The 55451-nt window shown below is 61.5% G+C and carries 58 protein-coding genes and 2 tRNA genes (1 of these 60 running past the window's edge); 34 read left to right on the forward strand and 26 right to left on the reverse strand.

Features of this window, described 5'->3' with window-relative positions:
• Window positions 1–7: 7 nt before the first annotated feature.
• The gene (locus ACIQ2A_RS00005) at window positions 8–259 is read right to left on the reverse strand and encodes a ribbon-helix-helix domain-containing protein (RefSeq protein WP_398474401.1); all 252 of its coding nucleotides are present in this window, start codon (window positions 257–259) and stop codon (window positions 8–10) included.
• Window positions 259–516 (reverse strand): hypothetical protein, encoded by a 258-nt coding sequence (locus tag ACIQ2A_RS00010; RefSeq protein ID WP_398474403.1) that lies wholly within the window; start codon window positions 514–516, stop codon window positions 259–261. Before ACIQ2A_RS00010 ends, ACIQ2A_RS00005 begins: the two co-directional genes overlap by 1 nt.
• Before the next feature lie 154 nt (window positions 517–670).
• Here ACIQ2A_RS00010 and ACIQ2A_RS00015 point away from each other — a divergent pair, with 154 nt between their 5' ends.
• The 4 genes from ACIQ2A_RS00015 to ACIQ2A_RS00030 are packed head-to-tail and all read left to right on the forward strand — an operon-like array spanning window position 671 to window position 2342.
• Window positions 671–997: a hypothetical protein gene (locus tag ACIQ2A_RS00015; RefSeq protein WP_398474405.1), complete on the forward strand. Its 327-nt coding sequence runs from the start codon at window positions 671–673 to the stop codon at window positions 995–997.
• Window positions 994–1215: a hypothetical protein gene (locus tag ACIQ2A_RS00020; RefSeq protein ID WP_398474407.1), complete on the forward strand. Its 222-nt coding sequence runs from the start codon at window positions 994–996 to the stop codon at window positions 1213–1215. The genes ACIQ2A_RS00015 and ACIQ2A_RS00020 overlap by 4 nt, the downstream gene beginning before the upstream one ends.
• A gap of 6 nt (window positions 1216–1221) precedes the next feature.
• Window positions 1222–2151, forward strand: a complete 930-nt coding sequence (gene ligD / locus ACIQ2A_RS00025) for a non-homologous end-joining DNA ligase (protein ID WP_398474409.1) — start codon at window positions 1222–1224, stop codon at window positions 2149–2151.
• The gene (locus tag ACIQ2A_RS00030; RefSeq protein ID WP_398474412.1) at window positions 2151–2342 is read left to right on the forward strand and encodes a hypothetical protein; all 192 of its coding nucleotides are present in this window, start codon (window positions 2151–2153) and stop codon (window positions 2340–2342) included. The genes ligD and ACIQ2A_RS00030 overlap by 1 nt, the downstream gene beginning before the upstream one ends.
• A gap of 55 nt (window positions 2343–2397) precedes the next feature.
• Here the strand turns inward: ACIQ2A_RS00030 and ACIQ2A_RS00035 are convergent, their stop codons facing one another.
• The 6 genes from ACIQ2A_RS00035 to ACIQ2A_RS00060 form a co-directional block, all read right to left on the reverse strand.
• Complete coding sequence (locus ACIQ2A_RS00035) at window positions 2398–2607, reverse strand: hypothetical protein (RefSeq protein ID WP_398474414.1); 210 nt, start codon at window positions 2605–2607, stop codon at window positions 2398–2400.
• A 582-nt stretch (window positions 2608–3189) separates the two neighbouring features.
• Window positions 3190–3591 carry a hypothetical protein gene (locus tag ACIQ2A_RS00040; RefSeq protein WP_398474416.1) on the reverse strand — a complete coding sequence of 134 codons (402 nt, stop codon included), beginning with the start codon at window positions 3589–3591 and terminating at the stop codon, window positions 3190–3192.
• Window positions 3592–3826: 235 nt separating this feature from the next.
• Window positions 3827–4021 (reverse strand): hypothetical protein, encoded by a 195-nt coding sequence (locus tag ACIQ2A_RS00045; protein WP_398474418.1) that lies wholly within the window; start codon window positions 4019–4021, stop codon window positions 3827–3829.
• A 313-nt stretch (window positions 4022–4334) separates the two neighbouring features.
• Entirely contained in the window at window positions 4335–5177 is an 843-nt protein-coding gene (locus ACIQ2A_RS00050) for a hypothetical protein (RefSeq protein ID WP_398474420.1), read from the reverse strand.
• A gap of 174 nt (window positions 5178–5351) precedes the next feature.
• Window positions 5352–8750 carry a P-loop NTPase fold protein gene (locus ACIQ2A_RS00055; RefSeq protein ID WP_398474422.1) on the reverse strand — a complete coding sequence of 1133 codons (3399 nt, stop codon included), beginning with the start codon at window positions 8748–8750 and terminating at the stop codon, window positions 5352–5354.
• A gap of 510 nt (window positions 8751–9260) precedes the next feature.
• Window positions 9261–9346, reverse strand: a tRNA-Tyr gene (locus ACIQ2A_RS00060).
• Between the two features lie 215 nt (window positions 9347–9561).
• On the opposite strand from ACIQ2A_RS00060, the gene rlmB reads away from it, so the two are divergent.
• From rlmB to ACIQ2A_RS00095, 7 genes are all read left to right on the forward strand, one after another.
• Window positions 9562–10443: a 23S rRNA (guanosine(2251)-2'-O)-methyltransferase RlmB gene (gene rlmB, locus ACIQ2A_RS00065; RefSeq protein WP_398474424.1), complete on the forward strand. Its 882-nt coding sequence runs from the start codon at window positions 9562–9564 to the stop codon at window positions 10441–10443.
• A 131-nt stretch (window positions 10444–10574) separates the two neighbouring features.
• The gene (locus ACIQ2A_RS00070; protein WP_398474426.1) at window positions 10575–11699 is read left to right on the forward strand and encodes a helix-turn-helix transcriptional regulator; all 1125 of its coding nucleotides are present in this window, start codon (window positions 10575–10577) and stop codon (window positions 11697–11699) included.
• Between the two features lie 113 nt (window positions 11700–11812).
• Window positions 11813–13039, forward strand: a complete 1227-nt coding sequence (locus ACIQ2A_RS00075) for a hypothetical protein (protein ID WP_398474428.1) — start codon at window positions 11813–11815, stop codon at window positions 13037–13039.
• A gap of 11 nt (window positions 13040–13050) precedes the next feature.
• A complete protein-coding gene (locus tag ACIQ2A_RS00080; protein WP_398474430.1) occupies window positions 13051–13347 on the forward strand; it encodes a hypothetical protein in 297 nt (98 codons plus the stop codon).
• 12 nt (window positions 13348–13359) lie between these two features.
• Entirely contained in the window at window positions 13360–15894 is a 2535-nt protein-coding gene (locus tag ACIQ2A_RS00085; RefSeq protein ID WP_398474432.1) for a hypothetical protein, read from the forward strand.
• An 8-nt stretch (window positions 15895–15902) separates the two neighbouring features.
• Window positions 15903–16199: a hypothetical protein gene (locus ACIQ2A_RS00090; protein WP_398474434.1), complete on the forward strand. Its 297-nt coding sequence runs from the start codon at window positions 15903–15905 to the stop codon at window positions 16197–16199.
• Window positions 16199–17035 carry a DsbA family protein gene (locus ACIQ2A_RS00095; RefSeq protein WP_398474436.1) on the forward strand — a complete coding sequence of 279 codons (837 nt, stop codon included), beginning with the start codon at window positions 16199–16201 and terminating at the stop codon, window positions 17033–17035. The genes ACIQ2A_RS00090 and ACIQ2A_RS00095 overlap by 1 nt, the downstream gene beginning before the upstream one ends.
• Before the next feature lie 52 nt (window positions 17036–17087).
• Here the strand turns inward: ACIQ2A_RS00095 and ACIQ2A_RS00100 are convergent, their stop codons facing one another.
• Both ACIQ2A_RS00100 and ACIQ2A_RS00105 read right to left on the reverse strand, forming a co-directional pair.
• On the reverse strand, window positions 17088–17666 hold the full coding sequence (locus ACIQ2A_RS00100) for a hypothetical protein (RefSeq protein ID WP_398474438.1): 579 nt from the start codon (window positions 17664–17666) through the stop codon (window positions 17088–17090).
• 50 nt (window positions 17667–17716) lie between these two features.
• Window positions 17717–18139 carry a hypothetical protein gene (locus ACIQ2A_RS00105; protein WP_398474440.1) on the reverse strand — a complete coding sequence of 141 codons (423 nt, stop codon included), beginning with the start codon at window positions 18137–18139 and terminating at the stop codon, window positions 17717–17719.
• 292 nt (window positions 18140–18431) lie between these two features.
• Here ACIQ2A_RS00105 and ACIQ2A_RS00110 point away from each other — a divergent pair, with 292 nt between their 5' ends.
• On the forward strand, window positions 18432–18701 hold the full coding sequence (locus tag ACIQ2A_RS00110; RefSeq protein WP_398474442.1) for a hypothetical protein: 270 nt from the start codon (window positions 18432–18434) through the stop codon (window positions 18699–18701).
• A gap of 247 nt (window positions 18702–18948) precedes the next feature.
• Here ACIQ2A_RS00110 and ACIQ2A_RS00115 read toward each other — a convergent pair.
• The 5 genes from ACIQ2A_RS00115 to ACIQ2A_RS00135 all read right to left on the reverse strand — a co-directional run bounded on the left by ACIQ2A_RS00115 (window position 18949) and on the right by ACIQ2A_RS00135 (window position 21845).
• Window positions 18949–19023, reverse strand: a tRNA-Thr gene (locus ACIQ2A_RS00115).
• A 430-nt stretch (window positions 19024–19453) separates the two neighbouring features.
• Window positions 19454–20176 (reverse strand): outer membrane protein, encoded by a 723-nt coding sequence (locus ACIQ2A_RS00120; protein WP_398474444.1) that lies wholly within the window; start codon window positions 20174–20176, stop codon window positions 19454–19456.
• Window positions 20177–20444: 268 nt separating this feature from the next.
• Window positions 20445–20921, reverse strand: coding sequence for a TspO/MBR family protein (locus ACIQ2A_RS00125; protein ID WP_398474446.1), 477 nt, complete (start codon window positions 20919–20921; stop codon window positions 20445–20447).
• 43 nt (window positions 20922–20964) lie between these two features.
• A complete protein-coding gene (locus ACIQ2A_RS00130) occupies window positions 20965–21390 on the reverse strand; it encodes a hypothetical protein (protein ID WP_398474448.1) in 426 nt (141 codons plus the stop codon).
• A gap of 188 nt (window positions 21391–21578) precedes the next feature.
• Window positions 21579–21845 (reverse strand): hypothetical protein, encoded by a 267-nt coding sequence (locus tag ACIQ2A_RS00135; protein ID WP_398474451.1) that lies wholly within the window; start codon window positions 21843–21845, stop codon window positions 21579–21581.
• A gap of 273 nt (window positions 21846–22118) precedes the next feature.
• Between ACIQ2A_RS00135 and ACIQ2A_RS00140 the strand changes: the two genes are divergently transcribed.
• The 4 genes from ACIQ2A_RS00140 to ACIQ2A_RS00155 all read left to right on the forward strand — a co-directional run bounded on the left by ACIQ2A_RS00140 (window position 22119) and on the right by ACIQ2A_RS00155 (window position 24881).
• Window positions 22119–22676 carry a tetratricopeptide repeat protein gene (locus ACIQ2A_RS00140; RefSeq protein ID WP_398474453.1) on the forward strand — a complete coding sequence of 186 codons (558 nt, stop codon included), beginning with the start codon at window positions 22119–22121 and terminating at the stop codon, window positions 22674–22676.
• A gap of 209 nt (window positions 22677–22885) precedes the next feature.
• Window positions 22886–23665, forward strand: coding sequence for an NAD kinase (locus ACIQ2A_RS00145; RefSeq protein ID WP_398474455.1), 780 nt, complete (start codon window positions 22886–22888; stop codon window positions 23663–23665).
• A gap of 75 nt (window positions 23666–23740) precedes the next feature.
• The gene (locus ACIQ2A_RS00150) at window positions 23741–24286 is read left to right on the forward strand and encodes a response regulator (RefSeq protein ID WP_398474457.1); all 546 of its coding nucleotides are present in this window, start codon (window positions 23741–23743) and stop codon (window positions 24284–24286) included.
• Window positions 24287–24302: 16 nt separating this feature from the next.
• Window positions 24303–24881 carry an Hpt domain-containing protein gene (locus tag ACIQ2A_RS00155; protein WP_398474459.1) on the forward strand — a complete coding sequence of 193 codons (579 nt, stop codon included), beginning with the start codon at window positions 24303–24305 and terminating at the stop codon, window positions 24879–24881.
• Between the two features lie 149 nt (window positions 24882–25030).
• On the opposite strand, the gene ACIQ2A_RS00160 is transcribed toward ACIQ2A_RS00155, so the two are convergent.
• From ACIQ2A_RS00160 to folE, 4 genes are all read right to left on the reverse strand, one after another.
• Entirely contained in the window at window positions 25031–26209 is a 1179-nt protein-coding gene (locus ACIQ2A_RS00160; protein WP_398474462.1) for a DUF2336 domain-containing protein, read from the reverse strand.
• A gap of 294 nt (window positions 26210–26503) precedes the next feature.
• A complete protein-coding gene (locus ACIQ2A_RS00165) occupies window positions 26504–27514 on the reverse strand; it encodes a transglycosylase SLT domain-containing protein (protein WP_398474464.1) in 1011 nt (336 codons plus the stop codon).
• A 116-nt stretch (window positions 27515–27630) separates the two neighbouring features.
• A complete protein-coding gene (gene hisI / locus ACIQ2A_RS00170) occupies window positions 27631–28053 on the reverse strand; it encodes a phosphoribosyl-AMP cyclohydrolase (RefSeq protein WP_398474466.1) in 423 nt (140 codons plus the stop codon).
• Between the two features lie 72 nt (window positions 28054–28125).
• Window positions 28126–28830, reverse strand: coding sequence for a GTP cyclohydrolase I FolE (gene folE / locus ACIQ2A_RS00175; protein ID WP_398474468.1), 705 nt, complete (start codon window positions 28828–28830; stop codon window positions 28126–28128).
• 260 nt (window positions 28831–29090) lie between these two features.
• On the opposite strand from folE, the gene ACIQ2A_RS00180 reads away from it, so the two are divergent.
• Window positions 29091–29549 carry an iron-sulfur cluster assembly scaffold protein gene (locus ACIQ2A_RS00180; RefSeq protein WP_398474471.1) on the forward strand — a complete coding sequence of 153 codons (459 nt, stop codon included), beginning with the start codon at window positions 29091–29093 and terminating at the stop codon, window positions 29547–29549.
• 106 nt (window positions 29550–29655) lie between these two features.
• Here ACIQ2A_RS00180 and ACIQ2A_RS00185 read toward each other — a convergent pair whose 3' ends face one another.
• A complete protein-coding gene (locus ACIQ2A_RS00185) occupies window positions 29656–30558 on the reverse strand; it encodes a hypothetical protein (RefSeq protein WP_398474473.1) in 903 nt (300 codons plus the stop codon).
• A gap of 243 nt (window positions 30559–30801) precedes the next feature.
• On the opposite strand from ACIQ2A_RS00185, the gene yidD reads away from it, so the two are divergent.
• Both yidD and ACIQ2A_RS00195 read left to right on the forward strand, forming a co-directional pair.
• Entirely contained in the window at window positions 30802–31134 is a 333-nt protein-coding gene (yidD, locus tag ACIQ2A_RS00190; RefSeq protein WP_398474475.1) for a membrane protein insertion efficiency factor YidD, read from the forward strand.
• A 155-nt stretch (window positions 31135–31289) separates the two neighbouring features.
• The gene (locus ACIQ2A_RS00195) at window positions 31290–31616 is read left to right on the forward strand and encodes a hypothetical protein (protein ID WP_398474477.1); all 327 of its coding nucleotides are present in this window, start codon (window positions 31290–31292) and stop codon (window positions 31614–31616) included.
• On the opposite strand, the gene ACIQ2A_RS00200 is transcribed toward ACIQ2A_RS00195, so the two are convergent.
• Complete coding sequence (locus ACIQ2A_RS00200; RefSeq protein ID WP_398474479.1) at window positions 31613–32794, reverse strand: MFS transporter; 1182 nt, start codon at window positions 32792–32794, stop codon at window positions 31613–31615. The two genes, ACIQ2A_RS00195 and ACIQ2A_RS00200, sit on opposite strands and share 4 nt — an antisense overlap.
• A gap of 205 nt (window positions 32795–32999) precedes the next feature.
• Here ACIQ2A_RS00200 and ACIQ2A_RS00205 point away from each other — a divergent pair, with 205 nt between their 5' ends.
• From ACIQ2A_RS00205 to ACIQ2A_RS00225, 5 genes are all read left to right on the forward strand, one after another.
• The gene (locus tag ACIQ2A_RS00205; RefSeq protein WP_398474481.1) at window positions 33000–33611 is read left to right on the forward strand and encodes a hypothetical protein; all 612 of its coding nucleotides are present in this window, start codon (window positions 33000–33002) and stop codon (window positions 33609–33611) included.
• Between the two features lie 221 nt (window positions 33612–33832).
• Window positions 33833–35776 carry a BCCT family transporter gene (locus tag ACIQ2A_RS00210; RefSeq protein WP_398474483.1) on the forward strand — a complete coding sequence of 648 codons (1944 nt, stop codon included), beginning with the start codon at window positions 33833–33835 and terminating at the stop codon, window positions 35774–35776.
• Between the two features lie 124 nt (window positions 35777–35900).
• Window positions 35901–37937: a threonine--tRNA ligase gene (gene thrS, locus ACIQ2A_RS00215; RefSeq protein ID WP_398474486.1), complete on the forward strand. Its 2037-nt coding sequence runs from the start codon at window positions 35901–35903 to the stop codon at window positions 37935–37937.
• 3 nt (window positions 37938–37940) lie between these two features.
• Complete coding sequence (locus tag ACIQ2A_RS00220; RefSeq protein ID WP_398474488.1) at window positions 37941–38153, forward strand: hypothetical protein; 213 nt, start codon at window positions 37941–37943, stop codon at window positions 38151–38153.
• Window positions 38154–38270: 117 nt separating this feature from the next.
• Window positions 38271–38837 (forward strand): nitroreductase, encoded by a 567-nt coding sequence (locus ACIQ2A_RS00225; RefSeq protein ID WP_398474490.1) that lies wholly within the window; start codon window positions 38271–38273, stop codon window positions 38835–38837.
• A gap of 57 nt (window positions 38838–38894) precedes the next feature.
• On the opposite strand, the gene ACIQ2A_RS00230 is transcribed toward ACIQ2A_RS00225, so the two are convergent.
• Together ACIQ2A_RS00230 and ACIQ2A_RS00235 are read right to left on the reverse strand one after the other, a co-directional pair.
• Entirely contained in the window at window positions 38895–41381 is a 2487-nt protein-coding gene (locus ACIQ2A_RS00230) for a putative bifunctional diguanylate cyclase/phosphodiesterase (RefSeq protein WP_398474492.1), read from the reverse strand.
• A 192-nt stretch (window positions 41382–41573) separates the two neighbouring features.
• Window positions 41574–42638, reverse strand: a complete 1065-nt coding sequence (locus ACIQ2A_RS00235) for a hypothetical protein (RefSeq protein WP_398474495.1) — start codon at window positions 42636–42638, stop codon at window positions 41574–41576.
• 239 nt (window positions 42639–42877) lie between these two features.
• On the opposite strand from ACIQ2A_RS00235, the gene ACIQ2A_RS00240 reads away from it, so the two are divergent.
• Together ACIQ2A_RS00240 and ACIQ2A_RS00245 are read left to right on the forward strand one after the other, a co-directional pair.
• Complete coding sequence (locus tag ACIQ2A_RS00240; RefSeq protein ID WP_398474497.1) at window positions 42878–43942, forward strand: patatin-like phospholipase family protein; 1065 nt, start codon at window positions 42878–42880, stop codon at window positions 43940–43942.
• A gap of 451 nt (window positions 43943–44393) precedes the next feature.
• Window positions 44394–46787 (forward strand): membrane-bound PQQ-dependent dehydrogenase, glucose/quinate/shikimate family, encoded by a 2394-nt coding sequence (locus ACIQ2A_RS00245; RefSeq protein WP_398474500.1) that lies wholly within the window; start codon window positions 44394–44396, stop codon window positions 46785–46787.
• A 66-nt stretch (window positions 46788–46853) separates the two neighbouring features.
• On the opposite strand, the gene ACIQ2A_RS00250 is transcribed toward ACIQ2A_RS00245, so the two are convergent.
• Window positions 46854–47282: a CBS domain-containing protein gene (locus tag ACIQ2A_RS00250; RefSeq protein WP_398474502.1), complete on the reverse strand. Its 429-nt coding sequence runs from the start codon at window positions 47280–47282 to the stop codon at window positions 46854–46856.
• Between the two features lie 233 nt (window positions 47283–47515).
• Entirely contained in the window at window positions 47516–48292 is a 777-nt protein-coding gene (locus ACIQ2A_RS00255) for a rhomboid family intramembrane serine protease (protein ID WP_398474765.1), read from the reverse strand.
• A 240-nt stretch (window positions 48293–48532) separates the two neighbouring features.
• Here ACIQ2A_RS00255 and ACIQ2A_RS00260 point away from each other — a divergent pair, with 240 nt between their 5' ends.
• The gene (locus ACIQ2A_RS00260) at window positions 48533–50338 is read left to right on the forward strand and encodes an FUSC family protein (protein ID WP_398474504.1); all 1806 of its coding nucleotides are present in this window, start codon (window positions 48533–48535) and stop codon (window positions 50336–50338) included.
• A gap of 30 nt (window positions 50339–50368) precedes the next feature.
• Here ACIQ2A_RS00260 and ACIQ2A_RS00265 read toward each other — a convergent pair whose 3' ends face one another.
• On the reverse strand, window positions 50369–50635 hold the full coding sequence (locus ACIQ2A_RS00265; RefSeq protein WP_398474506.1) for a PepSY domain-containing protein: 267 nt from the start codon (window positions 50633–50635) through the stop codon (window positions 50369–50371).
• 134 nt (window positions 50636–50769) lie between these two features.
• Here ACIQ2A_RS00265 and ACIQ2A_RS00270 point away from each other — a divergent pair, with 134 nt between their 5' ends.
• From ACIQ2A_RS00270 to ACIQ2A_RS00300, 7 genes are all read left to right on the forward strand, one after another.
• Window positions 50770–51024: a hypothetical protein gene (locus ACIQ2A_RS00270; protein ID WP_398474508.1), complete on the forward strand. Its 255-nt coding sequence runs from the start codon at window positions 50770–50772 to the stop codon at window positions 51022–51024.
• Between the two features lie 30 nt (window positions 51025–51054).
• Entirely contained in the window at window positions 51055–51405 is a 351-nt protein-coding gene (locus ACIQ2A_RS00275) for a PepSY domain-containing protein (protein WP_398474511.1), read from the forward strand.
• 3 nt (window positions 51406–51408) lie between these two features.
• Window positions 51409–52074 (forward strand): response regulator transcription factor, encoded by a 666-nt coding sequence (locus tag ACIQ2A_RS00280; protein WP_398474513.1) that lies wholly within the window; start codon window positions 51409–51411, stop codon window positions 52072–52074.
• On the forward strand, window positions 52071–53423 hold the full coding sequence (locus ACIQ2A_RS00285; protein ID WP_398474515.1) for an ATP-binding protein: 1353 nt from the start codon (window positions 52071–52073) through the stop codon (window positions 53421–53423). The genes ACIQ2A_RS00280 and ACIQ2A_RS00285 overlap by 4 nt, the downstream gene beginning before the upstream one ends.
• A gap of 411 nt (window positions 53424–53834) precedes the next feature.
• The gene (locus ACIQ2A_RS00290) at window positions 53835–54392 is read left to right on the forward strand and encodes a PAS domain-containing protein (RefSeq protein WP_398474517.1); all 558 of its coding nucleotides are present in this window, start codon (window positions 53835–53837) and stop codon (window positions 54390–54392) included.
• A 129-nt stretch (window positions 54393–54521) separates the two neighbouring features.
• Complete coding sequence (locus ACIQ2A_RS00295; protein ID WP_398474519.1) at window positions 54522–55136, forward strand: PilZ domain-containing protein; 615 nt, start codon at window positions 54522–54524, stop codon at window positions 55134–55136.
• A gap of 308 nt (window positions 55137–55444) precedes the next feature.
• Window positions 55445–55451 carry the beginning of a transglutaminase-like cysteine peptidase gene (locus tag ACIQ2A_RS00300; RefSeq protein ID WP_398474521.1) on the forward strand. The gene runs 611 nt beyond the window's last position, so the window shows 7 of its 618 coding nt (coding positions 1–7); it begins with the start codon at window positions 55445–55447; the stop codon falls past the right edge of the window.

Raw genomic sequence — 55451 nt, forward strand, 5'->3', positions numbered from 1 at the left:
GTTTTCACTAAGCGGGCGGCTGTTTGTCCTGCCCTCGATAGTGTTCAAGGACTGATAAACGCAGTGCTGAGGACACGTTGTGCCCTTCGTAGCCCTTTCTCACATCGGCGACGAAATCAACGACCGTCTGGCCGCGGCTCTGGGCCACGTTTTTCACCTCTTCCCAAAAGTCATTCTCAAGACTGACGCTCGTTTTACGGCCGTCGATCACCACTGACCGCTTCTTAATGCTTGATCGCTCGCCGAACGGTCGGGCCATCACTTTTTCTCGCGGCGGACGCCTTTGAATTTCTTCGCGACGGCCGTCTTCTTCGCAGTCTTTCTCTTTGCCGCCGCAGCCTTCACCGGTGCCTTTTTAGTCGTCGTCTTTCTCGCCTTCTTGACGGCCATAAACTCACCCGACGCCTTGTCGCGCTTCGTCCACGTGGACGCTCCACCCATCGTGGTTTTAGTCTGGCTACGCTTCTTCACTGCACCTTTGCGAGCATTGTCGCCTGTCGGTTTATTCGTTGCCATGTTCTTCTCCCTAAGCACCGCAATACCTACGGCAAGGCAAAAACTAGAATCTGATCAAGTGGTTCCCAGGCGTGCCGGAACGAATCAGCCGCACGCCCCTTGAATCCGCCGTCAGTTGCGGAGTTGCGTTATGCGTTCAGGATGGAGCCCATCCGTGGTGCCGGCCGGCGTCCACGATACCGTCTATCTCGTTGTCGATTGCCACGGTGACAACGGCTGTGTGTGGCGGGAAGCCGACATCAGCGGCACCAATCTAGAGACCGTCATCTCCGACCTGATGCGCGGGGAATATTCCGACCCGCAGTGCGTCGTCGCCTTCAACGCCACGGATAACTGGTCGCGGGATGTGACCGCCGACATCGCGCGTGAGATTCAAGAACGTTGTGATCTCGCCTATGAGGACGTGCCGCCTTGGCTGGAGGATCTCGTCCATCGCCACGTAAAGCCGGAGCGTCAGTTGCCGTTGAGACTGAAGCCATGAGCGATTCAAGCCCTTCGATTGCACCAGATATTGACGCCGCGAACCTTGGCCCCGATGCGCTGCTCGATCTTGTTGGGCACCTTGGTGCGGCACTGATCCAGTCGGACAAGATCACCGACCCCACAGTTGTGTGTCACCTGCAGTCGGCGCACCGGCTCGCGCTCGACCTATATACTTTGTCCGGCGGAAGCCAGCGATACCACCCCGTCGAAGTGTGAGCACCGATGCCTTACGCGAAGATCAAAGCGCCCGACGACGGCATCCGCGCAAAATATCCCGGCTTCGTGAAGCCGGCATTAGCATCCTCTATCGGTCGCGTCCCTGCGGGCGACCGCTGGGTGCATGAGATAAAGTTCGACGGTTACCGTGTGCAGGTCCATATCATCAACGAAGGCATCAAGGTCTTCACGCGGAATGGCCACGACTGGACCGATCGCTTCAAAAAGATAGCGACCGACGCTTGGCATTTGAAGACCAAGTCGGCGATCATAGACGGCGAGGTGGTCGTGCCGGCGGCCGATGGCACCACCGATTTCTCGGTGCTGCAGAAGGCGATGAAATCGACCAAGCCTTCCGACCAACTTGTCATGTACGCCTTCGACCTACTCTATCTGAACGGCTACGACATGCGGAAAGCGCCGCTGACCACGCGCAAAGCCGAATTGGCAAAGCTGCTGAAGGGTAGCGACATCCTGCTGAGCCAAAGCTTCGATATCGATGGCGCTCACATGTTCGAGACTGCCTGTGGCATGGGACTTGAGGGGATCGTGTCAAAACGGGCGGATAGTCGCTACGCGTCCGATCGCACGGATTCGTGGCTCAAGATGACGTGTCGCCAGCGGGAGACCCTATCCGTCGTCGGCTATGCGATGAAAGAGAGCCGCTTTGATGGCCTCATAGTCGGACGTCAGGACGGCGACGAGCTAGTCTACGCCGGCAAGGTAGATCACGGCTTCACACCCGGCGTAGTGACCGATGTCAGGAAGCGCCTTGCACCACTGGTGCAGCAAGCTCAGGCCTTCAGCCGCAAGATCAAGAAGCCGAACGCAGTGTGGGTGAAGCCATCACTCGCGGCCGAGATCGAGTACCGGGCGAAGTCTGCCGAAGGGAAGCTGCGACACCCTATCTTTAAAGGCTTCCGGGAGGATCTGTGATGCGCGACCCGGAGACGCTAGCCTTTGCTGTCCTCGATATCGAGGCCATACTGTCGGCCTATCTTGAACCCGGCTCGCGAGATGCCAACGGGACAATCATGGCAATTCTCGAACGTCTCGACCGGGATGATGTGCCCACGGCGGCCGAGCGCATCCGCAACGGCTTCGGGCGATACCGAGTGATCAAATAAAGCGCCGACTCGTCGCTTAGCTCGCGCCCGCCGCCCGGCGCGCCGTCCCCATCCTTCACTGCGCCCCGGGCTCGTTATCGTTTGCCAGTGGACGGTGAATTGCGATGAACTCGTCGTTTTCGGCGAGCGAAATCCACTGCAGAGCTTTCTCAATAAGCTCTGTCTGCTCTTGGATGTCCGTTTCCTCGTCGGCGCTTCGCGCTAGTTCGGCTGCGCGTTTTCGGTAGCGCCACGACTGTGCCGTCGGTTTGTGGTGCGCGTCCATTATCCCTCTCAGGAGGCCACGCACATACTCCAAATATCTTTCACCATAAATAGGCATCGGCACGAAAATTGGTTGTCGCCGCAAAAATTGCGGGCCTTTCACTACCGTGCCGAGAGAGATCCATCAGGCCGCGCGGCCTTTTAGACCTGTTCTACGCCACACCTATATTACGAATTGTAGCACTCTTAAGTTTCAAGCTGTTTTTCGCGCAATCGGCCCTTTGAGGCCAGAGCTTCCTGCGGCATTTCGCTCATGTAGCGCCGCGGCCGAACGAGCTGATTACTCACCCGAGCTAAAGATCAGCGACCAAGTTCTAGATTCCGCTTTGCACGCTGAGCAAGATTGCCGGAGGCGGAGACGCGAACTTTGGTAGCCTTCACGCGGATGGCCGCCTCGCTCCGCTTTAGCTGCCGAGCAACTTTCACGACCGAGACCCCGTCTTTCAGGAGCGCAACCATCTTCGCAAATTCGGCCTCAGTCCATTTCCGGCGCGGCCGCAGGGTGAGTTTCATCGTCATGCGGCCGGTTTAGCAAACGCTCCGGTCGCACGACAAGCCTTCGAAAACGAGGCTGCAAGAGAGCCTAACCAGCGCGACGCGGCAGGTATCGTTGATCGGCGATATTGATCACCTTTGCGGAGGTTTTTGCAGCGGGGTGTGTTTCGGTGGCCACGATGGCGATAGCAGGCTTAGCATCTAGGCACGGGGCGGCTTGCTCAGTGACCGGCTTCGATGACGCGCCGTCCATAAGCCGCAGAGCTTTGCGGCCGGCGTCAGTAATCTGCCAGCCGGTTGCGTCACGCACGACGTAACCTTCGGTGAAGATGTCGAGGCCTGGCGCGTTGGAAGCCAGCCTTTTAATGCGCTGCGTCCATGCGGGCCCGGCGCCGGCAAGCATCTTCAGATCGGCATTCATCGCCGCAAGCGTCGCTCGGCCGTTCGGGTGGCCCGACAACACCAACATAATCTGAACTTGCAACGACACGCTTACGCTCTCACGCTGCCGGATATCTGATCCTGACAGATCTGTGACGGATATCTGCGTCGCGGATGATTTGTCCACAACCTGCCGGGATATCCACAGCGACATCGCTATTGCAGCATATTTAGACCGACGCCAATTGCCAGCGCACTCTCTGCTCGATACCCAAGAAGGAAGGCTGGCGTTGACCCCCTCCATTCCTCCGCCAGTCCGGCCCGGCGCTTCGGCGTCGGGTCCTTTACGTTTCGCTTCGACGTCCGTCGTTCGTGGAGATGGTTTCGTCACCTTGGACGCGATCGGTCCGGTCGCGTTCCGCAATCAACGACCTTAATCCCGGCTTTCGACCATTCACACGGAAGAGCGCATGCACCTTGCCGTCTACCGTCGCGCAGCCGCCACGCATGTTTGGAAAGATTAACGTCGCTTCGCTCATTTCTCTGCTCCTGATTTTCACGCAAACAACAAGAGCTAAATTGGAGCGTTCCGGTCAGCCTGCCGGTAGGGTTACCACCTAGTTAATCGCGGCCCCCTGCCATCCTGGCGGTTTGGAAAGACATGAATTGTTATCGGACGGCCTCTCAACTGACCTGAAACCTTTCCAAGTCATCGCCATTGCCAAGGCAGCATACGCCGGGTGTCAAGCGGCCGTAACGGGGATGATGGACGCGGCGGTTTTGCCGATTTCTCGTCGCGACAGCAACGCATAGGTACGCGTGGCAATCTAACCCGTTCTCGACGTGCGCGTTTCACCTTACTTCGCTAGGATTGAAGCCAAACAGTTCGATGATCCGCTTGTCCGGCCCACCTATCCCGCGATAGGTATCGAGATAGACCGCTGCCTCTTTCGTCAGGCCTGCTCTGACCTCAGAGTCCTTATAGAGCCTCAATAGCTGTCCCTTGAATATCTCGATGCCCTTCTTGTCAGCTTCGTTCAGCTGCTTTGTGGGCGTTGCAAGACCTAACTCCTCTTCAAGGGAATAGGTATCGAGCTTGGAAAACAGGTTGTAGTTTGGCTTCCAACTCTGCTTCATCTCTTCGTAGCGAGTAGCCTCCGCTTTCATGTCGTCATTGTTCTCACGGTTACCTTGCATCCGAAGAGCGTTAGCTTTGAAGCCAAAATAACGGTCCAACGTCTGTACATAGTGCATGTACATGTCGAAGCCCATCAGACGGACGTACTTCTTCGCGAGTGAACGTCGCTCTGCCTCCGGCACTCCAAAATCAACAAGCTGGATATTGATTTCATCCAAGCGGGCTTGATTTTCAACAGCACTGCTTGCATCCCAACGCTGACCGATGCCGACCGCCTCGTAAGTGGACTTTGCGTTGATGACGGCTAACCGACGCAGTTTTTCGAGAATCTCCTTGGCCTCATCGAGGGTTTTGACCAACCTCGCCTCAAAGCCCCAAACCTTGAAGACCTCTAGCTTCGGCATGAAGAGCATGAAGGTGCAGGCGATACCTAGTGCTCCGAGAAAAGCAGCGGAAGTAACGCGCTGGTTGAAACCCTCGTATGCAGCCAGGATCAAAGCGCCTACGGCGATGATGCCCGCGACAAACAGGACGATGTCTCTCAATCGATCAAGCATGACGACTTCCAAACGTGGCTCCCGTAGATCAACTCACGGCGATAATTAGAATCTAATCGCGACAGAGACGCACCGGCAACGTCGCAATTTCAAGCCGTTACATACCCCAAGCTGTAGGCGGGCATGCCAACCGCCCGGAGCGCAGAAAGGATCGGGCGATGCGGCCGGCACAGCTCATTCCGGACTGCCGGGTTCGTCACTTTCTTTAATTCGCATTCTAAGCGCTTGCGCAATCCGCTTTAATTCGTCGCTGCGATCTGTGTCTTTGAGCGCATCGACAATCGATGTTCGGAGATAAGTCTTCGTCGCCGGTGCCGCGCCTTCCTTCCACTTCCTGAGCTCAACGGTGTGCTCTTCAGCAAAGATGGCAAATTCCGCTGACTTTTCCAGCATTGGGATAACGAGATGCCTAACGCTTTCGTCAGATCTCTCTTTAAATTGACCGAGAGACAAAAGCTGACCGCCCCCATGCTTTAGCACATGCCACGCGCCCGGCTGATGGACGCCGTTGAGTAGCAGGTCGCGAATGCCTCTAAATAGAAATTCGCGTCGAACATCGTCCAGCATTTGAGCTGCAAAAAACGCTCTTGCAAGGGAATCATCTGGTTCGGACTCTTGAATTTTTGTCTCTATGATTTCTTGGATGGATTTCTGTAACGCGTCGCCGAACACAAACCGTTTCGGATCAACTCTCACGCTGCTCTCAAGCGCTAGGTACGCGTAATCGTATTCTTCTATGGTCTCTTTCCAATCTTCTGCGCTCCGCGCCTCGGATAATTCATAGACCATGGCACGTGCTTTCGTGCCGGCGTCACCCTCTAATTCAACAAGGTGGCTGAGAATGATCTCTGCCTGTCGACTGTTCTTATAGTCTTCAAATTTCGACCAGAAGCCTTCGTAGCCCTGCAGCTCCCGCGCAAACGGCTGTTTCAACTCATCCGGCAGGAATGAAGCGTGTCCCGAGAACTTTGGTATGACCTCTTCGAGATGGAGAGGACCGAGATCGCGCGCTATAAGCCGCTTCTCAAAGATTTTACGGAAGATTTTGCCGATCTCGCCATTCGCTTGCGCAGCAGCAAACAGATCGCGGAAACGCCCGTAACGCCGCAATTTAGAGTCCAGAAGGGTCAGGAGCTCGGAGCCTTGTGGAAGCTCGCCGTCGATTTGATGCAGTCGCTGCCGTCCCGCCTCACCATTGCCAACCTGGGTCACAATGGAGAACTTCGGGTTGATGAGTATCGTGAGAGCGAGCATTGAAGCGAGCGCCTCATTCTGCTTCGCGTCTTGTGCTTGGTAAATCCTGTCGAGCAAATGTGATGTTGTGAGTGGCTCGATGTGCTGCTTTGAGTTCGCCAAAGCTGCTCGTGAGTTCGCAAGACCAACCCAATCAACGGCATTGGCGAAACCGTCATCAGAAACATTGTGAGATTCCACGAACGACTTGGCTGTCTGCAGCGGCTTAGACCAATCAAATGACACAGATGACACGATGAGCTTCTCTAAACGGGCTGAGAATCTCGCTTCGAATTTTGATGCTTCGGCGTTAGCCGCCACTGTAAGTCCAATGTCTGAGGACTCGCTTGCGGACGTTAGCCACTTCAGCGATGGATCAGACGTGCTGTAGTTGTCTAACAACTCCATCAGAAAGGCAGGATCATCGGGTGATGCGATACGGCTCTGCTTATGACCAAATTTCTTCGTCGAACTGACGATTGTGTCGAAGCAAGCCTTCCAACGTTTTACCGGCACTTCCGTGGCATTCCCGAGGTCATCCTCAGCTAAGCTCTCGATTATCGACGACAGCAAGGGTGGCCTGTCTTTGCCGGGGCAGTTTGCCACCAATGCTTCAATGCCCGATGAGGAAAGTTCACTGACTTCACCCCACGCGCTCGTTCGATCGGTAAAAATGTGGCGCAAGCTGGCGTGAATTTCTTCCTTGACAGGAACCTTTTCTTTCGTTGTTCGCTCAAGTAGCGACGCGATCGTTGATGCGAAGCGCAATCGGGAGGCACCGTTCGACGAGGAGGTTGACTCGATATGGCGCAACAAGACTGTTTCAAAACCTCTGACTTTGGCGAGCTGAGCGAACGCGCTTGCATCTTCGCTGGTGATCGCGGCGCTGATCCGTGGCGCAATAAGAACTTGCAGCGCGTCCTCGCGGCGTACGCCATAATGTATTGCGGCAATGCTCTCCGCGTAAGCAGGATCGGTGCGCTTTAGTGATCGCTGATCAGTTGCTAGATAGCCCGAAGGGTCTGCTGCAATGTTAGCCCTATACAAGGCATAGTGAGCGAGTGTCGCCACAGCTATCTCGCCTTTCCATTGCATGTACAGCACGGCCAAACCGTTCGTAAACGAGTTGATGTTCCTTGGCGTGACACCTTCGTTTTTTGCTTCGACGTGAAGCCGATAAACATTGATGACCGAAAAAACTTCTTCGGGCTCTATTTCTGGGATCGTGCTCTTAAGCCGCGACTCCATGTAGTCGTGCCAACCGGATTGTGTCGGCGGATTAACATGGAAGACGAGATCAAACGTTTTTTCGATAAAGGCTTCCGCTAGAGAGTGGCTTTGCGTTTCCTCTTTGCCATAAATTCTGCGGATTGCGCTCAGATCGAGCGGCAGCACAACTGTTAATGCGCTATCGGCGCCAGGATTATCAATCGCTCCGCTATCCCCCATGAAGAAACTTCGAATTGTCGCCCATATAGCGATTGCTTCCGTTTCAGGGATGCGGTCCAGGTTATCAATGATAAATACGAAAGATCGATTCGATGCCGAAACAGACGATATGATCTTTTTAAAAACTTTCTGAAATTCGAGAGCTGTTGGCTCAGGCGTACGCATTGTGCGCGTTTTCACCTGCTGCACTGCCTTGTTCACGAAGATCGAGAAGACTGTCGAACTATCCGGGCTTCTATTCGTCGTGAAGTTTGATTTTTTATAGAACGCACCTTTGAGCACGCTCCGTTCGGGCCGCTCGTATAGGTACGCGCCAAGTGCGGCGAATGCCGGCAGAGATATGAGACCAAAGCCAACATACTGCAGGGGCCAGCACGTCCCCCACACGTAGGCATTTGTTTTGTCGGCGAGCTTCCATCCCAACGCGGCAGGCAAGAGGGAAAGCGCAATGAGCTTTCCGGGCAGACTCAGGGTCGGGGTTGTCGTAACCTCACTATCATCGCGACGTTTGCTCAGACGGTCCAAATCTTCGCGCCATTGTTCTGTCGTCGTTAAGTTGATTGAAACAAGATATGCGATGAAACTTTCCAAGAAAGATCGCCTTGGACCATCGCTTTGATGGAGCCATGCGTCATAATTGAAAAAGCAAAATGACTTCGTTGCGTCAGACTTTGTCAGTTGCTGCTCAAGCAGTCGAACGATGGTCGACTTGCCGCTGCCCCACGATCCTATCAATCCAATGATGTTGGATTTTGCGGACGAGGTTATGACCTGCGAGATGGCGGACGCGACCCTCTCGTGAGACCCGAAAAAGTCTACGCTCGCTGCCTCGTCGTTGCGGAAATTTGGTACCCCGGAAACCGTAGTCGTCTCAATCGCTTCCTGCGCCATTATTATCGCCGTTGCCCGATCGTTGAAGTAATCGGCTAGGCGTCCGTCAGCCAGCGCAGCGCCCGACCAATGTCGCGCCCGACCGGCAAATTTATCGGATCACCCCAACCACAACTAATGAACCGCAACCTTAACTTGAGAACAAGGCCGCTGACGTTAGACCTTCGAAGCGCGCAGAGTCGGCGAAGATCGATGGGGGTCGGTGTCTAGTCTGCGGCGACTCCGCAGCTCGCGCTGAGATTATCGTCTATGTCTACGCGGGAGTGCAGTACGTAGGCATAGCTAAACCGGCCATTCGATTTGCGGGCCGAGATGCCACGCTTAAAACTGAAATTTTGAAGAAGTTAACGGAAGCGTCCGGCGACAAATCGCACCCGCGCCGCTTTGCAACTCGATAGGGACGTGCAAGTGCGCGGACCACACCCCTGCCCACACCCCAGCCGGGCGAATGCAGTGAACCGCACCTTCTTCAAATCGGAAGTCGCAGCGATTTATGCAAGGAAATCAAAATGGTGGGGGAGGCAGGACTCGAACCTGCGAAGCCATAAGGCGGCTGATTTACAGTCAGCTCCCTTTGCCACTCGGGACACTCCCCCGCTCGACGCCATCGCACCATCGTCCACCCCATGGGGTGTTCGGACGGCCTTGGATGACGTGGAAACGCGCACCCGCTCAGCGGGCTCCCGGCGGCCGCTTTATCGGGAAGCGCGGCCGCAAAGTCAACCGATCATGACGGATTTATCCGCTCCTCCCTGCCTCATTGTTCCCAAAGGCAAATTGCCAATCCCCGGCCTCCATGAGACAAGCCGGCATGAGCGACAAAGACCGCAAGCAGCGATTCCAGCGTGGCCCGCAAAAGGGCCGCGATTCCGGCCGGGATCAGGGTCCAGGCCAGGATAGAGGCCCAGCCCGCCCTCCCCGCGACCAGGGCCGCCGGCCGCCGCGCCGCGGCCGTGACAGCGGCGGTCAGGGCGGTGATGGCCCCGCCATCCTCTATGGCTGGCACCCCGTCACCCTCGCGCTGGCCAATCCGAACCGCACGATTCGCAAATTGTGGCTGACCGAGAACGCCGCACGCCGCCTCGCCGACGAAAACATCGACACGCGTGTCACGCCGGAACTGGTGCGCCCGGACGTGATCGATCGCCGGCTCGGCCCGGACGCCGTGCATCAAGGCATGCTGGCCGAGGTCGAACCGCTGGAAGGCCTCGATCTCTCCGAGCTGCCGCAGGACGGCATGGTGCTGGTGCTCGACCAGATCACCGATCCGCACAATGTCGGCGCCATCCTGCGCTCGGCCGCTGCCTTCAAGGTCAATGCCGTGATCACCACCAACCGGCACAGCCCGGAAGCCACCGGCGTGCTGGCGAAATCCGCCTCCGGCGCGCTGGAACTGGTGCCGATCATCGCCGTGCCCAACCTCGCCCGCGCACTGAACGAGCTCAACGAGAGCGGCTTCATGACCGTCGGTCTCGACAGCGAAGGCGCCGAGAATATCAGCGCGGTGCCGCTGAGCGCCCCCCTTGCCCTCGTGCTCGGCGCCGAGGGGCAAGGCTTGCGGCGGCTGACACGCGAGACCTGCAGCGTGGTGGCGCGGCTCGACATGCCCGGCGAGATCAAGAGCCTCAACGTCTCCAATGCCGCCGTACTCGCGCTCTATATCGGCGCCAGCAAGCTCGGCCTGATGAACTGAACTTCGGCTGATCGCTGCGGGGCCGTTCGCTGCATGACGGCAGCACTGTACTGTGCGCGTCAGCAGCCACTAGCAAATCCCGCCGATCTGGTACTATCTTCCCGGCGCTGAGTTAGTCGCGGGGGCGAAGAATGGATGCACGTGTGCTGGATCTGGTCGGCTCGATTTACGACGCCGCGCTGGATCCCGATCTCTGGCCACAGGCTTTGGCCGGCATCTGCGACTATGTGCCAGGCACGATGGGCAACATCTTCTCGCAGGACTCGTTGGCGCTCTCCGTGAACCGGATGTTCACCTGGGGTGACGATCCTCACCACACCCAAGCCTATATGAGCACTTACGCCCCGCTCAATCCGCTGTTTCCCACCGGCATGTTCTTTCCGCTCGGCGAGGTCTACAGCGCCGCCGATATCATGCCGCTCGACGTCCTCCGTGAAAGCCGGTTCGCCCAGGAATGGCTGGCGCCGCAAGGCTATGTGGATTTCATCGCCGCCAATCTGGAGCGCACCGCCACCGGCATGGTTGCGCTCACCGTGGTGCGTCATCGCGATCAGGGCCCGGCCGATGCCGAGGCGAAAGCACGCGTGGCGCAACTGGTGCCGCATGTACATCGCGCCATGATCATCGGCCGCACAATCCAGCTTGCCAGGGCCGAGGCGGAGACCATGGCGGATGTCGTCGACGGCCTCTCGGCGGCGCTGTTTCTGGTCAGCGCCGATTGCCGCCTCGCCCATGCAAACCGCGCTGGCGTCGCCATGCTCGACGACAAACGCGTGGCACGGATTACGTCAGGACGGATCGCATTCGGCGAAGCCGGACGCGAAACGTTGCTCGAAGAGTTGGCCGCGCGCGCGTCCGAAGGCGATGGGGCGATCGGTACGGGCGGCATCGCCGCGCCGCTCGGCCGCTTTGGCGAGGAAGAATTGGTGGCCTATGTGCTACCCCTCACCTCGCGTGAACGAACACGCATCGGCAAGGCCTATGCAGCCACGGCGGCGGTGTTCATCCAGAAGGCATCGATCGATTTCAAGAGCCCGCTGGCGCTGATCAGCGAGCGCTTCAACCTCACTGGCGGCGAAGTGCGCGCGCTCAGCGGATTGCTGGCCGGCGATAGTGTCAAAGAAGCAGCGGCCCAACTCGGCCTTGCGGAATCCACCATGCGCAGCCACCTGCACCGCCTGTTCGAGAAGACCGGCACCAGCCGGCAGACCGACCTCATCAAGCTGGTGACCGGGTTCGCCGGGCCACTCGGCTGAAATATTTCGGCCCATCCATCATCTGATGGATGCAAGCGCCCAGGTCGTCCGTCACCTTCGCCTCGCTGAGAAGTGGGGTGCAGATGGGAATCGGTTTGATACGACGCGCCGCAATGCGCGGCATCGGCGTGGCCGCCGTGCTGGTCGGGACTGCCGGTGCGGGATTGGCCGATCCGGCGCCATCACATTGGACCGCGAGCTACGGCACCGACGTCCGTATCTTCTCCTGGGACGCAACGCGAAAAATTCCGGGCACGCTGCCGGAGACGCGCGAAAGCGGCACGCAGATCCTGGTGCCGCTCAGCCTGCAACTCACCGGTCGCCCCAACGAGGACTGGAAGCTCGACTTCCTCACCCGCGGCGGCTTCATGTCCAGCCGCGTCACCAATAACGGCGCCCAAGGCGCCTATGATGGTGCGACGGATACGTCGATCACCGGCACCGCCACCTATTCCGGCTTCGGCTGGTGGCAGCCTTTCGGATCGCTCGCCGTCAACCTGCCCACCGGACAGACCGTGCTGCGCGGCGCCGATGCAGCGGCGCGCGGCGATACGGATACGGCGCTGATCCCCGTCTTTGGCGAAGGCCTCAATGTCGGCCCGACCATCGGCACCAACATCCTCTTCAACAGTTCGCTCGTCGGCTCCATTGCTCTCGGCTACACCAATCGCGGCAAGTTCGAGCGCGAAGGCCCGACCATTCTCGGCGTGCCCACCAATGATCAGCTCAATCCCGGCGATGTCACCACCGCCACCGGCACGCTCAGCTATCGCGGCGAGCGCCTCTCGCTGAAAGGCTCCGTCGCTTATTCCTGGGAGACCGAGACCACGCTCAACGGCCAGTCATTCTATCAGAGCGGCGACCGCGTCATCCTGACGGGGGCTGCGGGCTACGCCTTCGATGCAAACTGGTCCACCAAGGGCCAGGTCACCTTCTCTCACTTCGATCGCAACAAGGTTCGCTTCATCGGCATCTCCAGCCTCCTGGAAGAGTATTTCAACTCCAACAGCAATCTGACGCGCGTCGTCGCCGATCTGACTTACGCCAAAGACGGCTGGTCCGTCGGTCCGGTCGTCTCCTATCTCTATCGCGACCGCAACGGCTACGACCCCACCGCCTTCGAATTCGTCAGCGCCAAGACGGCCTGGACCGCCGGCATCGGCGCCAGCGTCACGCCCACGCCGATGACGCGCCTCACCATGCGTGTCGAGCATTTCTGGGCCGCCGATGACAGCAGCCCGAACAAGGTCCAGTTCAACACCGTCATTCCGAATTCCGGCAATCCCTCGGTGCAGACCCGCGGCTGGCTGGCGTCGGTTGGCGGCGTGATCCGTTTTTGAGAGAGGCTGAGATGATGCGCCCTGCTCTATTCGTCGGTTGCCTCGCCTTTATCGCTGCCACACCCGCGCTGGCGCAGAACGTTTGCCCCGGCGGCGCACGCGCAAGTTCCGGCCAATGCGTCGATCCCCTGCTGATCGCTGATGCGCAGGCCACGGCACTCATTCTCGCTCAGCCAAAATTATCGCAGACCCAGCCACCGATCCCGCTGGAGCTCGACCGCACCAATCCTGTCACGCGCGACTACATCGAGAACCAGATCGTCGGCCGCTTCTCCACCTCGCGGCTGGCCTCACCGCGCACGCCATAAAGGACATCGGCCATGCGCGCGATCTCGACATGGCGGTGTTGGTTCGGCGCACTGGCATTGCTGTGGCTCGCCATGCTGCAGCCGGCGCAGGCGAATTTCTTCGACGAGGTCGGCGACAAGGTGGATCAATGCATCGCTGCCGCGCAGAGCGTCGGCAGCGCCTATCTCGTCGCCGCGCAAAATGCGCCGGGCATCGCCGAATGCGCGGGCACGCTCGGATCCTCCAATGTGGTGGGAACGGCCATCACCGGCGTGATCGCCGGCATGTATCTCGCCGGCGTGTTCGACACCGTCGATCAATGCAATGGGCTGATCACCGGCGTGGTCGCCATGGCACTCGGCAAGATGATTGCCGAAATCCCCGGCCTCGAAGACGCGCTTGTGGAGCTTTTCGGCGAGCGGGCGGTCAAGAAGCTTATCGATGTCGCCGCCGAAGCCATCGTCGAAGAAATATCCAACATCCCCGGCCTGTCCGTCGTGTTCAGCTACATCACCTGCGGCTGCACTCTGGTGGGGGGCCTCGCTGAGATCAATTATGCCATGATCGAGGCCAAGCAGGACTCGAAGGAATGTCTCGGCCCGATCGGCGATGCCATCGGATGGCTGGAGGCGCAGGGTGATTGGGTTTGGGGACATACATTCGGTGCCATTCCCTCACCATACGCCCACCCCGATCTTGGCGATCATTATTACATCGACCCGAACAAGACATGCCCATTGGGCGCCTACTGGAGCAGCGGCGACGCCGTCTACACCAAGGCCGCGGCGGAAGCGCAATCGGGCCAGCTCGTGCTGCCTGACAATGAGGTGAGCAGCTTCAAGTCATACGGCATGTGCACCTGCCCTGCGGGCACCCTGCCCGTCAATAAGGTCAAGGATGGCGTCGGTTACGTCGGCTGCGGCTGCGGTGAGGACCAGGTGTTCAACGACGCCATGCAATGCGTCGACGCCTGCGGATACGGCACCAAATACTCTTTCACGAAGCATCAATGCGAGCCGATCTGCAAATACGGCGCCTTCCAGGGCTACGACAACCACAAGAAACCGATTTGCTTCACCAGCTGCGACGATCCCGCAGCCGTCTTTGACACCACCAAGGGCGCTTGCGAAGTCTGCCCGGCAGACTTCTTCACGATCCGCACAGGGACCGGCGGCGATGCGCGCGGCTATTGCATGCCCTGCGGCGACAATTTCAAATCCAATGCAGGCGCCACGACCTGCGAGATCATCTGCCAGGATCCCTGGACGAAATACACGCCCACCTCGTGGAAGGGCACGCCGACCTGCGAACCGAAATGCGGCCCCGGCCTGCAATATGTCGAGACCAAAGGCGGTGGCGATGCGGGGCTGCCGAAGTGGCAGTGCAATGCCTGTCCGGAGAACACGCAGCTTGATCCGCGGACCAATAGCTGCGCCCCCTGCGCACAGGGCGCGAGCTGGTCGGCAGGCGGTGGTGCTTTTGGCGGCAACAGTGCCTGCACCTGTCCGGTCAATACCGTCGCCATCGATGGCATCTGTCAGCAATGCCCGAGCGGTTCGCTGCCGGGCCGCGACGAATTTGGCAACATGGTGTGCAGCGCCTGCCCTGGTGGCAATTGCGGACCCGACCGGCAGGCCGTCGAATGCCGCAGTCTCAACGGCGTCTATGACGCGACGGCAAAGACGTGCACGCCCTGCGGCAAGAACGAGCGTGTGATGGGCAATGTCTGTATCTCGCAGACCGCAGCCAAGCCACCGACCAGCACCGACGCCTCCGTGCCGAAGCAGCCGGGGCCGCTCACATTGGCTCCCTGTCCGGGCGCCAACGAGGTGCATGAAGCGCTTAGCGGACAGTGCGTCTCCTGCGGCGATGACGCCCGCGCCATGGCCGGCGTCTGCGTTCCGAACGAGAAGCCAAAGCCACCGGGACAATCTCTCGCAGGTTCCGCATCGATCCCGACCGCACCTTCACAGCTGCTCCAGCCTTGCAATGACAAGATGCAAGTGCGCGATCCCTATTCCCTGCGCTGCGTCAGTTGCGGCGACAAGGCGGTCGCCGTGAACGGCTTCTGCATCGCCAAGGATGCGCCGATGTCGGTGCCGGCAACTCCGCCAAAGGCACTCACGCTGCTGGCCGACGCGCCCGCCAACAAGCCCTGCCCGCCCGGCACCTACGCGTCCGGCCCGTTCTGCGTGCAGGAAGTGCTGCCGCAGAAGGACGCGGGCTTGAAGCGCTGTGGACCGCGCGGACGCGATCAGGTGATCGACGGCCGGGCCGACGGCGGCTGCGTGCCTTGCGGCGCCGGACGCAGCCCGAATGCGCAACGCACGGCCTGCCTTGTGGTGGCGTCACTGCCGCCACCCGCGAAGCCGGCACCGAAGAAGGAAACACCTCGCCCGGCCAAGCCGGCCTTGAAGGGCGAGAGCGCCGATGTCGTCGCGCCGAAGAAGCCGGAACGTCCGGTGCGGCCCGCACCGCCGGCGCCGTCTCTCGCACCCGATCTGGATTTTGACGGCTCGTCGTTGGGCTCGCGACCAGGCGCAAGCGGTCGGAGACAGACGCGATGAGAATTATGATGTCTCGCACCATCACAGCTCTGTTTGCGCTCGGTTTCTACGTCGCGCCCGCGCAGGCGCAGACCCTGCCGGCGCCATTGAGCAATCCTGACAAACCGCCCATCGGCAGCCTGTGCGAGACGCCGAAGCGACGTGGCCAGGGCATCATCAAAGTGGATCTGTGCGGCCGGCTCTATTGCGGTTCGCCGAGCTGGATCGAGCCATTTCAAAAACGCGATTACGACCGCAAGCGCATGCCCTGCGAATTCAAGCTTGTGAAAGACATCTGCCGCTGTGTGCCGGAAGGAACGAAATAATGCGCCACTTTCTTCGCGCAGCCGTGATCACCGCGACAGCGATCATCGTAACCGCCACTCCCGTGGTCGCGGAGGCCCAGAAAGACGAGATCGAAACCGTGTTGCGCGATTATCTCGCCACACGCCCCGATCTGCTGGAGCAGCTCATCCGGGAGGCGATCGCGAAAAATCCACAGATCGTGCGCGGTGCCTTCGCCGACGCGCTGAAATCGCGGATCGGACAAAACCCGGCGCCCGCTGCAGCGCGCCCCGCAGCAGCACCGCAGCCTCCACCGGATCGCACCGAAGCAATCAAGACCAATGCCGAAGCGCTATTCCGGTCGACGCATCAGACCACTTTGGGCAACGCATCCGGCCCTGTCACGGTGGTGGAATTCTTCGACTATAATTGCGGATTCTGCCGCCGCGCTGCCGAGGACAAGTTCGCGCTGATGGCCGATGATCCGGAAATCCGGGTCGTCCTGAAAGAACTGCCGATCCTTGGCCCGCAATCGCTCGAAGCCGCGCAGGTCGCCGTGGCCGTGCGCATGCAGGATAGCGCTAATGGTCGCATCTACCGCGCCTTCAACAAAGCGATGTTCGGCGGCGGCCAGGCCAACCGCGCAGCGGCCATGGAGGCTGCCAGAAATGCCGGCGCCGACATGACCCGTCTTGCCCGCGATGTCGCCAGCGACGAGATCAAGGCGACGCTGGACGAATCCATGCGCCTCGCCCGTGCACTCGGCATCACCGGCACACCGAGTTATGTGATCGGGGAGCGCGTGATACCCGGCGCCGTCGGGCTCCCTGCCCTCCGCGAGCAGGTGCAATTGGCAAAGGCCTTGGTGTCGAAATGAAAATGCCCGCCTGCATCGCTGCAGACGGGCATTGATCTTCGAGATGATCGGATCAGTAAGCGCGGCGCAGCGGGCGCTGCTGATACTGATGGTGATAGCCGTGGCGCGGGCCGTAGTGACGCGATCCGTAGATCACGCGTGGCTGGGCGTAGCGGTGTCCATAGTGGCTACGCTGTGCATAGCGCACGCGCGGCTGCATGCTGTAGCCATAGCGATAGCTCGGACGCAGGCGCGGCGTGAACACGACCGGACCGGCGGTTTCCTGGCGATAGCCGTAATTCGCGCTGTAGCTGTAGTGATTGTACGGATTGGCATAGGGGCCGCCGTCATAGCGCGGATAGCCGCGCCAGCCGATGGCGGTTTCCTGATAGGTCGGGGCCGGCCCGAACTGGCCGGGGCCGCTATAGGTCGGGCCGTGATTGACGTAAAAATACTGACGCGTCACCGGGGTCGGATCCGGCAGCACCTCATAGCCGGTATAAGCATAGCCGGTGCCGTAGCCGGCATAGCCACCGCCGCAGGGCGAGCAGCCGCCGGCATAATAGCCGCCGCCGGCCATGGCGGGCGACGCTGCCGCGCTGACGGCAGCAACGGCAAAGGCCGCAGCCCATTTAGCAATCGTGATACGCATAACGCACTCCTGATGGTGTTTTCTTGTTGGTTTGGTGATGGAAACTCGGGTCAGCGCCGCTCCATCGGCGGCGCGACGATGACCGGTGGTGGGTTCATCGGAACGTCATTGGTGCCCATCGGCGCTGACTTCGCCGACCAGTGCTCGTGGAAGCTTTCCGCCGGCTCCGGCAACTTGCGATTGGCCGGCGGCTCGATCTCGAGCCGGCCATAGCCAGGCTTGTGCCCGAGGCTGGGATAATAGTGGCCGACATTCGGCACCGGATCGATCGGCCGTCCGCCATAGATGGTCGGCTGCACATGGATGCGATTCTCCAGGCCGCGGTCGCCCTCGATCACGCGATAGGACGCGTCGACGCCATTGATGATGATCGGCACGCCCGGCCGGCCGGGAATGACGATATTGAACCCATCGCCGGCCATGGCGGGCAGCGTCGAGGCCAGAGTAATCAACAGTGCCGAAAAGACCCGCATGATGGTGTCCTGCATTGGTGGCGGTAGGATAATCGAAGGCCTGGCAGGATGGGTTAAAGGCCGGAGGCGAACTGCCGGTAAGCCTAACGCGTAAGCATGCGATCCAGTTCAAATGCATGGAATCGCGACGAGATTCCATTAACGCATGGACGGCAACCCGCTTATCATCGCGCGCAGATCAGGCTCAGCCCACCACGGTCGTATCTTGCGGATCACTGCCCGCGCGTGGTCTGATCCGCGCCGACCGACGGGGCCGTCCCGTCATCTCACCATTCGCTTCCGGAGAGTTCTTATGAAGATCCTCAGCGCCGCCATCATCCTTTCGACGCTGGTCGCCACCCCCGCTTTCGCCAAGCACTGGAAGCATCACCGCCATCACACAGCCGAGACCTTCGTCTTCGCCGCGCCCGGCCAGCCCTACAGGATCAGCTACCTGCACAATTACGGCCCTGGCCTCACGCCTGGCACCTTCGCCTATTACGATGGCCCGCTGTCGCGCCGCTGCAAGCAGTCCGCCGCCGCCTATCGCGGCCAGGACGGCCGCGCGCATCCGTGTTTCTGAGACCGACAGCACGCACTGCAGATTAGAACCCGCACGCAAAAAGCCCGGCGCCAATACTGCGCCGGGCTTTTGCACACGTGAAAGAGATCGATGAACGATAGAACTGGAAATTTCAGCTGGGCGCGTTTGCTCATCCTGGTCGCGGCGGTGACCCTGATCGCAGGCGGGACGATGGGCTCCGTCCTCATCGCGTTCCGATTGATGAAGTAAGAGGCCACCACGCCTGGGAACCAGCGGCCGCATTGGATGGTGCCGGCAGAGAGGATTGAACTCCCGACCTTCGGTTTACAAAACCGCTGCTCTACCGCTGAGCTATGCCGGCTGCAGGATCAATGACTTAGAGCCAATGCGCGGCCCATTTCGGGGCAGCGCCGGCAGGCCGATCCTGTGTTGCGCCGTCCATTATCAGAGTTGCCGGCGCAGGGCTACTGGCCGGTGACATGTTCTCGATTTCCCACAGCGGACTTGCGGCCGCCATGCACGCTTACAGCCGCCCGCAAAGAAGCAGCACATTGACCGCACAGGCGGCCAAGAGGGCGACGGCGAGTGCCGTTTGACCCCCGTTACACCAGATATGATCGATCATTCTCATTGCCTGATGACCATCAGGCGATTCTAGGCAAGGAGTCTCGCGGCTTATTTTTCGGAGGATTCAGGACTCGTTTACTTTCGATTCCGCCCTGCCCCGGGGATCCTGCCAAACAAAAAGGCCGGCGAAACGCCGGCCTTTCCGCTGAACCGAACAGGCTCGCTCAGTAGCGCGCGATCTGGGGGCCGCCCCAGCCGAAGCGATAATTCAGGCCGGCCTTGATGGTGTGTTCGTCATTGTTGAAGCTCGTCACGCCGGCCGGGAAAGCCGTCGAGGTGAGCGTGGTGTTGCCGAAATTGTAATACTGGTACTCGATCTTGCCCGACCAGCTCGGCGTGAACATGTATTCGAGACCGCCGCCGACCGTGTAGCCGCTCTTGCTGTTGCCATCGACGCCAACCGGCGTCGCGCCCAGCACCGGCGTGGTCACGACGAGATCGTTATTGCCGCGCCAGGCATAACCGCCCTTGGCGTAGAGCAGCGCCGGACCCCAGGTGTAACCGAGGCGACCGGTGACCGAGCCGAGTTCGCTATTGTTGCCGGTGAGCGTGGTGCCGTTGGTATAGGCGAAGCCGGTATTGTTGCTGCCCATCCAGCTGTAATTGGCCTCGATGCCGAGCACCCAGTTGGTGGCGAACTGATAGTCGAAGCCGCCCTGCACACCGCCGAGAAAACGACCGCTGTCACTGGTGAGGCTGTTGCTGTCGCCGAAAGCGCCGCCGACGTGGCCACCGATATAGAAGCCGGTCCAGTTATAGACGACCGCAGGCGCGGTATAGGCCGGCGCCTTGGTGTAGGTGCGGGCCGGAAGATCGGCCGCGAAAGCCGAGGTGGATGCGGCAGCAATGGCAACGATGGCCGATGCGCTCAGCAGAAACTTTTTCATTTGAAATCCCCTGTGTTGCGTTGTGATGGTCAGAAAACAACGTGGCCGGACTTTGGTTGCTTCGCGGCGTTCCCTGCCACAACGAACATTCTTGAGTGCGACATAGTAGCAACACTCGGTTCCATCTGTGTTGGACACCCGAGGGGCGGATCTGGTTCATGGGAGAGTGTGTCTGCCTGAAGTTTGCCGCAGGAAATGGCGCTTGTTTCGCGCGCAAATCGGGAAGAACCGCATCATTTCTTGCGGCAAACCAGCGGCAGACTTGCGTTCAATTCAGGGCAACGATGCCGGCATTGAGCGTGCTCGCATAGAGCACCCAGCACAGATATGGAACCAGCAACGCCGCAGCAAGACGGTCAATTCTTACCGCCGCCCAAATTGTCGCAGCGATCATGACGGCCATCGCGACGATGATGACGAGCCCGGAGCGGAGTCCGTGCCAGCCGAAAAACACCGGCGACCAGATCGCATTCAAAGCCAGCTGCAGCGCGAACAATGCGATCGCATATCGGCGCGCGACCGATGGCGGCACGCGGTCCCATAACCGCCAAACTGCAACGGCCATCATCACATAGAGCGTCGTCCATGCGATCGGAAACACGAATGGCGGCGGCGTCCAGGACGGCTTGGCGAGACCGGCATACCAACCGGCAATTTCCGGCCTGGTGAAGACCGAACCGACAATGCCGATGCCCAGGCAGACGACGAGGCAAATCAGCAGTCGGACGATGGAGCGGACAGTCATGAAGCCATCACGATAATTGCGGAGTTGGAAAAGACCCAACGCGTCAGCGGGTCATCTTTTCCATCTCGGGGAACGGCTGATAGTTCGCGCCTGCGCATAGTTCGGCGCTGTTATCGACAACACGCTCGAGACGCCCATCGACGAAAGCGACACCACGCTCCTGCACCGGCGTGTAGCGATTATTGAAATCCTTCGCCGAATAACGCACGCAGGCAACATAGCGCATATTGCCGCCAACGCTCCGCTGTACCGGCTCGGTGAGCATGGCGCCGCGCACGCCGACGGGGTCGTTCAAATAAGTGCGCATGAAAGCGAGCAGATCGGTGCGGTAGGCAGTGGGAAACGGCTGCACGCCGCTCGCGCTCTCGACAAAGCTGACATTGCCGCTCGGACCACCACCGCACGCTGCAAGGCTCAATGGAAGCAGCAATACCACCGCACGTATCGTGTTCTGCAAATTCACGCTCATTCTCGCCTGCCCGTCCGAATTCCAGCGATTCCTAGACGGTTCGGGCACGGAAGGGAATTCGCAACTCGGTGACGAGGAAACCGGCAATCGGTCCACCCCGCCATTTCCGGGGACGCGGAAATAGCGGGGCGACCGTCAAACTCCGTGGCCGCAGCTGGGCAATGAAAACGCCGCGGCCACGGAGCTCCTCAACCGTGTTTGTGCACGGTTTTGGCTGTGATGGCGGAATGCTTGAAATGCTTGTGGTGGCCAAACTTCTTGTGGAAGTTGAAGTGCGGATGCGCGTGCGGGCGCACATGATGGCGATGATGCGTGACGTGGCCGCGATGCATCTGCGCCTTCGCATCGAGCGCATTGGAATGCTGCGTGCGGCTGGCATGGCCAAAGCTGCCTGCAAAGGCCGGCGCGGCCAGCATGGAAACGGCGATCAGCGCGGCGGACATGGTCTTCAACATGGTCTTCTCCTGTCGATCAAGATCAAGAAAGTGACCGGTCGGGATGGCCGGGCTTGTCGATCATGCAGCGAGGTTAGTTCGGCCGCGCTGAACCCATGCTGACGCGCGCATGCAGCCTTCGTTCATCTCGGTGACATCTTCGTCATGCGCGCAAGTACCGCCAAAACCGCGACCATCAATGCGGGAATGGACAACCTTCTGCGGTGTTCATTCCGTGTTCACAACCGCTGGCTTCCGTGCCAGACTGATCCCGCTGCAAACAGGAGCGCCGCAATGACCAAATCTCTGATCCGGCTGACGACACTTGCATTGCTTTCGACTGTGATCGCCGCCTCGCCGTCCGTCCTCACCACCGCCTACGCTGCTGGCAGTGACACGCCGTCCACGCCGCCGCCCTCATCCGATTCGAAGAAGGGCACCAAGGACCAGAAACTCAATCCGACGAAGCCCGACGATCGCGCTTTCCTCGACGGCTATCGCGCAGCTTACGCCACGGTCTATGACAAGCACGACTACACCGCCGCCATCGCGCAGCTGAAGGCGTTGAAGCAGGACGACCGCGCCGACGTCGCCAATCTGATCGGCTATTCCTATCGCAAGCTCGGCGACTACAAGGTCTCGCAGGCCTATTACGAGCGCGCGCTGAAGGCTGATCCGAACCACGCCCGCACCTGGCAGTATTACGGATTGTGGCAGGTCGAACAGGGCAATCGCGATCAGGCGCAGTATCACCTGACCAAGCTGGCCTCGCTCACCGGCAAGAACTCGACCGAATACAAATCGCTCGCCGATGCACTCGCACAGGCACCGGGCACTGGCCTCACCTACTGATCCCGTTCGCGGATCAGTCCAAAGCCGGCGGGGCCCAGCGGGCTGCGCCGGCTTTTTGCTGATGGATGCAGGATGGGTTGAGCGGCGCTAACCATCCGCCCCGTGCCCCCTCGACACGGCGCCTCAAACTGCCGTTAAGTGCGGCTCGACAATCTTCAGCCCGGTCGATACAGACCGCACACACATCGAGCCAAGGCCTGCGATCCCCGATGACCACGCCCAAGCGCCTTGACCGGATCGCCTTCGTTGCGAGCAATAGCGAGGAGGCACAGGCTGCCTTCGAACAGCTGACGCAGACCTATGGCAACGACGACCCGCACAAAGCCGACGTCATCGTCGCGCTCGGCGGCGACGGATTGATGCTGAAAACGCTGCACGACCACATGCGCACGGGCAAGCCGATCTACGGCATGCATCGCGGCACGGTCGGCTTCCTGATGAATGAATATTCGACGATCAATCTGCACGAGCGCCTGGCCGCCGCGCGCGAGACCCTGATCAATCCGCTGCTGATGCGCGCCACCGACGTGCATGGCAGTGTGCACATCCATCACGCCATCAACGAGGTCTCGCTATTCCGCCAGACCCATCAGGCGGCACGCCTGCGCATCCTGATCGACGAGCAGGAGCGCATGGCCGAGCTGGTCGCCGACGGCATCCTGATCGCGACGCCGGCCGGCTCCACCGCCTATAATCTGTCGGCGCAAGGCCCGATCCTGCCGATCAATGCCGCCCTGCTCGCGCTGACGCCGATCAGCGCTTTCCGCCCCCGCCGCTGGCGCGGCGCGCTGCTGCCGAACAAGGCTTTTGTCGTGATCGAGGTGCTGGAAGGCGACAAGCGGCCGGTGGCTGCCGTCGCCGATCACGACGAGGCCCGCGATGTGCGCCGCGTGGAGGTGATCTCCGACCGCACCATCTCGATGCGGATGCTGTTCGACCCCGGCCACAGCCTGGAAGAACGCATCATCAGCGAGCAGTTCAGTTACTGAGCTACTGGCGGTCTTCAACCCTTCGTTAACCCCCTCGCCCCTATGGTTAACGCAGGGTAACTGCCGGCCGGGCCCATGTACCGCATCGACTTCAACAAGCTTCGCTTTCTGATCTGCGACGACAATCCGCATATGCGGCGCATCCTGCGCACGCTGCTGCATTCGTTTGGCGCGCGCGAAGTCTACGAGGCCGAGGACGGCGCCACCGCGCTGGAAATGTACAGCCACTACGTCCCCGACATCGTGATCGCCGACTGGGCGATGCCGATCTTCGACGGGCTCGAACTGACGCAGATGATCCGGCAGCCGGATTCCAAGGGCAATCCCTACGCGCCCATCATCATGCTGACCGCGCATTCCGAAAAACGCCGGGTCACCATGGCGCGCGATGCCGGCGTCACTGAATTTCTTGCCAAGCCGATTTCAGCCAAGGGACTTTATCAGCGCATCATGAGCGTGGTTGCGCATCCCCGCCCTTTCATCAAGACGCGCAATTTTTTCGGGCCCGATCGCCGCCGCAACACCACCGTGGCCTATATCGGCCCCGAGCGTCGCAATGGCGGCGAAGCGGAAATCCTGCAGCAGCCCTCGCTGCTCGATAAAGCCCGCGTCAGCAGCTAGTTTTTGGAGACTTTCGATGGCCAGGGACAAGCGACACGCGGCGATGATCCAGACCTTCGCCGATCATGCGGTGATCACGCCGCACCACTCACTGAAACATGCGATCCGCGCCACCGGGAAACGCGAGCTCGACGATCCCGTGGCGCGCGCCGAAGCGGCATTGGCCAATCTCTCCGGCGAGTTCAAGACCTGGATGCGCGCCGAATGCGATCGGCTGTCGGCGGCATATGCCGCCGTGCTCGCCAAGGGTTTTACGGATCTGACACGCGGCGAATTGTTTCGTGCAGCCCATGACATCAAGGGCGATGCACCGACTTTCGGTTTTCCCGCTGCAGGTGTCGCCGCAGAGAGCCTGTGCCGTATCATCGAACACGCCCCCAATCTCGCTGCCGTTCCGCCGGACCTGATCCAGCATCATATCGACGCCGTGCAGGCGATCGTCCGCGAGCACAACACGATCGAGAAGGCTGGCGTGGCCAACGAACTGTCCAGCCGTCTGCGCGCGGTGGCGGATGATTATCTGAACATCGTGAACAAGGATCGGCCGGAGCATCTCGATGCGCTGGCGGTGCCGAGCATCGCGCCAACGAACTAGCTGCCGTATCGCGACCCACTCAATCCCCTCACCCTGAGGAGCGGCCTCAGGCCGCGTCTCGAAGGATGGCCGAGCACCCGTGAGCCTGGCCAGTTCATGGTTCGAGACGGCGCTACGCGCCTCCTCACCATGAGGGGCAGAGACTGACGCTACGCTGCAATCGCCTCATACTCGTCTTCATCCGCATACATGCCCTGCTCCGCGAGTTCGTCGCAGAACAGGCGCGCTTCTTCACGCGCGGATTCCGTGGCGAAACGGCGCAGCAGGATCAGCAGCGGTTCGGAGGCTGCTTCATCTGTCTCGCAAGAGGTCAGCACGCGCTCGACCATGCGACGGCGCAGGCGAACGGCGCCGCCCACCGAACCGACAAAGCCGATCTCGTTACGGGCAGCGAGCGCGGCACGGAAGGCGGGGAATGTGGAGCTTGGCAGCCCCGCACGCGTGAGCAGCGCATTGACGCTGTGATCGGCACCATCCTCGACCAGCGCCGCCACGCGGCTCTCCGGCAGACCGGACAGCACCACCAGCGACTGGTCGAACAGCGCAAGATTGCCCGACAAAAGCGCGCGCAGGATCAGGCCCGCCGTAAGCTGCCCCGCTTCACGCAGGTGATGCACGAGATCGCGCATCTCCTCGCCGCGCGAACGCGAGGCGATATTCACGGTCGAGCGCGCCATGGCTTCATCGGCGACACGCTCGGCGCGGTCCTGCGAGAGCCAGTTACGGGCGACGACGAAGCGCGTCAGCGTATCGGAGAGTTTGGCGACCAGCGCATGGCGCGTCTTGGCCGGCAGGCCGTCGAGGGCGAACATCGCCTCGCGGATGGCGGCGAGATGGCCGTGGCGCTCGACGATCCGATCCCATGAGAACGGCGCGAGTTCGGCGTAGGGATTTTCGATCAGCTCGAGTGCTGCTGCGGCCGAGCCGACTTCGGCGATGGCGGCGCAGACCGAGGATGGCAGCGTGATGCGGCGCGCGACGGCGCATTGCAGGTCGCTTTCACCGGTGGCGACGATGTCGACCAGATCGGCATCCACCAGTAGCGGAGAATGTTCGAGCACCGGCATTGCCACGGAGGCCTGGTCTACCGCCAGCGCCTGCACGATGGCTGGCGGCGCGGAGGGCGCGCGGGCGAAGACGTCGGCCATGGCCCGCCGCACCAGCGGCGAAGCGTCGTCCAGCAACATCAGCAGCGCGCCTTCGGCGGCCGCCCGATCGTCGTCGGACAAATCTGAGAAGATGAAGGCCCGCGCCAGGGAGCGCGTTGCCTCTGCACGTTCGCTCGGAGGAGCGGTACGAACCCAACTGATGAACTGCCGAACGATCATGTCCTGCCGGCCTACGCAACTAACGACACCGGAACGCGATGCCCACGGTCAGGGAAAATAAACCATGGCACTTAACAAAGGGTTCACCATAACTGGCTGCGTTTGTTGAGGTTTTGTTAAGGGAGCAAAGAACCGGCGACTTCACCCCACGGCCTACCCACTCCGCCCTCATCCTGAGGAGCCGCGCAGCGGCGTCTCGAAGGATGGCCGCACGCTCCGAGCCAAGCCAGCTCATGGTTCGAGACGCGGCCTACGGCCGCTCCTCACCATGAGGGACTGAGTGCACGAGCACGCTCAACTACTAAACGTTCCGAACCGATCGCTGAACAGATCGAGCGGCCGCGGCGTGCCGACCTCGGGCGTCTTCGCGATCGCGTTCGACGTCAGCGAATTCGTGTTGCCCCACAGCTCTTGCACAGCCGGAGAAATCGGCTGACTGCGCTCGCCGCCCTGGAACAGCGAGCGAAACATCGGCGGCTCCGGCATTGTCGACGAAGTGCCGTTGGCAAAGCTCGCGACCTGCACATTGTTGAGATCGGGGAAGCGCGACAGGAAGGTGGCGTTGGACGACGACGTCGCGGCAACAGGCAACACCGCCTGCGCCGTTGTGACGCCGGACGCAGCGAGCGGACCGCCGGCAGACGCCATGGCGCTGGCCGTCACGCTGGAATTTGCAGCAGATGCATAGCGCGACGACAGCACGCCATACACTTGCGAGACGCTGCGCGCGCTGCCGCTCTGATCGTAGAAGATCGAGCGATTGGCAGCAGCGGCATTGGGGAAGAGTGCCGCACCCGACGCATTCGGATTCTGCGCGGCATTGTTGATCAGCTTCGACGCGCCGGCGACGCCCATGAAATGCGCCATATAGAGTTCGGCATCGTTGGGACGGCGGCCGATCTCGCCGGTGAGCTTGAAACTGTTGGATTGCGTCAGCACGCCGGCCATCGCCGAACTGGCGACGGGATCATCGCGCAGCTGCAGGATCGCGGCCTTGGCCTGCGGATCGCTGACCGAATAGCTGCCGGACGGCGACTTGGTGATGGCGTCGGCATATTGGCCATAGCCGAGCTGGCTGCCGGCTTCCTTCACCGTGCCGAGCCAGGTCTGCTCGATGAACTGGAACAGGCCCTTGGCCGAGGATGTGGAGGCCGTCGCCTTGGGATCGAAATTCGATTCCATCTCGGCGGTGGCAAGCAGATATTCAAAACTGGTGCCGGTGACGCCCGCAGCATTCTTGATCGCGCCCGCCACCTGGCTGCGCGTCGAATTCACTGCGAAAAGATTGGTCGATTCGACCGCCATGCCCTGCCCCGCTTCCGCACAAGGGCCGCCCGAGATTCGGACGCCGTCAGCCACGCCGAAGCCACGGACACAGTGCAGCAATCATGGTTAATTGCCGATTAACGAGCCTTAAGAGATTATTTATAGACCGCGGCCGGATCGAACACCTTGTCGGCATCGACGAATGACACCTTCGCAGCGCCGTCTTCACCTTTGGTGATCGCACGATAGAAACACGAGCGACGCCCCGTGTGGCATGCGGCGCCGCCGATCTGCTCGACACGGATCCAGATCGCATCCTGGTCGCAATCCATCCGCATCTCGGCGACGCGCTGGGTCTTGCCGGAGCTTTCGCCCTTGCGCCACAACGCCTTGCGCGAGCGGCTGTAGTACCAGGCATCGCCGGTCTCGATGGTCTTGCGCAGCGCCTCGTCATTCATATGCGCGACCATCAGCACATCGCCATTGGCGACATCCGTCACCACGGCCGTGACGAGGCCATTGGCATCGAATTTCGGGGTCAGCGTGAGGTCTTCTTCAAGGGCGTGATCGTGGGCCACGGTCGTCTCTCAATGAAAATCGGGCGCGTGATGCGGCCGATAGTCTAACACCAAATCGAAATCAGGCAGCCCTCAGCGCGACTGGGCCTGGATCATCGACATGAACCGCGCCTGCTCCGCGGGATTGTCGCGGAAATTGCCGGTGAAGCGCGTGGTGAAGGTGCGCGAACCTTCCTTGCGGATGCCGCGGGCGGACATGCAGGTGTGCTCGGCTTCCACCATCACGGCGACGCCGCGCGGCTTCAGCACTTCATCGACGGCAGCAGCGAGCTGCGCGGTGAGATGCTCCTGGGTCTGCAGGCGATGGCCGAAGATATCGACCAGCCGCGCCAGCTTCGACAGGCCGACCACGCGCTCGACCGGCGTATAGGCGATATGGGCCTTGCCGTAGAACGGCATCATGTGGTGCTCGCAATGGGAGACGAAGCCCATGTCGCGGATCAGCACGAAGTCGTCATAGCCGGCGGTCTCGCCGAAGGTCTTGTTCAGCACTTCGGCGGGCGACTGGTGATAGCCCTGAAACAGCTCGTCATAGGCTTCGACCACGCGGCGCGGCGTATCGACGAGGCCTTCGCGCTCGGTGTTCTCGCCGATATAGGCAAGCAGCGTCTGCACGGCCTTTTCGGCCTCGGCGCGCGAGGGGCGATTTTGTTCGGCATCGATCGCAGCACCGAGGAATTCGGCGGGGTCGAGCTGCGCGGGACGAAAATCCTTCTTGCCGTCGCCGGGTTTGGCGCCGTCAGCAGCGTTGCGAATGGGTTTGATTACAGCGTCCATCTTCTCTCCGTTCGACCGGCCTATAATACGAGGCCGGAGGTGTCACCGGGCAGACGGGGCGGGAAAACCGCCAGACGCCTGAGTCCGTCAAAGGGATAACATCGCCAGCGCCGATTGGAATTCTCAAATTCCGGCGATCTGGAGAACGTCCGGCGTTCTTTCGCCGGGCCGCATCCCTATATATGGTTCCTCGTCACCCCCGCCAAGGCCCCGGCCCGGCGGTGAAATCTGGAATCGGTGGCAGAGTTAAGGTCCATGAGATGCTGAACGACATCTATAATAAGCGCATCATCGAGCTCGCCGGTAATATTCCGCGCCTCGGCCGCCTGCCCTCGCCCGATGCCAGCGCCACCGCGCACTCGAAATTGTGTGGCTCCACCGTGAAGGTCGACCTCGCCATGAATGGCGATGTGGTCACCGATTTCGCCCATGACGTGAAGGCCTGCGCGCTTGGCCAGGCGTCGTCCTCGATCATGGCGGCGCATGTGGTCGGCTCAACAGCCGAGGAACTTCGCGCCCTGCGCGAGACCGTGCGAAAAATGCTGAAGGAAAACGGCGCGCCACCGAGCGATGCCAAATGGGCCGATATCGCGGCGCTCGAGCCGGTGCGCGACTACAAGGCGCGACACGCCTCGACGCTGCTGACTTTTGACGCGGTGGTCGATGCGATCGGGCAGATCGAAGCAAAATCGGGCAAGACGGAAAATGCAGACGCGTAGGATGGGTAGAGCGAAGCGAAACCCATCGGCGGTGCTTGCCGCATCGACGGACTGATGGGTTTCGCTCCGGCGCTAGGCGCCTACACTCGACCCATCCTACGGCCCGTCACTTCGCCGGCGCGGCACCGCCGGTCGGTGCCTGAACTTCCGCAGTCTTCGTCGTTGAGACCGTCGATGCGACTGGCTTCTCGTCCTCGGCGCCACTAACAAAGCGATCCTGGATCGTCTTCGGTGCCAGTGAGGCGACTGGTGTCGTGTCCGGCTTGCGCTCCTGCGGCAGCACGTCGTCGATCTGATAGGTTGTGACGAGGTTGGAGAGCTTCAGCTCATCCGCCGTCAACCGATGCAGGTCTTCCCATGGCGGCACGCTGAGCGACAGCGACAGCAGATCGCCGGAGCCACCCATCTCCACCGAATATTTGGCGAGACGCCCGACATCACGCTGCACGATCATCAGATCCTGCGCGGTATAGCTCGCGGCCTTGGGATCGTCGGCGCGATCGCCCATCCAGATCTGGTGGACGCGGACATGCGCCTCTTCCGGCACGTAGCGTGTCTTGCCGGACAGCAACAGGAACACGCACATGGATTCGCAATAGGCCTGCGGCAGCACCGCGGGCTTCATCACGCCCGACGAGGATTGCAACTCGACCGAGGCCCCCACCGTGGTGCGCAGGCCAAGCTTGCGCCAGCGGCGGCCGATGGAGATGGCGTCATTGACCGAGCCGCCGGAGGAATCCAGCACGACGGTGGCGCCGCCGAGATCGCGGGTCTTGGCGAAGTCGTCGAAATCCTTGGGAGTGTCGCCGGTGACGATACCGACGGCAGTGAACCAGCCACGGCAATCCGGCTCGCAGGCGACCCAGGTGAAACGCATCGGGAGCTTGCGTTCTTCGAGAACGCCAGCTGAGGCAGTGGTCACGGAGGATACAGCCGCGAGGCTCGTCCAGGCGATGCAAACAGCGAAAGCGCGCAGCAGCGCCGACCCACTCCAACGATACGACCGCATCAAGCTCAACCCGGTTCCTTTCCCGCGCTCACGGATGAGCGGGCAACTGAGGTCTGGCCACAACGAACGCTCATGATTCTGTCACACGGGCGTTATCAAAACCTAGCGTGCAGAGACCCGACGTCCAGTTACTTTTGCTGCACTGCATGCGATAAAATGGCAGGTGTGACCGCACTGCATAAGCAAGCGGGTTCCCTGCAACGGAACCCAGCAAATCCTGATTGATCCGATGGCAAGCCGATTATGAACCGCTCACCCGCGTGCCCGCATTGCATCGGTATCATCCGACGCACGCCACGGAATCTCGGCCGCGGTGCGATCTGGCTCTATCGCCACAGCTTCTCGCCGCTGGTCGGCTTCAACTGCCGTCACATCCCGTCGTGTTCAATCTATGGCGACGAAGCGATCGCGCATTACGGGCTTTGGGCCGGCGGCTGGATGACGCTGGCGCGCCTGCTGCGCTGCCAGCCCTGGGGCACATCGGGCATCGACAACGTGCCGGCGACGCTGCCTCCGCACGCGCGCTGGTATCTGCCCTGGCGCTATGCGCGCTGGCGTGGCGTGAATGCGCCGTGATCTCACGCATTGCTGCAGCAATGACGGCCGCCTGAGCAACAAATCGCCGACACGCCACGATAGGTCATTGTGAGAACGCGGCGGGCACCATATGGGTGTGCGCTCTTATCCCTGATCATCGGCGATCATCGACCAGCATTGCAGCGGGGGCGCAGTTGGAAGACGGCCTGTACGAAATCTATTTTCACACGGTGCATGGGACTGGCACCGGTGTCATCTATGCCAGCGGCGGAAAACTGCGCGGCGGCAACTCCGCTTTCACATTCACTGGAAGCTACCAGAACAAACCGGACGCCATCTCGGTGCTTGTCAGCACGAAACGTTACAATCCCGATCCGGACATCAAATCGCTGTTCGGTTTCGAAGGCGTGACGCTGTCGCTGACCGGCCAACGCAACGGCGACACCGTTGATTTCGAAGGAAACGCCCTGCAGAAGCCCGGTTTGAACTTCAAGGCCCAGCTGACGCGCGTCAGCGATTAAAGCGAAGCCGATTTCGACAGCCGGCGGCTGTAAAGAATGGCCGTCAGCGCGGTCGCGAGAAACGCCATCGCAACGAAGCCGGACACGTGGAAGTAACCGCCGGCAAACAGCAAGCCGCCGATGCCCGATCCGATCGCCTGACCGACATAGAGCATCGACGTGTTGAGCGACACGGCCGACGTGCCCGCCGCGGGCGCTGCCGTGATGAGGCGCACCTGCTGCATCGAGGTGATGGCCCCGAAGCCGAGCCCCCAGATCGCAACGCCAAACGCCATGATGGCCAGATGGCCGGCTGCAAAGGTCCAGACGCTCATTCCCGCCAGCACCAGCGAGGTCGAGAGGATGGAGGTTCTGAGCGGCCCCCAATTATCGACGATGCGCGTGGCCGTCATGATGCCGAGAAAACCGCAAACGCCGTAGATCGCAAAGACGGAGGCCGCGGCATCGTGCCCTGCTCCCGCAAGACGTTCGAGCAGTGGCGCCATGAAAGTAAATATCGAAAACTGTCCGGCAATCTGCAGCGTGGTGATCGACAACAGCAACAGAACAAGCCGATTGCGCGCCAGCGACGACCAGGTCGAAAGATCAACCGGCGCGCCGAACAGGCCGCGCGGAATGCGCCAAACCAGCAGCGCGAGGCTGATGCAGCTCATCACGCCGACAATCCCGTACACCTCGCGCCAGCCGAAACGGCTCGCGATAAAAGTGACCATCGGAAGTCCGACTGCTGCCGCGAGAGTCCAGCCGAGAAAGACGTAAGCGACGCTGCTGCCGCGTTTCTCCGGCGGCACCAGCATGCCAACGACACCCGCAGCTTGAGGCGTATAGGGCGCTGCTGCGATGCACATCACGAGGCGGATGGTGAGCAGAACCGTGTAGTTGGGTGCGAAAGCCGAGGCGAGATTGCAAACGGCCACGACGGCGATCACCGAGATCAGCATGGTCCGCCTCTCGATGCGGCTGGTGAGCCATGACATTAGCGGCGAGCAGATGCAAAGCATCGCCGCACCGAATGTGATGAGCAGCCCTGCCTCGCGGATGGTGACGCCAAGCCCCGTGGACAATTCGCCGAGCATCGCCGTCGGCCCAAGCAGGCCGACGCCGGTGACGAAATTGCCGATCATGAGTGCGGTGGGTGCAAACGGGCGGGACACGCCGTGTGATAGCACGCAACGCATGCGCAAGCACCAGCACGACATGACAGCTTGATGCCAACACGCGCACATTGGCCTTATGCAAAAATGTGGGCCCTGGCGTTCAAACCCGTTCAGCGGATCTGGCGACTACGAGGCACAGGCGCCCACAACACCGCGCCTCACGCTTGTTGGTTGGATTGACCTGAATCCCGTGACACGGATTCGGCAACGCTGTTGCGAGGAATGCATGATCATCTGGGGTACCTACGTCACCAAGAAAATCATTCAGAAGGGCGAATTCTTCTGCCCCGGTTGCGCGGAACATCGCGGCTACAACCTGCGTCGCCCGAAGAAATGGGGGCACCTGTATTGGATCCCGCTAATCCCGATACAGGAGCTCGACCGCTATGTGGAATGCACCGCATGTGACAAGGCCTGGAATGAAGGCGTGCTCCTGCACGACCCGGTCCGTGATCAGCGCCAGCGCGACGACGATCTCGCGACCATGTTGGCACAGTTGATGTTGCTGATGTCAGGCGAAGGTGGACTCACGCCGACGCTCACTGACAAGATCATCGAGGCAACGGAAAGTTTGCTCGGCGTGGATGCCACGCCCCAATCGGTTGCTGCTGCGGTCATGACCGGCTCCGACCGCAACGCGATCCTTTCCAATAGTGCTCAGCAGGCCAATCACTTGAACGATCGTGGCAAGGAAACGACACTGCGAGCGGTGATTGCCATTGCGCCAAGCCGCCCGCTCGGTGAGCGCGAATGGATGCTGGCCGCGGATATCGGCAAGCATCTGGGCATGTCGCCGGCGCATGTGAGCGGTGTGCTGACGGAAATGGCCGCGGCCTAATTGGACCTCCCCGAAACCTGCACCACTTGTCATCCCCGCGAATGCGGGGATCCAGTAAACACTGCGACCTGAGGTTAAGCCCTGGCACCTACATCTACCGGATTGCCTGTGAGGCCGGCGATCTCAAAGAGATACAGTGATTGCCCGCCGAAGTCTGGTACGATCCTGCCTCTGCCATAGCGCGATTGGACTCTCGATCACGTGGCGGCTAAGGCGGCCCGATGATTCAAAGCAAAATCAAGCCACGCGTCTTCTTTGGCGCGTCCGCCGTGATCGCCACTTTGCTGTCGGTCACGATCATCATGCCAGGCGCCGCCGACAGCATTTTCAAGATCGCTCAGAGCTGGGTCATCGACACGTTCGGCTGGTTCTATGTCACGGCGGTGGCGATCTTTCTCGTCACCGTGCTGGTGCTGGGCTTTGGCCCGACCGGCAAGCTGCGCCTGGGACCGGACGATGCCGAACCGGAATTCCCCTATGTTTCCTGGCTCGCGATGCTGTTCGCGGCCGGCATGGGCATCGGCCTGATGTATTTTGCGGTTGCCGAGCCAGTCCAGCATTACATCTCGCCGCCGGAAGTGGAGAGCGGCACCATCCGCGCCGCACGCGAGGCGATGGCGATCACCTTCCATCACTACGGCGTGCATGCATGGGCGATCTACGCGATCGTCGGCCTCAGCCTCGGCTACTTCACCTATCGCAAGGGGCTGCCGCTGACCTTCCGCTCCGGCCTGTCACCCATTCTCGGCAAGCGCATCAACGGCCCGCTCGGCGATGCCATCGATATCTTTGCCGTCTGTGGCACCGTGTTCGGCGTAGCGACGTCGCTCGGCTTTGGCGTGTCGCAGATGACGGCAGGCCTCGCCTACAACTACGGGATCGCCGACTCGCCGGTCACGAAAATCGCCGTGATCGTCGTCGTCATGGGCGTTGCGACGCTTTCCGTGCTGAGCGGCGCCGATCGCGGCATCCGTCGCCTGTCCGAACTCAATCTCGTGCTGGCCGTGTTGCTGATGGTGTTCGTGCTGTGCAGCGGGCCGACGCTCTTCCTGCTACGCGCGCTGGTGCAGAATTTCGGCCTTTATCTCGATCATTTCGTCGAGCGTACCTTCAAGCTCTATGCCTATGAGCCGCGTGCCTGGATGGCCGATTGGACATTATTTTACTGGGCGTGGTGGATCGCATGGTCGCCCTTTGTCGGCATGTTCATCGCCCGCATCTCGCGCGGGCGCACCATTCGTGAATTCGTGGTCGGCGTATTGTTTGTGCCGACCGCCTTCACGTTTATCTGGATGACCGTGTTCGGCAATACCGCGATCTCGCTCGATCTCGGTATCGCCCATGGCGGGATCGCCGCGGCCGTGCAGGCTGACCTATCCACCGCGCTGTTCAAGTTTCTGGAATATCTGCCGGCTACGAGCTTCACCTCCGGATTGGCGATCCTGCTGGTGGGCGTGTTCTTCGTGACATCAGCCGATTCCGGCGCGCTGGTGATCGACACGCTGGCGTCCGGCGGCGAGGAAGATACGCCGCGCTGGCAACGGATCTACTGGTGCATCGTGCTCGGCGTCACCGCGACGCTGCTGCTGCTCGCCGGTGGCCTCGGCGCGCTGCAGGCTGCGACATTGCTCGCAGCCTTGCCCTTCTGCTTCATCATGCTGATGCTCGCTTATGGCCTCGTGCGGCAGACCAATGCCGATCTTGATGGCGAAACGATTTCCTCGGAAAGTCCCGCCATCAGCGAACGGCTCAAGCGGTTGTTCGTGCCGGCAAGCCGCGCCGAGATCGAGCGGCAGATTGCCAGCCATGGCGTGCCGGCACTGCAGTCGGTCTGCCAGACCATGCTCGACGAAGGATGGGCCGACAGCGCGGTAAAGATCGACAGCGAGGGCGCGTCGTTGACGGTCAGTTTCGGCATCGACCGCCTGTTCACCTATCGCCTGCTGCCGCGCTCGCGTCCGCTGGCGGCGTATACGGCGTGGGAGACGCCGGCCGCGCATCGCAGCCGGACCTGGATGCTGGCCGCCCGGACCGGCAGCGAGACCCGCCATCGGGACCTGACCGGCTTCTCGGAGCAGCAGATCGCCGGCGACGTGCTGACCCAGCTGGAACGCTCGCGCCCTGTGCGCGGCGCGGCGAGCCTGGGGCAAGATATGGTATTGTAAGGATGGCGCTTCGGCCGGGTCAAAACCTTGCCAGAGTGGTGTTGCAACCTGCGAATCGGCTGCTATACCGCTGTTCCCCGCTTACCTGCGCCCGTGTGCAGGAGTGAGCCACAGGAGAGAAGATATGACTGAGAATGAAGGCTCCGGATTCAAGTTCGGCCTCGCCAACCTCACCCCCGCCGACCAGAGCAGCGCTCATCTGAACCTCACCTTCCCGGATGGCGCCGTGCGCCAGTATCCGCGCGGGACGAGTGGTTTCGACATCGCCAAGGGCATCTCGCCCTCGCTCGCCAAGCGCACCGTCGCCATGGCGCTGGATGGCGTGGTCACCGACCTTAACGATCCCATCGAGCAGGATGCCAAGCTCGAACTGATCAATCGCGACGATCCGCGCGCGCTGGAGCTGATCCGGCATGATGCCGCGCATGTGCTCGCCGAAGCCGTGCAGACGCTGTGGCCATCGACGCAGGTGACCATCGGCCCGGTGATCGAGAACGGCTTCTATTACGACTTCTATCGCGAGGAGCCATTCACGCCGGAAGATTTTGCCGCCATCGAAAAGAAGATGCGCGAGCTGATCCAGCGCGACACGCCCTTCACCAAGCAGGTGTGGGACCGCGAGAAGACCAAGCAGGTATTCCGCGACAAGGGCGAGGCCTTCAAGGTCGAGCTGGTCGATGCAATTCCGGGCAACGAGCCGATCAAGATCTATTACCAGGGTGACTGGTTCGATCTCTGCCGCGGCCCGCATATGACGTCCACAGGCAAGATCGGCAATGCCTTCAAGCTGATGAAGGTGGCCGGCGCCTACTGGCGCGGCGACAGCAACAACCAGATGCTGACGCGCATCTACGGCACGGCCTTCGCCAAGCAGGAAGACCTCGACGCCTATCTCAAGCAGATCGAGGAAGCGGAGAAGCGCGACCATCGCAAGCTCGGCCGCGAACTCGACCTGTTCCACTTCCAGGAAGAAGGCCCGGGCGTCGTGTTCTGGCATCCGAAAGGCTGGACGATCTTCCAGGCGCTGATCGCCTATATGCGCCGTCGTCTCGACGGCGACTATCAGGAGGTCAACGCCCCGCAGATCCTCGACAAGGGCCTGTGGGAAACCTCGGGCCACTGGGGCTGGTACCGCGAAAACATGTTCGCGGCGCAGTCCGCTGGCGACGAGGCCGAGGACAAGCGCTGGTTCGCGCTGAAGCCGATGAACTGCCCTGGCCATGTGCAGATTTTCAAGCATGGCTTGAAGAGCTATCGCGACCTGCCGCTGCGTCTCGCCGAATTCGGCGTTGTGCATCGCTACGAAGCCTCGGGCGCGATGCACGGATTGATGCGCGTGCGCGGCTTCACCCAGGACGACGCCCATGTGTTCTGCACCGAGCAACAGCTGGCCGATGAGTGCCTCAAGATCAACGACCTGATCCTGTCGACCTATACGGACTTCGACTTCGGCGACATCGTCGTAAAACTCTCCACCCGACCGGAGAAGCGCGTTGGCACCGACGAGATGTGGGATCACGCCGAGCGCGTCATGGCCACCGTGCTGTCGGCCATCGAGGCGCAGTCGGGCGGCCGCATCAAGACCGAGATCTCGCCGGGCGAAGGCGCGTTCTACGGGCCGAAGTTCGAATATGTGCTGCGCGATGCCATCGGCCGCGACTGGCAGTGCGGCACCACGCAGGTCGACTTCAACCTGCCGGAGCGTTTCGGTGCGTTCTACATCGATGCCGACGGATCGAAGAAGGCGCCGGTGATGGTGCATCGCGCGATCTGCGGTTCGATGGAGCGCTTCATCGGTATCCTGATCGAGCACTATGCCGGCAACTTCCCGCTCTGGCTGTCGCCGACGCAGGTGGTGGTCACGACCATCACGTCGGAAGGTGATGAATATGCCAAGGTGGTTGCCGCTGCGGCCCGCAAGGCTGGTCTCCGCGTCGAGATCGACCTGCGCAACGAGAAGATCAACTACAAGGTCCGCGAGCATTCGCTGGCCAAGATCCCTGCGCTTCTCGTGGTCGGCAAGAAGGAAGCCGAGAGCCACTCGGTTTCGGTCCGTCGTCTCGGCAGTGAGGGCCAGAAGGTGATGTCCACCGACGAGGCCATCGCCGCACTGGTGGACGAAGCGACGCCGCCGGACGTGAAGCGTGCGAAAGCGAGCTGAGCCATGAGCGACAATGACGAGATCGAGATCGAAGCCTATCCGCTTCGATCCTATCAGTTGATCCCGGACCCCAACCGGCCGGATGTGGTGGCGCTCGCCCTCGAGACCGAGCAAGGCCATAGCCTTTATCTGGCATCGCGGGCCGTATTGGAGGATCTCGGTCGGGATCTTCTGGACCGCGCCTCCAAGATGCCGGAGCACAAGACGGCCGGTTAGCGATCTGGCTGACGATCACAATCCGTCTAAATGGGGAAGGCCCGCCTCAACGCGGGCCTTTTCGCATGGTAAGCGGTCAATCCAATCCTGCACGTCCTCATTTGCGAGACATTGCCCGTGACCGACACCATCGAATTTCTGAAGACCCGCCGCTCCGTCAAGCCGCGCGAGATGTCGGGCAAGGGCCCCTCTTCCGCCGAGCTCGACACCATTCTCACCATCGGCGCACGGGTGCCGGATCACGGCAAGCTGGCCCCGTGGCGCTTCATCGTGTTCGAAGGCGACGCCCGCAAGCGCGCCGGCAATGTGATCGCCACCGTCTTTGCCCGCAAGAACCCGGATGCGCCGCATGAAACCGTCGAGGCGGAGAAGCAGCGCCTCACCGAAGCGCCACTGGTGATCGCTGTGGTGTCCTCGCTCAAGCAGCACCCGAAGGTGCCGGCCTGGGAGCAGGAATTGTCGGCGGGCGCGAGCTGCATGAACATTGTCGCTGCCGCGACTGCACTCGGCTACGGCGCCAATTGGCTCACCGGATGGTACGCCTTCGATCGCGACGTGCTGACGGACCTGGGTCTGACGGCCGACGAGAAGCTCGCCGGCTTCATCCATATCGGCGGCAAGCCGGACCGGGTGATCGAGGATCGCCCACGACCGGAGCTGAAGGATCTCGTGACGCGGTTCTGAAATGCTGTGCTGTAGGGCGGATTCCGCTTCGCTAATCCGCCCTATGGCTAAATTGTCTCACGCTGCCTGCGTGGCGCAGCAGCCGAATTTCTGCAGCAACTGATCCAGTTCGCCGGCCGGCTTCGCGGCACTGAACAGATAGCCCTGCACTTCGTTGCACCCCTCGGCGCGCAGTTGTTCGAGCTGCGCCATCGTCTCGACGCCTTCTGCCGTCGTGGTGATGTTCAGGCTGCGACCGAGCCCCGAAATCGCGCGCACGATCGCCATGCAATCCGGGCGCTCGACCAGATCCTTCACGAAGGAGCGATCGATCTTGATCTTGTCGAACGGGAAGCTTCTGAGATAGCTCAGCGATGAATAACCGGTGCCGAAATCATCCATCGAGATACGGACGCCGAGTGCGCGCAACTGGTGCAGCGTGGCGATATTCGCTTCGGTCTCGGCGAGGAACACGCTTTCGGTGATCTCCAGCTCGAGCCGACGCGGCGACAGGCCGGAATAGGCCAGCGCGGCGACAACGACCTGCACGAGATTGCGGCTGCGGAATTGCACCGGTGAAAGATTGACGGCGACCTTTACATCGTCCGGCCACTTCGCAGCCTCCGCGCAGGCGCTGCGCAGCACCCACTCGCCAAGCGCCACGATCAGGCCGATATCCTCGGCGACGGGGATAAAATCGGCCGGCGAGATCATGCCCTTGTCGGGATGCTTCCAGCGCAGCAGCGCCTCGAAGCCGACGATGCGATCGGCGGCGATGTCAACCAGCGGCTGATAGTGTAGCTCGAACTCGCCGTCGACATAGGCGCTCCGCAAATCGAGCTCCATGTCGCGGCGCTTCTGCGCCTGACGGTCCATTTCGCGTTCGAAGAAATGATGCACGCCACCGCCTTCGGCCTTGGCGCGATAGAGCGCCATATCGGCATTACGCATGAGTTCTTCACTCGTCGTGCCATCGCCGGGTGAGATTGCAATGCCGATGCTGGCGCCGATCACCACTTCGAGATCGTCGCCCATCTCATAAGGTGCGCTGATAACCTCAATCAGACGCGCAGCAAATTCATTGACCTCGTTCAGCGTCACGTCTGATGTCAGCACGACGGCGAATTCGTCGCCGCCGAGCCGGGCAACAAGGTTATTCCCACGAACCTCACCGCGCATGCGCTCGGCCACCTGCTTGAGCAGGCGGTCACCCGTAGGATGACCGAAGCTGTCATTCACATTCTTGAACAGGTCGAGATCGATACACAGCACCGCGACGTGGCGCTCGGGATCGTTGTGATCCAGCGCCTGAGCGAGACGCTCCTGATAGAAGACGCGGTTCGGCAAATCGGTGAGCGCATCATGATGCGCCATATGCGCGACACGGGCTTCGGCCTTGCGACGCTCGGTGATGTCGACGACGGCGACCAGGAATCCCTCACGGCCGTCGAATGCCACGCGGCGCCCATAAGTCAGCACCTGGATCTCGCTGCCGTCAGCCTTGATATGCCGCCAATTGCGCTCGGACTGATAGCTGTCGTCGAGCTGCGTGATGGCGCGCGTATGCGCGTCCCACTCGTCACGCGGCCAGATTTCCTTCAGCTCCATGCGCAGAAACGCATCGCGCTCATAACCGTAATGCGCCACCGCAGCATCGTTGACGCTGATGAAGCGCATAGTCTCGGCCTCGAACACCCACATGGGCATCGGATTGCCGTCGAACAGCAAGCGGAACGAAGCATCGCGGCGCTTGATTTCTGTGACATCAGACACGGTCAGCGACACCAGATCGCCGAACGCGGTTGCCGTCAGACGCAGATTGCGATCGTCACTGTCGATCTCGAGCTGGCCGCTGGCTTCCAAGCCGCTGGCCTTCTTCGCAATCATTGACAGCAGCCAGCGTGTCACCTCCGGCAGACACAGTGCGTGTCCGCCTTCGCTCAGCCTGCGCCACTGCAGATCGGGGAGCGCGACCCGGAGGAGACGCGCTGCGCCCTGATTGTGATGCACGATCTGGAAATCAAAGGCCTGGTTTTCCGAATTGCGGATGGCCGCCAGCGAGACAATGCCCTCGTCCGTGGAGGAGAAGATCGCATCCACCAGATTGTAGCGCGGCCCCTGCTCGTTGATATAGGCGCCCACAAGCTTGACGCCCCAGCGCGATGCGGTTGGCAGCGCCAGAATGTCATAGGTCTGCACCAGACCGTCGCGCACGCAATGCGCAACGGCGAGATGCGGCCGTCCCGTCTGCAGCGCGCAGTTGGCGGCCTCGGCCAGCGCCCGCGCGCAATCCGGCGGAACCACCTCGAGCGGAATGTCCCAACGTTCGTCGCCGAGCCATTGCTGGACGTAGCGCCCGCTGCGCGACACCTCATAGCTGTCGCCCTGGGATTTCAGCAGCACGATGTGATCAGCCATACGGCCGAGGCTGCCGAGCATCACCTCTTCATAGCCGGGCAGCACCTGCCCCGGCCGCACGGCCGCCTGCCATTTGCGTTGAAGCGCCGGGATGTCGTCGAACACTTTGATGTCCGCAGTGGCGGAGAGCTTCTTGGCCGCGATCACGACGCATCCTTGCGAAAACTTGTACCTGTCTTCGCTATTCAGGCTTCGCCGATTAATGCCGTGTAAATGTTTTCAGGTCGCAGGCCGCTATGTCGTCACCCCACGGCGCAAAGTCGCGCGATGGTTAGTTCGCGATTCACAACAATGACATGGGGGTGACAATTCGCCTGCATTTTAAGCGAATGCACGCGCTCAGCGCGCCACGACCTCGATCTCGCCATCGACGCCATTGACGACGTTGAATGGCTTCTCGAACACCTTGCCTTCGTTCTTGGCGATGGCGCGATACTCGCCTTCGGCTAGCGTCACTTTCGGGAAAGCACCGATGGATTCCTTGATGACATCGCCGGCCGGCGTGATCACGGACCATGCCGTATTGGCCAGCGCCTCGCCGCCCTTGTCACCGACCAGTTTCATGGTGATGACAGCGGCGCGATGGGTGACGGTGACGTCGGTGAGCTTGCTCGCCTGCACGCGGATATCTGAACGCACCACCGAATTGGCGTCGCCATAATTCGAGATGATGTAGTAGGTGCCTTCCTGCAGCATCACCACATCGCCGGCGGCGACACTCGGCAGCAGCGGCGTGCGCTCGCCGCCGTCGAACTGGCTGCCTTTATAGATGCCGAACGAAATCTGGTTCGGCGGGATCTTGCTGGAGCCGACGCGGCCCTCGATGCGCAAACCGCCGGCCGGAAGCAGGAACGCCTCGCGATCGACGTCGGACTTGATGGTCACGGGCCTGACGGCGCTGACGAGACCGAGCGCCACATGGACCACATAGCTTCCAGGCGGCAGCGGGATATTCGGCGTGGCCGTCCGGTCCTCGCGCAGCAGCTTGAAAGCGCCGGTTTCGTCCGGACGGTCGGAATAGACCCGCCACACCAGCCCGCCATTGATGGCCGGCAAATCCTTGCCATAACGCGCGCTCAGGGCCAGCGCGCCCTGTGCTGGCGCGGCGGGGCTGGCCTGGACCTGGGGAGGTGCCTGCAGCGGCACATTGGCCACGGGCGGCTGCAGCAGCGGCGCAGGTAATGCCGGCGCGGCGGCCGGCCCCGACGGCGGCGCCAGACTGATGGCGGGACCAGACGGGATGTCGGGGATATTGGCGGGGGGAACCGGCGCCGGGCGGTCGCTGAAAAACTGGGCGAAGGCGGGTTGGGGCACCAGCGCCGCGTGCGTCAGCACGAGCGCCAGCACCAAAGCCAGCCGCCCGCCCCGGCCGGATGTTTGCAAATCAGGACCCCACGTCTTCATCGCAATGCTTTTCAACGAAAACACGGCAAATTCAAGCCTTGACCACGATACCGCGACGTTCCGCAGGGGGCCGCCCACAGCCTCGTGACAGCCTTGGCGTGAATAGTCGTCGAGACGTCGATATGCAGTCATATTCGACGCCTAAGTGTCGGATACATCGCGTAAATGATGAATAATCGATCGTCTGGCATGATGGCTGTCCCGCGCGTATTATGTCTGGAAGCGTTAGGAGCTTTCGTTTGCTGGAGTTATTGATGGGGCGCAGCCAGAACGGCGCGAATGGCCGCGACAAACCTGGCCTTGGTAGTGTCCGCCGTCCCGTGGTCGGCCTCGCGCTTGGCGGCGGTGCGGCCCGTGGATTCGCCCATATCGGCGTCATCCGCACGCTTCTGGCCAATGGCATCGTCCCCAATGTCGTGGTCGGCACCTCCATCGGTGCCGTGGTCGGCGGCTGCTATGCCACCGGCCATCTCGACACGTTCGAGGAATGGGCGCGCGGGCTACAGCCACGCAACATCTTCGGTTACCTCGATATTCGCCTCAACGGATCCGGCCTGATCGGCGGCAACAAGCTCGCCGCCCAGCTCGAGGCCTCGATTGGCAATCAGTTGATCGAGGACCTGCCGGTCAAGTTCGCCACCGTCGCGACCGAAGTTCGCACTGGTCACGAAATCTGGCTGACCCATGGCCGCGTCGTGGAAGCCATGCGGGCGTCCTATGCCCTGCCCGGTATCTTCTCCCCCATCCTGGTCGGCGACCGCTGGCTGGTGGATGGCGCGCTGGTCAATCCGGTTCCCGTTTCGGCCGCGCGTGCGCTGGGCGCCGAGATCGTCATCGCGGTCAATCTCAGCAATGACGTGTTCGGGCATTCGATCACCATTTTCGACCATGGCAGCGGCCCGGAGCCGGCCGAGCCCGCTGTCGAACCGGAAGAGCCGGCCAAGCCGAAGCGCGGCTTCACCAGTTTCTTCTCGGCCGAGCGCACGGTGAAGCGCGAGTTCTTCGGCAGCAGCGAGCGGCCTGGCATCTCCACCGTCATGATCGATGCCTTCAACATCATGCAGGACCGCATCACCCGCGCCCGCCTTGCCGGCGATCCGCCCGACATGCATATCGCGCCGCGCGTCGGTCAGTTCGGCTTGTTCGATTTTCATCGCGCCGACGACATGATCAAGCATGGCTCGCGCGCCACCGAACGTGCCATCGAAGGCATCCAGGAAGCCATCGAAATGCTGGTGCCCGAGGCTGCGCGATCACCTGCTCCCGCCGTGACTCAGAAGAAGCCGGCTGCTTCGTCGGATTAGCAGACTGTGCATCATGCTCCTCGCGACGCGCTCCTGCGTCGTTGTCGTGAGCAACGCCTCGGATGGATTCGCTGCAATCGCGCTTTCCCGGCACGTTTAGAATCTCACTAGCCCGCATCAAAGTGAGGCGACCAATCTGGTCCCGCGCAAGTCTCGATACTTTGTTGAGCGCATCGTCCTCACTGCGATTTCAGCAGAATCTCCGCAGCAGTCGCGTGAAAAATGCATTCGTGCCGCAGATCACTGCACGCCTGAATTGTTGATGCAGCTCAATGCTTATCGACATTTAGATATGACGGCTCTTCCGAAACGCTGTAGCTCGCGACCTATCAAATTGGGCAGCAATGTGATCCACAGGGCGCGGGGGGGAAACTGTGCGCGTTGCATGCAGTCGATAACAAACAGTCGATCGCGTGTTTCTTGGAAACGTTACAGTTTTGGAGCTGAATTCGTGAAAGACGTAAATGTTGGCTGGGGGAGCAAAGCATTGCTCGCCTTGCTTGGGCTGTTGTTCGTCGCCTCTGGCATTGCATTCATCTGGGGCGGTGGCGTCCTCATCTCGCGTGGCGGTAGCTACTATTACCTGATCGCCGGCCTCGCACTCGCAGGCGTTGGCATCGGCGTCGCCTTGGGCAAAACGTTCACGCTGCCGCTTTACGCCGTGTTGTTCGTGGCGACTGCCGTCTGGGCCGTTTGGGAATCCGGCTTCGAATTCTGGCCGCTATTCGCGCGCCTCTTCATCTTCCTTGCCGCAGCTTTCGTCCTCGCGCTTGTGAATCCGTTGTTGCGCGCACGTGCAGGCCTGCCGCGCGCCACCGGCAAGAGCATGGCGGTTGCCGCCGTATTCCTGGTGGCGATGGTCGCAGCCCTCGGCGGCATGTTCGTCGATCGCACCGAGACTTTCGCCGCCGTCGATACGGGCAAGGTCAAGGTCACGCCGGAGACCGAGCAGAAGAACTGGGACAACTGGGGCAACAATCCCGGCGGCGAGCGTTTCGCTGCGCTGGACCAGATCAACCGCAGCAACGTCAACAAGCTGAAGGTCGCGTGGACATTCCAGACCGGCGACATCGCCGACAATGACGAGTCCGGCCTCGGCTCGGAAGACCAGCAGACCCCGATGCAGGTCGGCAGCACGGTCTATCTCTGCACGCCGCATAACAACGTCATCGCGCTCGATGCCGACACCGGCAAGGAGAAATGGCGCCAGGTCATCAATGCCCGGCACACGCGCTGGATGCGCTGCCGCGGCCTCGCTTATATCGACCTCAGCGGCCAGCAGGCCAATCGCGGCCAGTCCGCAAACCTGACACAGGCGACCGATGCATCCGGCACCGCCTGCACCCGTCGCCTCTACACCAACTCGGTCACCGGGCAGCTGATCGCTCTCGATGCCGATACGGGCAAGTTCTGCGAGGGCTTCGGCGATAATGGCCGCGTCGATCTGCTGGCCGGCCTCGGCAAGACTCCTCCGGGCGTCTACAAGGTCACCTCGGCTCCGACCCTCGCGGGCGATGTGATCGTCCTCGGCGGCTTCGTCGCCGACAACCTTGCGGTCGATGTGCCCTCGGGTGTCATCCGCGCCTACGACGTCGTCACCGGCAAGCAGCGCTGGGCCTGGGACGCCGGCAATCCCGCGATCAAGGGCCCATCCACGACAGAGCTGGCCTACACCCGCGGCTCGCCGAATTCGTGGGCCCCGATGTCCTACGACCCGAAGCTCAATCTGGTCTTCATCCCGATGGGCAATGCGTCGCCTGACTTGTGGGGCGGCAACCGCACGCCGGAAGCCGAGAAGTATGCTTCTTCCGTCGTCGCGCTCGACGGTTCGACCGGCGACGTGCGCTGGACGTTCCAGACCGTGCATCACGACCTCTGGGACTTCGACGTCCCGATGCAGCCGACGGCAACGGACTTCCCGAATGCCGATGGCAGCAAGACGCCGGCGATCGTCGTCGGCACGAAGCACGGCCAGATCTTCGTTCTGGACCGCGCAACGGGCAAGCCGCTGACCAAGGTCGAGGAAGTGCCGATCCCGGCGGGCAACCTGAAGGGTGAGCGCTATTCACCCACGCAGCCGCTGTCCACCGGCATGCCGGAGATCGGCCGTAGCACGCTGACCGAAGCCGACATGTGGGGCGTCACGCCGTTCGACCAGCTGCTCTGCCGCATCGAGTTCAAGGGCTATCGGCATATCGGCCTGTTCGACCCGCCGACGGCGGATCAGTGGCAGCTGCAGTATCCGGGTTCGCTCGGCGGCCTGAACTGGGGCAGCATCTCGGTCGATCCGGTCAGCAACCTGCTGTTCCTGAACGACATGCGCCTCGGCCTCTGGCAGAAGGCGTTCGAACGCAAGGAAGGCGAGAAGATCCTGCCGGGCGCCGTGCCGATGACGGGCGCGCCGTACTGGATCTTCAAGGATCGCTTCCTCTCGGCGCTTCGCGTGCCCTGCCAGAAGCCGCCTTTCGGCACCATGACGGCGGTCGACCTGAAGACGCAGAAGATCGTCTGGCAGAAGCCGATGGGCACCGTGCAGGACACCGGCCCCGTGCGCCTGAAGATGGGCCTGCCGATTCCGATCGGCATGCCGACGATCGGCGGTTCGATGGCCACTCAGGGCGGTCTGGTCTTCTTCGCCGCCACCCTCGACTACTATCTGCGCGCCATCGACAGCGCGACCGGCAAGGAGCTCTGGAAGGGCCGCCTGCCCGTCGGCAGCCAGGCGACGCCGATCACCTACAAGTCACCGGCGACGGGCAAGCAGTATGTGCTCATCACCGCCGGTGGCGCGCGCCAGTCGCTCGACCGTGGTGACCACGTGGTCGCTTACACGCTGGGCGACTAAGCAATAGCGGCACAACGACGGAAAGGCCGGGCATCATGCCCGGCCTTTTTCGTTGCATGTTGAAATTCAAGCGGTGCCGATATATTCGCGCAGCGCTTCCTGTTCGTGCTCATATTCGCTGACGCGCGACTTCACGACGTCACCGATCGAGATCAGGCCGACCACGCGGCCATCGTCAAGCACGGGCACGTGGCGGAACTTGCCATTCGTCATGCGCTCCATGATCCAGCCCACGGTATCGGTCGGCGAACAGGTCACGACCTTGCGCGTCATCACAGCGCCGACATCTTCATCCAGCGCGCCGGCACCGCGCTCAGCGATCACGCGCACGATATCGCGCTCCGAGATGATGCCGTCGATCTGCTGCTTGGTCATGACCAGCACCACACCGATTTTCCGCTCGGCTAACAGCTTGACCACCGAAGACACTTTGTCACTCGGCGCGACACTGACGATGTGATGGCCCTTACCATCGAGAATTGCACTAACCAGCATTTGTCGCCTCCTCACTGACCAAGCCCCTGAAAGAAGCGCGGTCTTTCGTTCTTGTTGTGAACAAGCGGATCCGGAGGCGTAGCTCGATGGTCTTGAGGTAGGGGTGATCGAGCCAAACCACCGCTCACGCAGAACGGATTCGGCCTCGAGAGCCGAACCTGCCGGCGTGAGTCACCTGTCTTATTTGTAATGATGGGGGAAGTGCAGTGCACCCGCAAGGTGCGAGCGCGCGGTCAATGCAAGTCCGGCATGTCCGCAGGAGATGGCTCGGTATCCCGTCGCGTCCCGCGCGGAATCGGATCAAAGAGCGAGAACAGCAGCAAACCCGCAACAAAGCCGCCGATATGCGCCTGCCATGCCACCGTTGCGCCTTCGCTGCCAACAGCAATCGAACCGACGCCGAAAATGATGTTCACGCCAAACCAAACAGCGAGGAAGCCGATGACCCGTGGGTCACGCAACGCGCGGAACAGCGGCAGAGCGGGAACTCGCGCGGACTGATCGGCATCGCCACGGTTGAAAGACAAGAAACTGCCGCGCACGAAGGCAAAACGGATCGCCGCCGCCATGGCACCGGACACCGAAGCCGATGCACCAATCATCGGTGCGAGTTCATGCTCATGAGTGGCGAGATGCGCGGCTGCGCCACCGATCGCCGTGACTGCCATGAAAAGGAAGAAGCGGACCGCACCGAAGCGCCGTGCCAGCGCACTGCCGAAAGGCAACAGCCACAATATGTTGAAGCCGATGTGGCTGAGATTGGCGTGCAGCAGCGAATAGGTGACGAAGGTCCAGATATCCGCGCCAATCCCGCCTGGGAATGGCATCGACAGCAGTGTCTGGTCGTAACGTTTGGGGATGAACCCGAACAGCTCGATGGTCCAGTATTCCAGATCCACGGGCAGCAGCACGCGGATCACATGAATGACCGCCAGCAGCCCGACATAGGCGGTCAGCGCGCCCGGCAGGGTCAGGAGCGGTTCGCGTGGGGGATTTTCAGAAGGATCCAAGGCGGCACGGTCTGTAACGGCTCTGGCGAGCGATGCTCCAGATAGGCGGTATTGGTGCCGCGATGCAAGATAGCAGCGGTCCCACAGCCACTGCCCGCGAGCAATGCTTCCGACGCACGCGGGCTCCGCAAACTTGGCTATGTTGCATCGCAACAAATTAGGTCAGCATCACTTACCAATCACTCCCTGCGTGTGGAGGACGACATTCCTTCTTTCCGCCGATCCGTTCTGGCTGCCCTGATGCCGCTCGATGCCGGGCTGTTGCAGTTCACGGCAGCCCTGCGCACCAGTCTCGCTACCGTGGCCAGCGCGCTGCTGATCGTGCCATTGCTGCTGCATTTCGGACTGCCCCTGATCGAGGCTTCGCCGGCGATCCTGTTCGTGATGCTGTGCATGCTGTTCACGCGCGATGCCACGCTGGCGAAACGCCAGGGCACCGTGGTGATGGCTTTTATCGCCGGCATCGCGCTGTTCGTGATCGCCAGTGCGCTGGCCCACTGGCGGCTGCTCGACGTCGCCGGCTTGCTGGTGCTGCTGGCGGTGGCGACGCTGCTGCAGACGCGTGGACCGCGCGTGGTTGCGATCGGACTCGCGGCGTTGATCGGCTACTATCTCGGCGTGTTTCTGCACCCGCCGCTGCCGAACCAGGGCGTGATCGTCGCGCTCACGATCCCTGCCCTCGCCATCTGCCTCGCAGTGCTGCGCCTGTTTCCCGACAATCCATCCGACGTGGCGCAGCTGATGCTCGCCAGCATCGCCGCACAGGCCGATCGCGTCATACGTGAGGCGCGGCAGGCAAAACCGAATCCGCACCGGATCGAACGGCATCTGCTGCAACTCAACCGCGCCGTCATGGCAGCACAGAGCCAGCTGGCTCTTGGCAATCTGGAAGGTCATGACAGTGCGATTGCGGCGCTGACCGCACTTGAGATCGCCGTCACGCATGCCGTGCTGCAGACTGAGGACGATGCTCGCTGGCGCTCCGCGCTGGCTGCGCTGGCCCATGCGGCAGCAACGCTGCAGCGCCAGCAGAGCACCGTGACCGCGGTCGAAGTCCACCCTGCGGCACCGGCACCGCTGGCCTGGCGACCGGCCTTGCGCGCTGGTTGCGCCGCGGTGATGGCGGCCGTGGTGGGCTATCCGCTATCGCCGGAGCACTGGTATTGGGCAATCATCAGCGTGTTCGTGATCTCGCTCGGCACGACTTCGGTCGGTGATACCTTGCAGAAAGGCACGCTGCGGATCATCGGCACCGCCTGCGGCGCACTTGCGGGGCTATGCGTCGCGGCTTTCGTGCCCGCGCATCCAGCGCTGGTGCTGGTCGGCATGACGATCTGCCTGATCGGCTGGAGCTATTATGTGCTGTATAATTACGCCGTCGGCATCTTCTTCCTGACGCTGCTGATCGGTCTCGTCTATGGCGTGCTCGGTGACGACTTGCCGTCAATCGTTGGCCTGCGCCTCGTGGAAACCGCGATCGGCGCTGCGGCGACCTTCATCACTGCGTTGTGGATCGTGCCGCTGCCGACCTCGCATCACGTCCGTGCCCGCGCTTTGACATTGATGGCGCGGCTGCTGGACGTCATCGACACCAGCCGCGACGCGCTGTGCGGCAAGACGGCGACGCCGCTCCTGGCGATGCGCCGTGCCGACCTCGCGATGCAGGAATTGCGCGTCGCCTTGTTGCCGATGCTGGCAGCACGGCAGGTGTCGTTGATCCCGCGCACGGATGCGTTGCCGGATCTCGTCGCCTGCGTGCACTGGGTCCGCGTTCTCGCCGTCAGCGCTGCGGCACATCCGCAGCTCGATCCCGCGGAACGCGATCTGCTGCAAGATCGCCTGATCCGGCTGCGCGACCATGTCAGCGCCTTCGGCAATAGCGACGCGGCCCTGCCGGCCGCCGAAGCCTCGGCTGCGAACATCGCTCACAGCGCCCCCGGCCGCCTCATCGCCGACGCAGCCGACCGTATCGAAGCCGTGCTGCGCAAACTGATCGCCCGCCTCGGCGCTACGCCGCGCGAATTCACCGCTTCATTGATACGATGATGCCGCGCGACGCATGCGATACTGTCACACCTAGCGCCGCACGATCTCGCCGGTGACCGGATCGAGCCGGATCTCGATTTCGGCACCGTTACGGTCGAAGCCTTCGACCTCCCAGCAACCTTTGTCGCGTTTGGCCTTCTTGACGGTGTAACCAAGCGCCTGAGCCTTTTCGATCGCCTTGTCGATCGACAGGCCCTGCCCGTTGGCTGCGGATTTGCAAGCGACGTCATCGGCATGCGCGATCGATGTGGCGAGACCAAGCGATGCGACGATCAAGGCGACGGGTGCGTATTTCATGAGGTCATCCTTTGCATGTGGTGGGGCGGCCTTGGTGTCACAGGGTGCCCACCAGCTTCCTGACACCGTCTGTCAGGAAGCCGTCAGCGAGACATCGGTAGATTCGGGACATGTTCAATCCACGGAGATGTCCCATGTTGCCCGCCATGTTCCTGCTTGTCGTCACCCTGCCCCTGATGGCTGCGGTGGAATTGCCATTCGACACTTTCGTGATCGTGATGATTTTGGTCTGTGCCGTCGCCGGCTTGACGGCACCGGCAGGTGGAGGCCACGTTGAGGCCAAGCGGCGCCGGCCGATGGACGCCCCCATCGACCCTGCCAGCGAGACTGATGACAAACCACTCACGAAGCCGGCAACGCGCATGCGCGAATCCGCGCTGGTTGGATAAGCGACGAGACGCCATGCCCCGGAGCACGCGATGACCATGCGCGCCAGCATCATCACCCGCAACGCGTTGCTGATTGGCAGCGTGCTCGCCGCGCTGATCGCCAGCAGCGGCAATACGCATGTGGCTGTTGCAAAAGACGACAAATCCAACTGCAAGAAGGAGCAGGACTGCGCCTTGCAGGCGCTGAAAAGCGGCGAGATTCGCCCGCTAACCGACGTGCTGGCAGTCGCTCGCGAGAAGCTGCCCGGCGAGGTCATCAAGGTCGAGCTCGATCGCGACGATGGTGTGTGGGTCTATGAGATCAAGGTGCTCACCGAATCCGGCAAGCGCCGCGAGATCGAGATCAATGCGCAGACCCTTGCTGTCATCAAGATCGACTGACCCATGCGCATTTTGGTCGTAGAGGACGAACCGCGCATCGCCGCAGATATCCGCCGCGGACTGGAAGCTGCAAATTATGCAGTTGAAACCGTCGCCGATGGCAAAGAGGCTTGGTTCAAGGGCGAGACCGAAGACTACGATGCTATCGTGCTTGATCTCGGATTGCCCAAGCTCGACGGGCTCTCGGTGCTGCGCCGACTGCGCGAGGCCGGCATTGCAACGCCGGTGCTGGTGCTCACCGCGCGCGACGGCTGGCGCGACAAGGTGGAAGGCATCGATGCCGGTGCCGACGACTATCTGGCGAAACCATTCCAGATGGAGGAGCTGCTGGCACGTTTGCGGGCGATCACCCGCCGCGCTGCGGGTCAGGCGTCCGCGCTGATCAAGGCCGGCCCGCTCGAGCTCGACACGCGGTCGCAGACTGCGACCATTGATGGCCGCGCGCTCGCACTCACCGCCATGGAATATCGCCTGCTGGCCTATCTGCTGCTGCATCGCGGGCGCACCATGTCGCAGGGCGAATTGCTTGAGCACATTCATGCTGGCGATACCGACCGCGATATCAACGCGATCGAAGCCATTGTCGCACGGCTGCGCAAAAAGCTTGGCTTTCCGCTGATCGAGACCCATCGCGGTCGCGGCTATTGCATTCCGGCGGAGCCATCGTGAATACGCGCTCGCTGTTATTCCGACTGAGTTGCGCGGCTGCACTGGCGATCGCAATCGCGTTGAGCCTTGCCGCATTCGGGCTTCGAAGCATCTTCAACCAGGAGATTGAACGCCGCGCCGCATCCGAACTCGGTCAGATCGTCGTGGCGCTTGCGGGTCAGGTGAAGATCGACGCGAACGGGACGCCTTCGCTGGAAGCGCCGATGTCCGATCCGCGCTTCGAGAAACCTTATGGCGGCCTCTACTGGCAGATCAGCAATGGCGACAACCGCGCGCGCTCGCGCTCGCTCTGGGACTATTCGCTCACTGTCCCCGCCGCGCAGCATGGCGACACCCGCTGGACCACCGATCTCGCCGGCCCCGATCATGCGAAGCTGCTCGCTGTCGTGCAGACCATCGCGGTGGCATCGCCGTCGGGCTCCGATGTGCGTCTGCAACTCGTCGCGGCGCTGGACAGGACCGACCTCGCCAAATCTCAACAGTACCTGTTCAGATTGCTGTTGCTGTCGCTGAGCGCCCTCGGCCTCATCCTCATTGTCGCGATGTCGATCTTCATCCGCCTCGCTCTGCGTCCTTTCGACGAATTGGGGCGCGGGCTGCGGCGCATCCATGCGGGCAGCAGCCGCTCACTCGACGGCCGCTTTCCGAACGAGGTTCAGCCGGTGGTGAACGATCTCAACCGGCTGATTGCGTTCCAGGATGCAGCGCTGGAGCGCGCGAAAACGCATGCTGCGGATCTCGCGCATGGTCTGAAAACACCGCTGGCAGTTCTTGGCGCAGTAGCGCGACAGGCACGCCATGATGACAGCCACGAACTGGCCGACCCTATCGACGAACAAATCTTGCTGATGGGCAAACAGGTAGACCGCGTGCTCGCACGCGCGCGCGCCGGTGTCTCGGCCGCCCTGAGCCGCGGCGCTATTCCGGTCGCGCCCGTGGCCGACAAGATCGTTCGCGCGCTGCGTCGCCTGCCCGATGATCGGGGCCTGCAATGGGACTGCGATGTCGCTGGAGACGTCAGTTTCCCCGGCGATGAAGGCGACCTCACCGAGATCCTCGCCAACCTCCTCGACAATGCCCGCAAATGGGCGGCGACACGCGTGAGGCTCACCGTGATGCAGACCGGTGATCATACCTTGCTGCGCGTCGAGGATGATGGGCCCGGCTTGCAGACAGAGCAGATGCAGACGATCGGGCGCGGACAACGCTGGGACGAGACATTGCCCGGCACCGGCTTCGGTCTCGCCATCACCCGCGATCTCGCCGAAGCCTATCGGGGGCGGATCGAACTGGAGCGCTCGGCGCTCGGCGGGCTTAGCGTCGCGGTGATTGTGCCGCGGCCGGCCTGACAACGATCAGGCAAAGAAAAAGGGAGAGCCTCTGAGAAAGGCTCTCCCTGGTCTGATCGATCTTCTCGCGCCGGGCGACATGTATCGACCGCAAGGCCGACATCCCCACCCCTCCCCGCGCGGTGACCGTCTTGTTTGACGACAACCCTGTGTATCGAAGCGCGCGAAACGAACCGCTGGAGACAGCTCGCCCCGCTCTGGAGTGCAGGCAGAATACTAGTTGTCCCCCGAACCGCAAGAATATGGTGAAGATAACGTTAACGCGGAAAAGCCAAAGCGACTCAGTGGAAAACGCGGTTTCGGCATGGACGCTGCAATGACCTCTCTGCACAACATGTAGCGGTCGGTATTGGATGGATTCGGGACAGACTTGTCCCTGTTCGCCTGCTGGCCGGGTCAGGATCAGCGCGCATGAAACATCCTTCGAACCGGAAGTTTTTCGCCTATTGGGACGAAAAGCGCGGTTTTGCGCGTGCGCCCGATCGCAGCGAGATCGAGCCCGGCCCGATGCGCGAGCTGCTCGGCGACATCTTCGTGCTCGGCTATGACAAGGCCGCCAATTTCCCGTTCCGTGTCGCCGGCACCAGAGTTTGTGCCCTGCTCGGCCGCGACCTGAAGAACAAGCCGTTCCCCGAACTCTTCAGCCTCGCCGGTCGTAGCGAGATCGAGGAGATGGTCACCGTCGTTTCTGAGGAATTGCTGGTCGCCGTCGCCGGCGTCACGGCCCACACCGAATTCGGCGACAAGGCGCATCTGGAGCTGCTGCTGCTCCCCTTCGCCGCCCGCGCGCATACGCCGATCAGCCTCACCGGCCTCCTGGCGCCGATGACGCCGTTCAACGGGCGCCTCGGCCCGATGCAGGTCACATCCTATCGCTATCTCGCCCATCAACCGCAGCGCTTTGCGCCGCGCGTGATGCGCAAGCTGCAGGCCGCGCGTGGCCTGATGGTATATGAAGGCGTGAGCTGAACGACCTCTGCGCGACCAACTCTTAGACTCACCCCAAAGGGTTGCGGAAAAGTGGTATATGTAACGCCGCGTTAACCTTGCGCGCCGTACGGTCAGTGCGAATTTCTTCGCAGGACCGGCCTGACACCGATGGCGCTCGCCCAGACAAAATCGATTCTTCCTTCTCCTGAAGAACGGCGACGCTTCCAGCGCGTGAAAGTCCATCTTCTCGGCCGCTATATGCTGCCGGATCGCCGCGAATTCCCGTGCCAGGTCATCAACATGTCTCCCGGCGGACTCGCGCTGCTCGGCCCCGGCATCGGTCAGGTCGGCGACCGCGTCATCGCCTATCTCGACCATATCGGCCGCGTCGAAGGCAAAATCACGCGCATTATCGACAATGGCTTTGCCATGACCGTGGGTGCCACCCCGCGCAAGCGCGACAAACTGGCGGCGCAGCTGACCTGGCTCGCCAATCGCGACATCCTCAATCTGCCGGAAGATCGCCGCCACGACCGTATCGTGCCGCGCAACCCGATCGTTGTCCTCACCCTCGAGGACGGCATCCAGATGAATGTCCGCATCATCGACCTGTCGCTGTCCGGCGCCGCCATCGCGGCGGAGAAGCATCCGCCGCTGAATGCCCAGGTCATGCTCGGCCGCATCTCCGCGCGCGTCGTCCGTCACCTCGAAGACGGCTTCGCGCTGGAGTTCGCGCATGAGCAGTCTCCAGAGACACTGGAAGACAGCGTCAACGCGCGGTAAACGCGACAGCGCACCAAATCCCGATTTTGTAGCGTTCTGAGTGCGCTGTCTGCACCAGCAGATACCGCACACGTGCGGCCGAGTTAATCGCCGCAGTTAACGCGCGCCAAGACGCGTCGCGCTCGGTTCCTTGTTTTCCAACATTTCGACGATTAACACGCGCGATTTTACGCAAACCCGAATGCATAAAATTTGAATCAATCTTGCCGCGTGTTTGAATTGTAGTCGTCTCAATTGCACTTCGCCGACTTAGCGGCGACGAAAATCCTTCCTGCCAATGATGGTCCCAACAAGAACGGGGGCCAACAATGGCTG

This window comes from Tardiphaga sp. (genome assembly GCF_044336785.1).
Taxonomy (GTDB): domain Bacteria; phylum Pseudomonadota; class Alphaproteobacteria; order Rhizobiales; family Xanthobacteraceae; genus Tardiphaga.

What these genes read in the sequence shown, in the direction of transcription:
- ACIQ2A_RS00005 (WP_398474401.1), bottom strand. Translation starts at nt 259, where the DNA reads ATGGCCCGACCGTTCGGCGAGCGATCAAGCATTAAGAAGCGGTCAGTG.
- ACIQ2A_RS00010 (WP_398474403.1), bottom strand. Translation starts at nt 516, where the DNA reads ATGGCAACGAATAAACCGACAGGCGACAATGCTCGCAAAGGTGCAGTG.
- ACIQ2A_RS00020 (WP_398474407.1), top strand. Translation starts at nt 994, where the DNA reads ATGAGCGATTCAAGCCCTTCGATTGCACCAGATATTGACGCCGCGAAC.
- ligD (WP_398474409.1), top strand. Translation starts at nt 1,222, where the DNA reads ATGCCTTACGCGAAGATCAAAGCGCCCGACGACGGCATCCGCGCAAAA.
- ACIQ2A_RS00030 (WP_398474412.1), top strand. Translation starts at nt 2,151, where the DNA reads ATGCGCGACCCGGAGACGCTAGCCTTTGCTGTCCTCGATATCGAGGCC.
- ACIQ2A_RS00035 (WP_398474414.1), bottom strand. Translation starts at nt 2,607, where the DNA reads ATGGACGCGCACCACAAACCGACGGCACAGTCGTGGCGCTACCGAAAA.
- ACIQ2A_RS00045 (WP_398474418.1), bottom strand. Translation starts at nt 4,021, where the DNA reads ATGAGCGAAGCGACGTTAATCTTTCCAAACATGCGTGGCGGCTGCGCG.
- ACIQ2A_RS00050 (WP_398474420.1), bottom strand. Translation starts at nt 5,177, where the DNA reads ATGCTTGATCGATTGAGAGACATCGTCCTGTTTGTCGCGGGCATCATC.
- ACIQ2A_RS00055 (WP_398474422.1), bottom strand. Translation starts at nt 8,750, where the DNA reads ATGGCGCAGGAAGCGATTGAGACGACTACGGTTTCCGGGGTACCAAAT.
- rlmB (WP_398474424.1), top strand. Translation starts at nt 9,562, where the DNA reads ATGAGCGACAAAGACCGCAAGCAGCGATTCCAGCGTGGCCCGCAAAAG.
- ACIQ2A_RS00070 (WP_398474426.1), top strand. Translation starts at nt 10,575, where the DNA reads ATGGATGCACGTGTGCTGGATCTGGTCGGCTCGATTTACGACGCCGCG.
- ACIQ2A_RS00075 (WP_398474428.1), top strand. Translation starts at nt 11,813, where the DNA reads ATGCGCGGCATCGGCGTGGCCGCCGTGCTGGTCGGGACTGCCGGTGCG.
- ACIQ2A_RS00080 (WP_398474430.1), top strand. Translation starts at nt 13,051, where the DNA reads ATGATGCGCCCTGCTCTATTCGTCGGTTGCCTCGCCTTTATCGCTGCC.
- ACIQ2A_RS00085 (WP_398474432.1), top strand. Translation starts at nt 13,360, where the DNA reads ATGCGCGCGATCTCGACATGGCGGTGTTGGTTCGGCGCACTGGCATTG.
- ACIQ2A_RS00090 (WP_398474434.1), top strand. Translation starts at nt 15,903, where the DNA reads ATGTCTCGCACCATCACAGCTCTGTTTGCGCTCGGTTTCTACGTCGCG.
- ACIQ2A_RS00095 (WP_398474436.1), top strand. Translation starts at nt 16,199, where the DNA reads ATGCGCCACTTTCTTCGCGCAGCCGTGATCACCGCGACAGCGATCATC.
- ACIQ2A_RS00100 (WP_398474438.1), bottom strand. Translation starts at nt 17,666, where the DNA reads ATGCGTATCACGATTGCTAAATGGGCTGCGGCCTTTGCCGTTGCTGCC.
- ACIQ2A_RS00105 (WP_398474440.1), bottom strand. Translation starts at nt 18,139, where the DNA reads ATGCGGGTCTTTTCGGCACTGTTGATTACTCTGGCCTCGACGCTGCCC.
- ACIQ2A_RS00110 (WP_398474442.1), top strand. Translation starts at nt 18,432, where the DNA reads ATGAAGATCCTCAGCGCCGCCATCATCCTTTCGACGCTGGTCGCCACC.
- ACIQ2A_RS00120 (WP_398474444.1), bottom strand. Translation starts at nt 20,176, where the DNA reads ATGAAAAAGTTTCTGCTGAGCGCATCGGCCATCGTTGCCATTGCTGCC.
- ACIQ2A_RS00125 (WP_398474446.1), bottom strand. Translation starts at nt 20,921, where the DNA reads ATGACTGTCCGCTCCATCGTCCGACTGCTGATTTGCCTCGTCGTCTGC.
- ACIQ2A_RS00130 (WP_398474448.1), bottom strand. Translation starts at nt 21,390, where the DNA reads ATGAGCGTGAATTTGCAGAACACGATACGTGCGGTGGTATTGCTGCTT.
- ACIQ2A_RS00135 (WP_398474451.1), bottom strand. Translation starts at nt 21,845, where the DNA reads ATGTTGAAGACCATGTCCGCCGCGCTGATCGCCGTTTCCATGCTGGCC.
- ACIQ2A_RS00140 (WP_398474453.1), top strand. Translation starts at nt 22,119, where the DNA reads ATGACCAAATCTCTGATCCGGCTGACGACACTTGCATTGCTTTCGACT.
- ACIQ2A_RS00145 (WP_398474455.1), top strand. Translation starts at nt 22,886, where the DNA reads ATGACCACGCCCAAGCGCCTTGACCGGATCGCCTTCGTTGCGAGCAAT.
- ACIQ2A_RS00150 (WP_398474457.1), top strand. Translation starts at nt 23,741, where the DNA reads ATGTACCGCATCGACTTCAACAAGCTTCGCTTTCTGATCTGCGACGAC.
- ACIQ2A_RS00155 (WP_398474459.1), top strand. Translation starts at nt 24,303, where the DNA reads ATGGCCAGGGACAAGCGACACGCGGCGATGATCCAGACCTTCGCCGAT.
- ACIQ2A_RS00160 (WP_398474462.1), bottom strand. Translation starts at nt 26,209, where the DNA reads ATGATCGTTCGGCAGTTCATCAGTTGGGTTCGTACCGCTCCTCCGAGC.
- ACIQ2A_RS00165 (WP_398474464.1), bottom strand. Translation starts at nt 27,514, where the DNA reads ATGGCGGTCGAATCGACCAATCTTTTCGCAGTGAATTCGACGCGCAGC.
- folE (WP_398474468.1), bottom strand. Translation starts at nt 28,830, where the DNA reads ATGGACGCTGTAATCAAACCCATTCGCAACGCTGCTGACGGCGCCAAA.
- ACIQ2A_RS00180 (WP_398474471.1), top strand. Translation starts at nt 29,091, where the DNA reads ATGCTGAACGACATCTATAATAAGCGCATCATCGAGCTCGCCGGTAAT.
- ACIQ2A_RS00185 (WP_398474473.1), bottom strand. Translation starts at nt 30,558, where the DNA reads ATGCGGTCGTATCGTTGGAGTGGGTCGGCGCTGCTGCGCGCTTTCGCT.
- yidD (WP_398474475.1), top strand. Translation starts at nt 30,802, where the DNA reads ATGAACCGCTCACCCGCGTGCCCGCATTGCATCGGTATCATCCGACGC.
- ACIQ2A_RS00200 (WP_398474479.1), bottom strand. Translation starts at nt 32,794, where the DNA reads ATGCGTTGCGTGCTATCACACGGCGTGTCCCGCCCGTTTGCACCCACC.
- ACIQ2A_RS00205 (WP_398474481.1), top strand. Translation starts at nt 33,000, where the DNA reads ATGATCATCTGGGGTACCTACGTCACCAAGAAAATCATTCAGAAGGGC.
- ACIQ2A_RS00210 (WP_398474483.1), top strand. Translation starts at nt 33,833, where the DNA reads ATGATTCAAAGCAAAATCAAGCCACGCGTCTTCTTTGGCGCGTCCGCC.
- thrS (WP_398474486.1), top strand. Translation starts at nt 35,901, where the DNA reads ATGACTGAGAATGAAGGCTCCGGATTCAAGTTCGGCCTCGCCAACCTC.
- ACIQ2A_RS00220 (WP_398474488.1), top strand. Translation starts at nt 37,941, where the DNA reads ATGAGCGACAATGACGAGATCGAGATCGAAGCCTATCCGCTTCGATCC.
- ACIQ2A_RS00235 (WP_398474495.1), bottom strand. Translation starts at nt 42,638, where the DNA reads ATGAAGACGTGGGGTCCTGATTTGCAAACATCCGGCCGGGGCGGGCGG.
- ACIQ2A_RS00250 (WP_398474502.1), bottom strand. Translation starts at nt 47,282, where the DNA reads ATGCTGGTTAGTGCAATTCTCGATGGTAAGGGCCATCACATCGTCAGT.
- ACIQ2A_RS00260 (WP_398474504.1), top strand. Translation starts at nt 48,533, where the DNA reads ATGCCGCTCGATGCCGGGCTGTTGCAGTTCACGGCAGCCCTGCGCACC.
- ACIQ2A_RS00265 (WP_398474506.1), bottom strand. Translation starts at nt 50,635, where the DNA reads ATGAAATACGCACCCGTCGCCTTGATCGTCGCATCGCTTGGTCTCGCC.
- ACIQ2A_RS00270 (WP_398474508.1), top strand. Translation starts at nt 50,770, where the DNA reads ATGTTGCCCGCCATGTTCCTGCTTGTCGTCACCCTGCCCCTGATGGCT.
- ACIQ2A_RS00275 (WP_398474511.1), top strand. Translation starts at nt 51,055, where the DNA reads ATGACCATGCGCGCCAGCATCATCACCCGCAACGCGTTGCTGATTGGC.
- ACIQ2A_RS00280 (WP_398474513.1), top strand. Translation starts at nt 51,409, where the DNA reads ATGCGCATTTTGGTCGTAGAGGACGAACCGCGCATCGCCGCAGATATC.
- ACIQ2A_RS00290 (WP_398474517.1), top strand. Translation starts at nt 53,835, where the DNA reads ATGAAACATCCTTCGAACCGGAAGTTTTTCGCCTATTGGGACGAAAAG.
- ACIQ2A_RS00295 (WP_398474519.1), top strand. Translation starts at nt 54,522, where the DNA reads ATGGCGCTCGCCCAGACAAAATCGATTCTTCCTTCTCCTGAAGAACGG.